The organism is Chroococcidiopsis sp. [FACHB-1243] (assembly GCF_014696895.1).
Classification (GTDB): Bacteria; Cyanobacteriota; Cyanobacteriia; order Cyanobacteriales; family Chroococcidiopsidaceae; genus Chroococcidiopsis.
This window is the reverse complement of sequence record NZ_JACJQX010000011.1, coordinates 1-57,671: the sequence shown is the minus strand read 5'-3', so window position 1 is coordinate 57,671 and position 57,671 is coordinate 1. Positions and strand designations below refer to the sequence as shown.

Below are 57,671 nucleotides of genomic sequence, written 5' to 3'. Positions count from 1 at the left end.
GTCTTATGGCACGTCAGACGATCTGCGGCAGTTGGTTCGCACGGCTCACTCTCTTGGCATGAAAGTACTATTTGACATGGTAATTCACGGCTTCGATCCGAAATCGTCAGTCCCGCAGGAGCGTCCAGATCTGTTCGTGCGTGACGAGCAGGGAAACCTAGCACGCCATCGCGAGTGGGGAAGTATTTCCACTGATTGGGCAAGTCCTGCATACCAGCAATATATGGTCGATTTAGTGCTACACGATCTCAAAACTTATAACATTGATGGTTATCGGGTCGATGCCGCAGGCTATAAAGGAGCGAGCTGGGATGCAAAAATTCCTTATCCAGCTTATCGCAGTGGTTCGGCTTCGCCGGAGTTAATGCAACAAATGTTGTCTGCCATGCAAGCAGTCAAGCCCGAAACAGTCTTGTTGAGCGAAATATTTGGACCCGTCTTTTATTCTGTCTCCAACTTAGTTCACGACAATCAAACCGAAGCCGGACAGTTTTTGCTCGATCGCATGGCAGCAGGCAAGGTTAATGCTCAACATTACAAGGCACATATTGCCAACGTATTGAGCGCTCTGCCAGCAGGAGCCAACCGCGTTTATTTCACGCGCAATCACGATACTTCCTGGTTCTATCACTTCAATGGCTACACGCCACGATTGATGGCAATGGAGGCTGTTCATGCTTTGTTTGGGATTCCCGAAGTATTTGCTGGCGATCCCAAACATAGTCCTAATCCAGACGATAATCCAGATGTTTACGAGTTTTATCGACGGCTGTTTTTAATCCGACAGCAGTTTCCCGAACTGGTGCGTGGTGAAGTATTATTGCGTGAGGTAGAGTGCGATAATTGTAGCGAACTGCAAACATCGAGAGATGAAACTGCTTTCCAAGGCGATTTTGAAACCACATTCTCTGCAAATAAGGGGGGTCTCAAAACCACAATATTTGCAAATCAAACCACAATCGCTGCAAACAAACCACATTCACTGCAAATCCAACCACATTCACTGCAAATAAGCTGTAACCCAATTCCAGTCAGGGTTACAGTATTTATAGCCGCAAAAGTGTCCAAAAAATACGAATCTTTTAACCGGACATATATATTCATTTATTTATATATAAATTGGACACTTTCGAGAGCAAAAAATTCTGTATAAGGTATTTCCTGTTTTCACATCCAACTCGCCCGTAGAAATTCGATTTCTCTCTACACAGGAATTCCCATTTTTAGCATTTGGTCTCTCAAATCTTGAGTTCGACCAGGAGGCAATTGACCGTGGAGAAAAGAATTCACCTCAGCCGTCCGCACATTCAATAATTCTGCTAACACTTTGGCATTATAACCATGCCGAATTAAGCGAGGTTCTAGATCGTTAATGGCATGAGCTAAAATCGACTCAATTATTCCGGTTGTAATTGGTTTTGTGCCTACCTTGTACCCAGATTCAAATGCTAGCTTTAAATAATGCTCGATTTGTAACGGGGTTGTCAATCGTTCCGCCAAAAATGCAATTGCTTCATCAGTCACTAGATCGGATACCAGATATTCTTCGTGAATACATTCACTTAAAAGCCACTGAATAAACTCCGTCTGATGTCCGCGAATACCTTCGAGGCTAAACACAGTTGTTCTAGCACCAATTTCCTCCAAAGATGGTCGGCGTAAATCATTTTTCAGCTTGGGATGCCCCACCAACAATATCGATAGAGTGCCACCCTGGAGGCGTACCAATTCAATCAAGCGTTTAATTTTTATTAACGTACTGTTGTGAAGGTCGTGGGCTTCGTCCACCAATAATACAACTGGTTTACGGCATTTCTGAATCAACGCCAACAGCTTACGTTCGCGTTGTTCTGGTTGGGTTGGTGGCTTGGCATCTTTTTCTGTAGCTAAATCGCAGAACAAAGCAGCCATTAAAGTTCCCAAGGTCACTTTATCTTTGTCAACTGCAAGGCTCTTGGAAATAATTATGTCTTTTTCCGAAGCTAATTCTAATTGCAACCGCTGCAAAGTAGTCGTCTTGCCACAACCAACAACCCCTGCTATGGCAATTAATCGACCTTGCCGAAGAAGGGGTTTTAGCTCTTTGAATAAATGGGCTTGTTCTTCCGTCTCAAAAAAACCTACATATTCCAAAGTTCGTTTCAGTCCAAAATAATTCATTACATCACTCAGCATGGTGACTTCCTGGTAAACAATTAGCCGTGTGAAAAACTGGGCAGGCTTTACTATCCCCTCGATGAACCATAGAGGCTTTACGCTTTGTTTTGAAGCCTGCCCAGTTTTCAAGCCTTACCTCGCAAGGGATTAAAGAAATCTCGAATTTTTTCCATCACCACTTGTTTATTTAGAGTGCTATCTAAAGTTGCGTTAATATAAGCTATTTGTCCGGGGGTAAGTTTAGCTAGCGGTCGTGCCAAATACTCAGCAATCGCCTGTTTTGCCGCAATAACTGTGGGATAAGTCAGTTCTTGAAACGGATCGGGATCGACAAAAGGCTGCACCTTTAATTCGAGGAGACTTTGTTGTTCATCAGCTAGATTTACCTTACCAATAGCATTGGGTGGCAAAGATAGCTGTTTAGCCAAAGCTTCAATTCGGTCAGCTCGTTTCTGCGTTCGTGTTTTCTTGAAACTACGCTCTTCGATGTAGGGGAATTGGACCATCTACAGGAAGAAAAGGACCATAGCGACGTTCAAGGTGTTCTACGTATAGTTCGTTATCGAACAATCCCCACCAAAGAACTACAGTTTCACCAGCCAAATCCGGCTCGACCTCATAAGCCACTCCTTCAACCGTAACGCGAGCATCAATCCCAACCTTGCGGCGTTCGGGTGAACGTGCAAATGTACAAAACCGCTCCCAGCTACACATTTGCCGGATTCCTACTTTTGGTAGATTAGCTATCCAGTCCTCACTGCGGGAATGGGGTTCGCTGCGATGCGGTTGGCTATTGTAGTGCAGCAAAAACCGCATCAACCAAGCATTCGCTTCGGCTTCTGTCTCTGGTTCATGCAGGTGGTAAAGAGTTTCGTGCATCTCCTTGACAGTGCGAAATGGGCGCTCTACTTTACCCTTGGCACGAGCCGTCACTCTTCGTCCGTCTTTTCCATTTGGCAGGTGAGTGCGTACCTCCACGCCCAAGTATTCCATCACATGAGTGAAACACCAAGCTACGGGCAATCGGTCCGTTATCCATATACAGCATTTGAGGAATGCCTTGAAAGGGGAGGTCTGGACTCGATTTAGGCGACATGGCAGCAAACATAAACCGCAATGCTGCTTCTACATCTTCACCATAAACACCGTGGTATTCCTGATATGCAACGCCACTACGGTCATCCACAACACTGTAAAGCATCAATAGGGGATGTCCGCGCCCTGGCTCTATCCAAGCAGGCGCTTTGACGTGCTTGAGATCGCTGGGACTCAAATCAAAATGCCAACAAGAGTTGCTATACTCCGCTTGGAAGCGAACGGCAGGTGGTTGTCGTAATAAGGTATCGCGGTCATAGCCCCACTTTTTGAGGTAGCGGTTGACGGTGGTTGCTTTGAGCAAACCGACTGGAACCGTCACATGACCGTCGGCAGTGTCAATCCCATCTTCTTCCAATAGCCGGATTGCTTGTACGGTAGATAAATGGCGACCTTTGCGGTTGGAGGTCCGGATTTTAATTGCCGCAATGATTTCACAGTAGCGTTCTAGTCTGGCTTTAGGGATAATACGCGGTACATCACAATCGACGCGGCGCACCGACCGGACACAATTAGGCTCTCGTAGCGCCCGATACACAGTATCTTCGGAAATTCCGTACAGTTGTGCTATTTCCTGGACTAAGACTCGACGAGATGAACTACGCGGTGGTAGTTGGTCGAGACGACGGCGCAAGTCTACGATGGCATCAATTGGTATTTGTTTCTTTGGCATCCGCTTCACCTCCCCACCAGTTTCTCGTGGCGTGGATGGAGATGTTTGCGTGACAACCAATCATAGAGGGTGGAAGGAGAGCAATCGACGAGTTTGGCAATTGAGCGTTTGCTGATCCCTTTGGCTAAATAGCTGCGAATTTCTGCTTCCCTTGTGTCTAGTTTCAAATGTGCAGATTGCCGTCCTTTGGGTCGCCCTAACGCTTTCCCCTCAGCTTTACGCTTGGCTAGTGCTTCAGTGGTTCTCAGGACAATCAATTCCCGCTCGATTTCTGCTGCCAAGCCTAAAACCGTTGCTGTAATTCGGCTTTGCATTGAGTCATCCAATACCATTCCCTGTTTGGCGATATGGACGTTGATTCCCCGACGCACGCAGCACTCTAGCATTTCTAATACTTGTAGGGTGGAGCGTGCCATCCGACTGACTTCTGAGAAGATCACTACATCTTGGGCTTGCGCTGTTTGAGTCAGTAGTAGTCCCACACCCCGCGACTCCCATTTTTCCCGCCCAGAAACGGTATCCTCTATGAACTGGATCGGACTCAAAGCATGTATGTTGGCATATTCTAAAATGCCATGTCGTTGATTGTGCAAGTCTTGCTTGTCGCTGGAGACTCTCAAATAAGCATAAATCACCATAGCCACATGGGCTGTTGGGTTTAACAGCTTTAGGGGTTTAATCGGACGGTATTAGTTCAAATTAAACCATAAAAAGCGTACATATATGTCTGGTTAAAAAGTTCGTATTTTTTGGACACTTTTGCGGCTATAAATACTGTAACCCTGACTGGAATTGGGTTACAGCTTATTTGCAGTGAATGTGGTTTGATTTGCAGTGAATGTGGTTTGATTTGCAGTGAATGTGGTTTGATTTGCAAATATTGTGGTTTTGAGACCCCCCTTATTTGCAGAGAATGTGGTTTCAAAATCGCCTTGGAAAGCAGTTTCATCTCTCGATGTTTGCAGTTCGCTACAGATAATCCTTGGGTATTTACTGGTTTGCGGCGTAGCAACGGTCAGTTGACGCTGGTTGCCATCTCGTTTAGTAGCGATCGCGAAGCTGCAAACTTAACGCTTAATATTAATACATCTACTACTCAGGCACGGCAAAAGATCCAACTCATCGATCCAATCCAGGGAGAAAAGATTGAATTTGCTAGAACCGGAGATGCAATGAATAGTGTTCGCATCAAACTAAAGCCATTTCAAATATTAGTGGGACGACTATGAAATTAGATAACTATAAGTAGGTGTTCATGACTTCCGAATTTTGTAGCTTGCTGCTCCAAAGGGATATTTTGAATTCCGAACTCTAGCCCAAGTTTGCCATCCGATCGCCGAGAGTGACATCAATTGTCTGAGTTGTTGTAGTTGTATTTGTAGTGGTTCGCCACTCTGCCTCAAACGATAAATACTGTCTTGTCCGCAATAAATTATTTCTGGTGCGTCGCGCAGTATGGTACGAGTGCAACGCTCGATCGCAATTAGTGTATCAGCCGTCCGTGCTAATTTGCAACGAATTTGCCAAATTCGTTGAGCTACATAGCAAAGCAGCACAGATAAAATTAAATTTATGGCAACAACAATTGTAACCATGAGGCTCAAAGCTGTATGGATTGATGACAAAATAAGTTCATATTTAGCAAAATAATTTATTTTTATTTTTGATTATTTGAATGTTCTACGTATTGGGAGAAAATATTAACAATTACGATAACTTCGTTAAGCTTTGCTAACGCGATCGGTTATCCTTTTAATTTGTTTTTATAACTTTTTTTTACATTGATTGAACAAAGGCAATTTCTTAAAAGTGAAATTTGAGAGTTAGCAGTCGATCTCAGTAACTTTGTATTTAATACTACCAGCAGCGATCTCATCCAAGGGAGAGAAGTTTTTCACCACAGGCATTGATAGTTTAGTTTTTACCAATGCTAATGCATAAATTACATTTTAGTAAAGATTTTTTACAGTAAGTTATGCATGAGTAAAATTACTCATTAAGCTATCATTTTGTTTGCCATCATGAAAGAAACAAAAGTCGAAGCCAAGTACAACCAGAAAGACCGCGATCGTGCAGCAAACCCAGCGATCGCCAATGGAGAAGATTTTAACTTTGACTTGTGGGCAAGAGCCGTCAAGCAACAAATGCTAGCTGTGTTGCGCGAAAGAGAATAGCATATAGTCAGACGTATAATTTCAATAAAATTTGATGCAAGTTTCTTTCTCAGTCACCTCCGACGCGATCGCATCTGGTTTTCATGCCTTGTCTGAGCCGTTACGCATTCGGATACTAGAACTTTTACGTTCCTCAGAGCTTTGCGTGTGCGAATTGTCGGAGGAACTGGGAATTGCTCAATCTAAGCTATCTTTTCACCTCAAAACCTTAAAGGAAGCTAATTTAGTGCGATCGCGTCAGGAAGGACGCTGGATTTACTACAGCTTGAATTTATCTCAGTTCGTTGCGTTAGAACAATATTTATCAGAATATCGCCGCTTCAGTCAATTGCTCCCTGCCCGTCCCTGCGAGGACATGCCCTCATCCTGAGCCAAACATTCCCCTCTTGACAAATCAATTTTTTTTGAAATGATAGAAAGGTAGACTTCCCTATCGTAAATTGATTTCAAGTGTAGGGGTGAGGCATATGAAAACGATAGCCAGTATTTCTATTTTCCTGGCGGGATTTGGTGTTGCGATCGCAACTGCTATGGCAATGCCAAACGCAGTTAGTCCAACCAAGCAACCGTTAAGGTTCGCTCAAGCGAATACTTCAGAACCCGCAGCTACAGTTAAGACGGATGGTTCTAGCACGGTTTACCCCATCACCAAAGCAATAGCCGAGGAGTTTAAAACCACAGCGTCAGGCAAGAACGCACAGTTGCTCGTAAATTTTTCTGGTACGAGTGCTGGGTTTAAAAAGTTTTGTGCCGGAGAAACAGACATTAGCGATGCTTCCAGACCGATCCGCACTGACGAGATGGAAGCTTGCAACAACAACAAAATTAGATATATCGAACTACCCGTTGCCTACGACGCGCTGACAATCGCCGTTAATCCTCAAAATACCTGGGCTAAAGATATTACTGTAGCCGAACTGAAAAAGATGTGGGAGCCAGTGGCAGAGGGAAAAATTACGAATTGGCAGCAAATCAGGTCTGCGTGGAGCGATCGCCCCTTAAAGTTATACGGTGCTGGAAAAGATTCTGGTACGTTTGATTATTTTACTGAAGCAGTAGTCGGTAAAGCCAGGGCTAGCCGCCAGGACTACACGGCAAGCGAAGATGATGATGAGTTAGTAGAGGGAGTTAGCAAAGACCTGAATGCGTTGGGGTATTTTGGCTTTGCTTATTACGAGGCAAACCAGGACAAGCTGAAGGCTCTGGCAGTAGATAGCGGTAGAGGTGCGGTTTTGCCATCGCGACAGACAGTAGAAAAAGCACAGTACGAGCCTCTGTCTCGACCATTATTTATCTACGTCAATGCCAGATCGGTTCAGCTCAAACCTGCCGTGCGAAGATTTGTCGATTTTTATATTCAGCGTGCGCCAACTCTCGTGAGTTCAGTAGGTTACATTCCCTTACCAGCGGAAGGCTATCGCCTGACTTATATCTACTTCAATCGAGGCAAAGTGGGAACTGTCTTTGAAGGCAAATCCCAAATTGGTCTGACAATTGGGCAGTTATTACGCAGACAAGCAAAATTTTAAGTACAACCAGGTAAAGTAATGGGAATTCGAGTTGGCATCAACGGTTTTGGAAGAATTGGGCGCTTGGCATTAAGGGCTGCCTGGGGATGGTCGGAACTAGACTTCGTACATATCAACGAAATTAAAGGTGGTGCAGTTGCTGCTGCCCATTTACTTAAATTTGATTCGGTTCACGGTCGTTGGACACCAGAAGTAGCAGCGGAGGGCGATCGCATTTCCATTGACGGCAAGTATTTGAGTTTCAGCGAGTCCCCCACACCAGGAGAAGTCCCGTGGGATGAGTTGGGAGTCGATCTCGTATTGGAGTGTTCTGGTAAATTCCGCACTCCAACTTTACTCGAACCCTATTTTAAGCGGGGAGTGCAAAAAGTCATCGTGGCTGCACCCGTTAAGGAAGAGGCGTTGAATATCGTCATGGGAGTCAACGATCGCCTCTACGAACATGACAAGCACCACTTACTCACAGCGGCTTCCTGTACCACAAACTGTCTGGCTCCAGTTGTAAAAGTTATCCATGAAGGATTGGGAATTCGACATGGAGTCATTACCACAGTCCACGACCACACCAACACGCAGACAATCGTAGACGCGCCGCATAAAGACTTGCGACGGGCGCGGGCTACGAGTTTATCTTTAATTCCAACGACAACGGGTTCCGCTACAGCAATCGGGTTAATTTATCCCGAACTGCAAGGTAAGCTCAACGGTTTGGCAGTGCGAGTGCCGTTATTAAATGCCTCCCTCACCGATTGCGTGTTTGAAGTCGTGCGTCCTACCACAGTAGAAGAAATTAACGGTTTGCTCAAAACTGCGGCAGAAGGAGAACTCAAAGGCATTCTCGGTTACGAAGAACGTCCCTTAGTTTCTGTAGACTACAAAGACGATCCGCAATCGGCTGTTGTAGATGCACTATCAACAATGGTCATCGATGAAACACAAGTCAAAGTTTTAGCCTGGTATGACAACGAATGGGGCTATGCAAATCGCATGGTTGAACTTGCCCGCAAGATTGCCCGTTGTTACTAATCTCCTTCTTGCAAACTTTAGATCCCCCAACCCCCTTAAAAAGGGGGCTACGTACTCCCCCCTTGTCAAGGGGGGCAGGGGGGATCGAGATCTCTGACATAAATGCTTAATTTCTGTCTCGCCCCACCCAACAACCATGACTTCCACTGCTGGAAATAAAGCCAATTTGCGTAACTATGCCCTCGTTACTGCTGCCTACTGGGGCTTCACAATTACCGATGGAGCGTTGCGGATGTTGGTGCTACTGCACTTTCATCTGCTGGGCTACACTCCTTTGCAAATCGCCATGTTGTTTCTGTTTTACGAAATTTTTGGCGTTGTCACCAATTTGTTCGGAGGCTGGATCGGTTCTCAATTTGGTCTGAAGCTAACTCTCTACGGTGGAATCGGGTTACAAGTTTTTGCTTTAGCTATGCTGGCGCTGCTCAATCCAGAATGGGCTGTGTGGCTTCAAGTCACCTACGTTATGGTGGCGCAAGCCTTTTCTGGGATTGCCAAAGACTTGACTAAGATGAGTTCTAAGAGTGCGATTCGCTTGGTCGTACCCCAGTCAGCGCAGTCGTCACTGTTCAAATGGGTAGCAATACTAACTGGCTCCAAAAATGCCTTGAAAGGAGTTGGCTTTTTTATTGGTAGCGTTTTGCTGGCTCAATTTGGCTTTGTCAATGCCCTACTGATAATGGCAGGTGGGCTTTGCCTCGTTCTAGGTACAGGGGTACTACTGCCGCAAGGGATGGGTAAGATTAAGGCGAAAGTTAAATTTACCCAACTCTTTTCTAAAAGTAGGGAAATTAATATTCTCTCTGCGGCTCGTTTCTTTCTCTTCGGTGCGAGAGATGTTTGGTTTGTAGTTGCCCTCCCCGTGTTTCTCTACAGCACGCTTGGCTGGACGTTCGAGCAGGTCGGGGGATTCATGGCTTGCTGGGTGATTGGCTACGGGACAGTGCAGTTTTTAGCGCCCAATCTGCTGCGCTGGTTGGGTTCGGGAGCGGCTCCCCAAGGGAGGACAATTCAAATTTGGACATTTGTGCTGAGTGCAATTCCCGCCGCGATCGCCCTTTCCCTTCAACTCAGAATTTCCCCAGCTTTAACAATTGTGGTAGGACTAGCAATTTTTGGGGTTATTTTTGCCTTCAATTCAGCAATTCATTCCTATCTCGTCCTTGCCTACACCGATGATGACAAGGTGGCATTAAATGTTGGCTTCTACTATATGGCTAACTCTGGTGGGCGCTTAGCGGGTACAGTTTTATCTGGTTTGATATTTCAGTTGTTTGGCTTAGTAGGCTGTCTGTGGGTGTCGATGGCATTCGTACTGATGGCGGCTGCAATTTCTTTGAAATTACCCGATCCGCAACCCCAAAAAGCGATCGCCTGGAAAGCTGGAGATGAATAATTATTGGTAGTTGGTAATGGGTAATGGGTAATGGGTACGATCGCACACCGTAGGGGCGGGTTCACCAACAAACTTTACTTCCAATACCAAGATCTCAATAAACCCGCCCTTACAGGAATTTCGGTTTTTACCCAAGAAGCAGTGATTTTGTTAAAGCAATAATGAGTATTAACAGTTCTGCATCAAAGTCAATTGTCAACCGTCTGAGTTTTTTTGAAAAATATCTGACTATCTGGGTGTTTCTGTGTATTATTGCCGGAATTTTATTGGGTAGGCTGTTTCCAGGTATAGCAGTGGCTCTCGATGCCATGAGTATCTATCAGGTGTCGATTCCGATCGCTATTTGCCTCTTTTTCATGATGTATCCAATTATGGTGAAGATCGACTTCACTCAGGCAACAAACGCAATTCGCGCTCCCAAACCTGTCATTCTCACTTTAGTTGTGAATTGGTTAATTAAGCCGTTCACTATGGTTGTATTCGCTCAATTTTTTTTGGGATGGTTATTTCGTCCTTTGCTAGCTGGCACGGAAATTATTCGAGGTAGCGAAATTGTGTTGGCGAATTCCTATATTGCTGGGGCAATTTTACTAGGTATAGCCCCTTGTACGGCAATGGTGTTGATGTGGGGTTATCTCTCCTACGGCAACCAAGGACATACGCTGGTGATGGTAGCAGTAAATTCTCTAGCCATGCTGTTTTTATATGCGCCGTTGGGAAGATGGTTGTTAGCAGCAAACGATCTCAGCGTACCTTGGGAAACCATTGTATTATCGGTGCTAATTTATGTTGGCTTGCCTTTAGCGGCGGGAATGTATAGTCGTTACTGGATACTGAAACATAAGGGTAGAGAGTGGTTTGAACGGCGGTTTTTAAAATATCTCAGTCCCGTTGCGATCGCTGCACTTTTAATCACTCTCGTGCTTCTATTCGCTTTCAAAGGTGAGCTAATTGTCAGTAATCCCCTGCATATTCTCTTAATTGCCGTACCGCTGTTTATCCAAACGAATTTTATTTTTCTAATTTCCTACGTAGCAGCATTAAAACTCAAACTTGCTTATGAAGATGCTGCACCTGCGGCATTAATTGGAGCCAGCAATCATTTTGAAGTGGCGATCGCTACGGCGGTGATGTTATTCGGTTTAAATTCTGGCGCTGCTTTGGCTACTGTAGTGGGAGTCTTAATCGAAGTACCAGTCATGCTGATGCTAGTAGAAATTTGTAAGCGTACAGCAGCTTGGTTTCCTCGCGAACCAGAAAAAGCTTCTCTGCGCGATCCGCGTTGTGTCAGTGCATTTAAATGAAATAAATCCGAGCGAGTCTCTCCGAATTGACTTATTTCTTTTGACTTTTAACTTTTAACTTTTGACTTATGAAAAGAGTCATGTTTGTCTGTAAAACAAATTCCCGTCGTTCCCAGATGGCAGAGGGTTTTGCGCGACAACTGAGTGCGGGAAAAATTCAAGTAATGAGTGCTGGGTTAGAGACGAATCAAATCGATCCACTAGCAATTCAAGTTATGTCAGAAGTTGGCATAGATATTAGTAGCCAGACATCTAAGCCTTTACACAATTTCAATCCAGAAGATTACGATGTTGTCATTTCTCTATGTGGTTGTGGAGTTAATCTACCTGAGTCTTGGGTATTAAGAGAAGTGTTTCAGGATTGGCAATTGGAAGATCCTCAAGGGCAATCAATAGAAACTTTTCGGCAGGTGCGATCGCAAATTAAGGAAAGAGTAGAGCAACTTATTCAGTCTTTCAGTACGGAAAAAGCTAATATTTAGTAGTCAGATTTTGAACTTAATTTATCTTGAGCTGAGGAATAAACAAAGCATTTCTCAGTGCTTCAAGCTGTTCGGGAACGAGGCTATAGTAAATCCAGTTGCCGCGCCTTTCTTTCTGCAACAAGCCAGTTTCATATAACACTTTGAGATGGTGGCTGACAGTGGGTTGCGATAACCCCAAGGGTTCAGTTAACTCGCAAACACAGGCTTCACCGTTAGGATGAGAAGCAATTATACTCAGAATTTGCAATCGTGCAGGTTCCCCAAGAACGCGAAACATAGCCGCGAGTTGAGCCGCCGCTTCAGTTTTGATGAAACCTGAAAGTAGAGGTGGACAGCAATTAGTAGGTAGTTTAGATAATTTCATATTTCTATATTGACATCCATCAATGTCGTATGCCAGCATATTGATATAGGTCAATATTGATATGAATCAATGTTGTTTGGAAAATATCACTTTAAGTTTCTAGCAATGGATGAGATAAAAACTATGGACAGCAACGCAGTAAAACAAAACGTGAGAACGGCTTACGGTAAAATTGCACAACAACAGACAGGTTGTGGCTGTGGTACTCCTACCACTGACACAACAGAATTTGCTGTTGCTTTAGGTTATGCAGAAGCGGAACTCAATATAATTCCAGCCGAGGCAAATTTAGGATTGAGTTGTGGTAATCCTACCGATTTAGCGCAACTAAAGCCAGGTGAAGTTGTTCTCGATTTAGGTTCGGGTGCGGGTTTTGATTGTTTTATTGCTGTGACGAAAGTTGGTGCTATAGGCAAAGCGATCGGTGTAGATATGACACCAGAGATGATCGCCAAAGCAACAGAAAACGCTCAAAAATCGAATGTACAAAATGTAGAATTTAGATTGGGAGAAATTGAAAACTTACCCGTAGCAGACAAGACTGTAGACGTAGTTATTAGTAATTGTGTTATCAACCTATCTCCCGATAAACCAAAAGTCTTCCAAGAAATTTATCGAGTTTTAAAACCAAATGGCAGAATTGCCATTTCCGATACAGCACTCAAACAGCAACTTTCTGAGTCAGTGCGACAAGATATTGCTGCTTATGTTGGTTGTGTAGCTGGTGCTTTATTAGTAGATGAATACCAAAAAATTGTTGAAATTGCTGGATTTAAAAATGTCAAGGTAACAGTCAGACAAGCATCTTCTTGTTGTGGAGATGTAGAAACAAAAGATCCAGTAGGACAGGCAATTGTGGCTGCGTCAGGAGTTGATGCAGCTTGGCAAAATGATGTTGTTAGCGTCTACGTAGAAGGATACAAGTAATTCAAAAGTCAAAAGCTAAAAGTTAAAAGATGAGTATTTCAACAAAAAGGATTCAGCTAAATTAGCTTTCTATCTAAGTAGAAAAGTTTTCCCAAGCCAAAATCTTAAATCATAGATTGTCTCAGATTTAACTGATTTTATGGTAGTAGCTAAAAGCGGTATCCGTGCTAAAACTTACTTTTTTGACTTTTGCCTTTTGACTTTTAACTTTTGGCTTACTTGGCTGGTGACGCAATTTCTCTAAGCGAATGCGCAGAGCTGAGATTGCTTCCTGAATTGGGACGAGTTGCCAACGCTGTCTCCAGATTCCTTCTACTTGCTGACGCTGTTCTACCTTTTCCCAAAGTAAGCCGAAGGTTTGAGGTTGAGCTAACTCTGACATTAACCACAACCAATTCACACCCAAAGCATTTGCTACCAGAGCGATCGCGTTGTTGGTTGGTTGATAGTCATAGAGATAACTCCACCACAGGACTCTTAACTGATGTCGCCACTCAAATCGAGCTTCTACTTCAGCCGCCGACTCTACCAAAAATTGTTGCTGCGATCGCCCCATTTCCACCCATTTGCTCAGTTGGTTTGCCAATCCCACATCTGTGCGTCCTGTAGTTCGAGCTGACGTGAAGACGCGTACGCGGGTACTGTGACGAAAACGAGCATTAACTCGCAATAGTGCTTGGTAGAACGCTACATCTTCAGGAGTGCGGACTGGTTGCATTCCTCCTGCTTGAGCGTACATCTCCACTGTGACGGCAAGGCTCGCTCCGTAGTGTTGAAAGTGGCGGGGTAAAATATCGATTGGATCGGGTTCTATATAAGTTTCTAACTCGGCAGTAAGAAAGCGATAACCGACTTCCCGCAAATGACAAGCTCTTGTATAAGGATCTAAAGCCGTGCGACCCTCACGATCTGTAATAATTCGTCCTCCTACAGCATCAGCACCGCTGGCAACTTCGTCTAAGATAGCAGCGATCCAAGTCGGCGTAACCCGCGAATCCCCATCTGTAGAGGCAATGACTCGTCTTTCACCACCAATAGAACTCAGACGACGATAAGCTTCATCCATCAGGACTTGACGCACTCGACCGATATAAGCCTCAGCCGCAGGGAATGTTTTTTCAACTACGTGTAGAACCAGATCGGGATGAGTAGTCGCAAAATTGCGTGCGATCGCAGCTGATTCATCACTGCAATTATTTGCTAGCAGCACGATCTCATAACGATTGCGATCGAGCAACTTTCCAGTTAAATCGAGCTGATTGTACAAAGATAAGAGCGTACCTGCTAAATTATCAGCTTCATTACGCACGGGAACGATAACGCAAACTTCGCACTGGGATAGTGGCGGAGTTGTAACTAAAGGCTGATGAAATCGCTCGAACAACCAACTTTGATAGGATGATGCTTCGCGATCGCGCCAATTCTTTTTTCCATGCTGAAAAACACGCCTCGGCGTGTCAGTCCAATTCATCACGATTTGTAAAACTTTGTTACTTGTTAATTTTGCTACTTGAATCAGGAAAATGAAATCTGTCCAGTGGTTGATTATTGCTATTTAAAGTAACTTTGAAATTCGGTATGACTTTAAAGTCACGTAGGCTATTCAGTCGAAATCTGCTTGAAAAATGACGTAAAAGGAGATAGAGATAAAAGCGATCGAATATAAGAGTTTCAAGTCTATGTGACTTTCAATACATAACTTAATCTATCCAAGTGAGGATAGATAGCATGTTTTTTGTACTGATAAATTGCTAGATTAATGTTTAAAGTAATTTAGGGCGTATCAATGGCATTATTGAGGGAAGAGTTACCACCCGACCGGAAAACCTCTGAAGAAGAACGTTTTCAAGATGACTATTATTCTTACTTTGAGGCTCCTGAAAATGCTACGCGGTATGCCCCTTCAGTTTGGTTCCTCAATGAGGCTTTTCAGCAACAGTCATTTTCCGTACTAGATTTGGGATGTGGCAACGCAGCTTTGAGTAAATATTTACCAGAGCGTTGTGAATATGTTGGAGTCGATCATAGTGAAGCAGCGATCGAACAATGTTTAAGCCTATATCCTAACAAGCAATTCATTGCCAAAGATTTATCAATATTACTACCAGAACTTGCTTCAGAAAATAAGAAGTTTGATGCAGTAGTACTAGCTGGGCTACTATTCCACAATATTGATAAAGAAACTTTAGAGAAAAAAGACGATCGAAGCCTGATTCAATTTTGTTTGAGTCAGTTAATAAGCGAAAAGGGATATTTGATTATTATTGTGCCTTTTGCCTATGGCGACCATCCATCGCACAATCTGTTTGTTCGAGCCGAATGGTTGCAAAAGTTAGTAGAAGATATGTTGAATGCGGCAAAGGCAGAAATTGTCTACGAAAATATCTCTCTCCAAATCGGGTTGGATGAAAAAGTCCGGCAGCAGAAGCAAATTCCTGACTGGTTTGTGGCAGATAGCAATGCAGATTATGCCAACAATTATGCTGGAACGTATATGGCGGCTTGGACGTTTATTGCTTCAGCTAATGGATAATTGCTTATTTCAATACTCTTGTACGGGCGCATAGATGTGCGCCCCTACTCATTAAATAACCAATGGTAGATGTATCGTGCAGTAACGATGACTGAAAATTATTAGTAGTTATCTCAAGGATGAAGCAGATAAATGCACAGCGACATCGTAACCTCAAGCGCTGAGCCAAAGATTACGCCAACGCTAACAGCCACTCAATACTACGAACAGGCACAGCAGTTTATTCAACTGCTAGAAATGGAAGATCTAGATCGAAAGCTGGCTGCACAGCCTCAAATCGCGACTGAGTTTGAAAAAGCGATCGCCACGGCAATTGAGGCGGCTTATTCGCAAGGCTCTAGCGATGATGCGGCACATCTGTTTCTCCAGCGCGTTCTTTATCACATCAATCGGCTAAAACTATTTTGGTACGACGATTTGCGGCGCTACACTAACGAGCGATCGCCTTACTTGAGCCAGATCCGCGATCGGATTGAGGAAGTTTGGCAGCAGTGGGAACTGAGACAATTCGATCTCGCAGCGTTTCAAGGCATAGATATCAGACAAGCACTGCTCGATCGCGTTGCTGTCGATCTCGAACCACCATTGTCTGACGATGCTCGGTACTTTCGCGATCGCGTCGGCGAAGCAGGCTACCGTCGTCTGTTGGCGATCGCTTCTCTAGATGGATTGGTAGAAGCAAGTCAGCTATCCCGCACTCTGGGAGGCGTGGCAAATGAAGTGCATTCTGTATTGACAAGATTGCTTGTAGAAGAATACGGTGGTGGTCGGTTGGCACGCAAGCACTCTTCTCACTTTACGACAATGCTTGAGGCACTGGGGATGCAAACTCAACCAGAGGCATATTTCGATCTCGTGCCTTGGGAGATATTAGCAATTATCAATCATAGTTTCTTGCTTACCGAACGCAAACGCTACTTCCTACGTTACATTGGCGGATTGCTTTATGGAGAACTTTCCGTACCAGCAGGATTTCGCAGCTATCGAGCTGCTGGCGAACGGCTGGGACTATCAGCAAACGCTATGAGCTATTGGGATCTGCATATCAAGGTAGATGAATTGCACGGTCGCTGGATGTTAGATGATGTTGCCTTACCACTCATATCTCAATATTCTCATGATGCATGGGAAATGGTGTTAGGCTACGACCAGCAAAAGTTTTTGAGCGATCGCGCAGGTGCAGCTGTAACGCGATCGGTGCGGGAAGCAGAGCAAATGGGATGATAAAAAAGCCCCCCTTTTCAAGGGGGTTGGGGGGATCTCTGAGATATCTTGCAATTACAAACAAGTCATCAACTGAGAAAATTCTGTAGATAAATCGACTTTGCAACCACGCTTCTTGGTAAATAAAACACCCGCTAAAAGATAGATATTTCCCGAACAAAAAGCTCTGTTATCCTTTTGTAGCTCTTGAATTCTGTTTTTGACTTTTTGCTCGGAGCTATAATAGCCAAACTTTAGAGGTGAAATCATGAAATTGCTAACAGAGTATCCTTGAGCGATCGCATAGTTAATTAATCCGACTGGATTAGAATAACTAGAAATCATAACCAAGACATTTTCATAATTTAACGTCAACAGCTTTTGAGTAATTGTAATTCCTTCTAACCCGCCATGTAATAAAGGCTGCAAAAGCTTGTTATCCAGTGCTGGTAAATAAGGTGGGTTTGAAATCAGATATTTAGCCTGTGGTTTAGTAGCATCGAAAAAACAGCAATTATCGACTTTATACTTGTCGCTGAGTTCGTATGCTTCAACCTTTGAATTTGCCTCTTGACAAGCTAAATTATTTAACTCAAATCCATGTACGATTCCGTTGAAATTTGTTCTTAGTAGTGACTGAATTACAGGACTACCATCGCCAGAACCAAATTCTATTATCGATTCTGAATTAGAACAATTATTTAAAACCAAAGTTTCTACACAATGTGAATAAAAATTAGACTCTTCTGGACAAAAGAAAATATGATTTAAGGCTTGAGGTGAGGTAAGCATGTAACTCTATACGACGATGACTATAAAAACAGTAATGTATGAACATTTTTATCAACATCCGTCTCAAGAGTCATAGCCCAGATTACTAATTTATTTTTAGATTGATTTTTTTAAGTATTATTTATCACAATTTTCTAAATCTAGAGGAATAAAATAAAGGGTGAATATCCCTGGAACCGCTAGCAAGCAGACCAAAATAAAAAACATGGGATAGCCTAAAACTTGTTGAAGATAGCCGCTGATGAATCCAGGGATCATCATTCCCAAAGCCATAATGCCTGTAGAAATAGCAAAATGAGAGGTTTTGTATTCTTCCTTCGCAATATAAATTAAATAAACGCTATAAGCTGCCATTCCCAATCCATAACCAAATTGTTCTATAGCTACTAATACATAAACTAATGTAATCGCAGGCTGAGTGTAAGCCATATAAACATAAAATAAGTTAGGTAAATTGAGAGCGATCGCCATCCACCAAATTATTTTTTTAAGCTCGAATTCAGCAATTAATATGCCACCAATTACCCCACCTAACACTAAGGCAAAAGTTCCGATAGTTCCGTAAGCTAATCCGACATCTGAAGTAGAAAGCCCTAGCCCTCCAACTGTGGTTTCATCCAACAAAAAAGGAGCAGATATTTTCACTAACATTCCCTCTCCAAATCTGTAAAAGAGAATAAAGGCAAGAACTACTAGAATTTTTGGTTGATTAAAGTAAGATCGAACAGTTCGATCGTAAAAGCCAAAAATTGCCTTGACTGAAGCTTTTTGTTCCTCATCACTAGTGGGAGTGGGCAAAACAAACCAGTGAAAAACTACGATCGCAGCAAAGATAACAGACGATAGGGCGATCGCGATCGTCCAACTTAAAGCAATATCTTCCAATTCCAGCTCTAATTGTCCTGCCAAAAAGACAACAATTCCAGATGCGAAAATAGTGGCAAATCTGTAAAATGTCGAGCGAATACCAACAAAAAATGCTTGTGCATCTCGTTCGAGAGCTAACATATAAAAACCGTCAGCAGCAATATCATGTGTGGCTGAAATGGATGCTCCAATTCCTAAAATTAATAGAGAAACTAAAAAGAAGTTGGAAACTTGAAACGAGTAAGCCAAACTTAATAAACAGATAGTCATACCCAATTGAGTGTAGATCGTCCACTTTCTTTTAGTGGCGTAACCATCTACAATTGGTCCCCAAAACATCTTTAATACCCAAGGCAAGTACAAAAAACTTGTCCAAAAAGCAATTTGGGTATTATCTACACCTAATTGCTTGTAAAAAATTACAGAAACATTGTTAATGATGACGTAAGGAACACCCTCGGCAAAATATAGTGTCGGGACAAATAGCCAAGGGGAAACTCGACTTAATAAATTATCTGCTTGCATTTACGCTTCCTACGATCGCAATATTCCCACCAAATCTAAATCGGGACGGCGTAATTCATTTGGCGCAGGCATTCGATCCAAGCGCATTAATTCTACAATTGCAGCAGCCTCCGTATCCCTTTGACTTGCCGCAGCAGCTAAAACGCGATCGCCTTGGACGTAAAATGCCATAAACTCCCGTTGCTGTAAGTCACCCTGAAAGATAATTTCATCCCACTGTTCCGCGTGTCCGACATATCGCAAGGGAAACTGAAATTGCATCGTCCAAAAAATCGGTACGCCACGATACTTCACCTGCTGTCCCGCCATATTGTAAGCAGCAATGCGTCCGTGTTGTGCCGCAACCCGCCAATGTTCGATCCGTGTGGATTCTTGCGTCCGCCAATCTGGATATCTGGCAATGTCCCCCGCAGCATAAACGCTATCAGCAGCTTGCAAATACTCGTTGACTTGGACGCTTCCATCCTTCGGGTGTAACTCCAACCCTTGCAAAAATTCAGTTGCAGGTTGAACGCCAATTCCGACTACGACTAAATCGGCATCCAAGCGATCGCCATTATCTAACACCACAGCTTCAACTTTGCCATTACCTTCAATCTGAGTCGCTTTTCTTCCCAGATGGAACTTCACGCCATTTTCTTCATGAACTTGTTGAAATAGCTTGCCAATTTCCGCCCCTAGAATCTTCTCAAAAGGCAACGTAGAGGGGGATACTACCGTCACCTCTAAACCACGCTGAGTTAATCCAGAAGCGGCTTCCATGCCAATAAAACTAGACCCGATAACCACAGCCCGTTTTGCATTACCTGCTACCGCTAAAATGCGATCGGTATCGGCAAAGCTGCGGACGGTAAAGATATTTTGCAAGTCGCTACCAGAAACGTTAAGTTGGCGTGGCTTACCACCTGTGGCTAACAGTAAGGCATCGTATTGCAGCGAATCGCCATCGGCAAAAGAAATTAACTTACTGTTGACATCAACTTGCACTACCTGTTTGTTCAGCCAAACTTCAATGTGGCAATCTTGGTAGAATTGAGGCGATCGCAGTGGCATTTCATCTTGAGTCACTTTACCCGTCAAATAATCTTTACTCAACCAAGTGCGATCGTATGGTAATCGGTCGTCCTGCGTCACCATCACGATTCGTCCCTGATAACCCGCCACTCTTAATGTCTCGGCGGCGTGCGCCCCTGCTGCCCCTGCACCTAAAATGACAAACGTGCGTTTATCTTCAGGGTTATACTCAGCCATATTCGGCTGCCTGCGTCCAGTAGCATTTTCTGGAATACTGACAATAATGCGATCGCCTTCTATTTTGATCTCATACTTTTGTAGAGAATCCAAGCCTGGAGGTTCTTGCTGTTCGCCTGTCGCTAAGTCAAAGTATGCATTGTGCCAGGGACAAACAACATGATTTTCACACAACACCCCTTCTGCTAGCGGTGCTTGGTAGTGGGTACAATATGCCCCCAGCGCGTAATACTTATCTGCTAGACGCACTAGTAGCACATCAGTCTCACCCACAGAGACTTGTCGCATTTCCCCATTTTGCAAATCGTTGATATTCGCAACGACGGCTTCCAACTGCGGCATAGTTACACAAAAATTGAATTTATACAGGATCGTTTCAATACTGTTTGGTTAAGGTGCGATCCCCCCTAACCCCCCTTTTCAAGGGGGGAATAAAGCCCCCCTTTTCAGGAGAGAAACAAAGCCCTCCCTTTTTAAGGGGGGGAACTTAAAGCCCCCTTTTTAAGGTGGTTGGGGGATCTTCAAGATCTTTGAATCGATAACCGAGGTGTATTGAATCGCATCCCTACCGTAGACTATCTGGCGATCGCCCTACATTTACACCCTCTAGGGAAGGAAATCATGTAGAGACGTTACGTGTAAAGTCTCTACACATTTAATTCCTTTTCCGTGCTTTCCAAGTGCCACCGTAGCGGTAAAAAGGATTATCTTGACTCACGATAGCCCAACAACTCTCACATACGAAAATCCAAGTTGCCGACTCGTCGTATTGTACCCGAAACAAAATCGGTGCGGGTTGCCCGCACCGATCGCAGAATTTTATCCGAAGCTTGCGCCCCATATTTCCCGTTTTACTTCCTGTAACCATTAAGCATAAGCTGATGCTTGTGGTTTGGCGAAAATCATTCTTCCCGCTGAGGTTTGTAAAGCACTCGTGACAACAACGCGCAATTCGCCACCAATATAGCTACTACCATCCTCGACGACTACCATCGTCCCATCCTCTAGGTAGCCTATGCCTTGACTGGGTTCTTTGCCTTCCTTGAGGATCTTCAAGTCGATATTGTCTCCTGGCAAATAACTCGGACGCAGGGATTGTACCAGATCGTTGAGATTCAACACGGGTATTTTCTGTAAACTCGCTACCTGAGACAAGTTGTAGTCGTTGGTCAAAAGAGTACCGTTGATCTCCTGCACGAACCGTACTAACTTAGCATCTACTGTAGGCACATCTTCGTAGTCAGTCGAATGGATGGCAATGCGTTCTGGATAACTTGCTTGGATGCGGTTGAGAATCTCTAACCCCCTCCTACCCCGCAATCGTTTGAGGTCTTTTGCCCCATCTGCTAGTTGTTGCAATTCTTGAATGACGAACTGCGGAACGAGAATTTGCCCTTCTAGAAATCCGGTAGCTAGCAGCGTTTCGATTCGACCGTCGATAATACAACTCGTATCCAAAACCTTAGTCGCCGCAGGTTTTAGCGTTCCCTCTGCGACTAACATCGTCTCAACTGAATTGGGATTGATCAACCGTAAGAACGTCCGTCCGTGGATGTCAGCCAGGTTAATCCCTGTAAAAGCGAAAAGGACGCTACCCAAAACCGCTACTAGAGGCTTGATAAAGCTAAAATCTTGGGGAATCGGTAGCAGAAAGAGGGGGGCTAGCATTAAGTTGGCGATTAATAGCCCCAGCACCATGCCAATCGCGCGTGTTAATAAAACGTCAACTGGCATCTCTCGAACTTTGGTTTCGAGACGGCGATAGGTCGTTTGAAAACTCAGTCCGACTCCACCGCCAATCATCGCCGCAAAGACAGCGATGACTAATCGTAGCGCATCGAGATTGGTAACTTGCCGCTGCACGGTTTCTGGCAACAGCTCTACGCTGTAGAAGCCGATCCCGGCTCCTGCTATGATGAATGTAATAATTATGATTGCGTCCAGCATTGGTTCAGTCCAATTGAATTGGGGTTAAACTCCATTGCTTGGGATTCCCCTGTCTGGGTTGGTACGAGAATCAGCAATTTATCGATACTGGCTCTATGATATAACCTTGAGGTTATGAGCTGCTGTCCGATCGCGACGGTTAATACTACTCTTAACAAGAAGATTGTTAAAAAATAGTTTGTTTAGCAGGAGACAGGAGACAAGGAAGACAGGAGACAGAATGGAGCGAAAATGTAGTTCAAGTCTATTTTTTTCTGTGCCAATATCTGTGGTTCTCTTCCTTTTGGCATAATTATTTTTAGATTAGCGAACTTTAAATTTATAACTATAATTTTTAAATTCATTCTTCATCTCTCCCTTCTCTCCTATTTTCTATTCTCTTTTGTAAACAATTATTGACAAATCTCAAGTTATCGATTCCCACTTTCAGTCTCAAGCGTAAACTTACCGATATTTTCGGTCAATCTGAGTAACAGAAATACGAATTCTGAGATATCTCTAAAGACAAGATTCTAGCTGCGATTCAAGTTCTTTTGCCCTAAAAACCATAGAGATTTAGTATATGCAGCTACCCATTTTTGGTATGATTCTTACTAGCGAAGCCAACTAGTAAAGCAAAAAGACACTATCAAAATCAAAAGAATTTATTCATTTCAGTTGTTTTGCGATCGCAACTTTTTACCGTGACTACCAGATTAAATCTGACTCCACGAAACTTAACTTTAGAATTAGCGCATTTAGGTATTCCCAGTGCAGCCTACATACATATCCCATTCTGTCGGCGGCGCTGCTACTATTGCGATTTTCCAATTTCCGTTGTGGGGGATCGCTTGCGGGGTGAGACATCTGGTACGATTTCTCAATACGTGCAGATTTTGTCTCAAGAGATTGCTGCTACACCAGCTTTAGGAAAACCTTTAGAAACAATTTTTTTTGGCGGTGGAACGCCTTCATTATTGTCAAGCAGTCAGCTAGCTCAAATTTTAGCAAGGCTCGAACGTCAATTTGGGGTCTCTCCTCAAGCAGAAATTTCGATGGAGATCGATCCAGGTACGTTTACCCTCGCCCAACTCCAAGCATACTTATCGGCTGGGGTAAATCGCTTCAGTCTGGGCGTACAAGCATTTCAGCCAGAATTGTTGCAAGCTTGCGGGCGATCGCACGATCTGAATGACATTTGGCAAGCTGTAGAATTATTTCGTCAGGCTAAAGTGCAAAATTTCAGTCTCGATCTGATTTCTGGATTACCGCGCCAAACTCTAGAACAGTGGCAAGAATCGCTAGAAAAAGTGGTGGCGATCGCACCCAATCATATTTCAATTTACGACTTAACCATTGAGCCTGGAACAGTTTTCGGACGCTACTATCAATCGGGGACAAGCCCATTGCCTTCAGACGAACTGACAGTGCAAATGTATTGTCTTGCCCAGCAAACTCTGACAAAGGCTGGATACGAACACTACGAAATTTCCAACTACGCCCAGCCAAACTATCAATGTCGTCACAACCGAACTTATTGGGAAAATCGTCCCTACTACGGTTTTGGTATGGGTGCAGCCAGCTATACCAATAATCAAAGATTTACCCGTCCTCGTAAAACTAAAGAATACTCTGACTGGGTAGAAAATTTTATCGCTGCTGGAGGAGTGTTAGATTGTCCTCAAACTCCACCGGAGGAAGTTTTACTCGATATTCTAATGTTGGGCTTAAGGTTGCAAGAGGGAGTCAGTTTATCTGCATTATCTCAATTTGGAGATGGCAAAATACAACAAATTTGGGCTTGCTTGCAACCGTATCAGCATCAGGGCTGGATAGCAATGACAGGGGCAATCGCCCAACCTTTTTATGCCAAAGGCTGGAACAAAGTTATTGGCAACATGTTTTACGGCGAGAACCTCGTAGGCGATTGGCGGTTACGGTTAACCGATCCACAAGGATTTTTATTTTCTAACGTCGTGTTAGCAGATTTGTTTGAAAAGTTGGAATAGAGAAGCTTTGTAGAGACGTTACATGTAACGTCTCTACAAAGCGTTCTTACCAATCACTTCTTTGCGGCGCGGGACGACTGGGTTTTTTTTCTGGTAAGACAACACTCACATCTCTAGCCGGACAGCCAACCGCTACAGCTAAGTTGATTTTTTGATTGGCAGCTTCGTTATCGACAAAAATATATGCCAAGTCAACATTCGCGCCGTTGACTCTCACCTCCCAGAAATCTCGACTGCCTGTCGTTGCAGCTGCTAAATCTTGGATCGCGATTTGGTTGGGAATGCGATCGCCACAAGGTTCGCACAACTGATATATAGTTTGACCGACTTGCAATCTAGAAACTGCCGCTAAAGCTTGTTCTTTACTAACGTAAGCGCATTGATCTGCCCATGCTTCGGTAGCAAATCCCAAACAAACGCACAAAGATACAAAAATTGGATGCGATCGCCACTTTTTTCTCACTGTCTTGCTCTAAATAGAGGTAGCTTATTTTAACTATTGCGGGGAATTTTTAGAGCGAATTAGGTGTGAAATTACGATTTCCTCTCTACCCACAATTGCTGTGAAGTAGACATACAGATGATCCCGTGGATAGATGGCTCTACACGTTAGTAAGACTTAAATTAGAATCCTAGACTTATTAGTAAACTTTACCAAAAAACAAGCCCAGTTTGGTTGTTCGCATTCCGTTTTTCATGGTATGTAAAAATTAACCATGCTAAGTACTAATACTTGCGCTGGCTGGAAAATTCATCATTCCATACCACTTTTTTCTATCTTACTACTCAGCGATCGCAATTAACTATGAAAATTGCTCAAGTTGCGCCTTTGTGGGAGAGAGTACCACCCCTTACCTACGGGGGTACAGAATTAGTTGTGAGTCAGTTGACTGACGAATTAGTACGTCGCGGTCATGAGGTAACATTATTTGCTTCTGGCGACTCTCAAACTTTGGCTTGCTTAGAAGCAGTATGTCCTCGTGCTATCCGTTTAGATCCAGAAATCAAAGACTATACAGTCTATGAGATGTTGGAAATCAGTCAAGTTTATGAAAGAGCGGCAGAATTCGATCTGATCCACTCTCACATAGGCTTGGCAGTGTTGGCAATTGCTTCCCGAGTCAAAACACCAACTATCCACACGCTACACGGTAACTTTACGCCAGAAAATAGCAAACTCTTTCAGCTATATCACAAACAACCATATATCAGTATTAGCAATGCCCAAAGGCAATTAGATCTCAATTATTTGCGAACTGTATATAACGGGATTGATGTCGAAAAGTATTCTTTCTTTGCCCAACCCCAAGAACCATCTTATCTTGCTTTTCTAGGGCGACTGTCACCAGAAAAAGGACCGCACCACGCGATCGCAGTTGCTAAGCAGACAGGTTTACCGCTGAAGATTGCAGGCAAAATTGATGCTAACGATCGCTCCTTTTTTGAACGAGAAATTGCGCCACAAATTGATGGTAAGCATATTGAATATATTGGAGAAGTTAATCGCGCTCAAAAAATCGAATTACTTGGCAATGCATCTGTAACTCTATTTCCGATTACCTGGGACGAACCATTTGGCTTAGTTATGGTAGAGTCGATGGCAACAGGCACGCCAGTCATTGGTTTGAATAGAGGTTCTGTACCAGAGGTGATTGCTCCTGGGAAGTCTGGATTTATTTGTAACACTATTGAAGAAATGGTTGCTGCCATACCTCAAGCTTTAGAACTCAACCGCCAGACTTGCCGAGAATATGTAGAGCAGCACTTTGGGATCGCCCAAATGGTAGATGGTTACGAAGCAGCTTATCAAGAATTACTCACTAACCGCATTGCTCAAAATGGGCGCATTCTCTCTCAGAATCTCGCTCTTTAATCAAGATTTTTCTTTTTAATACGGAGATAACCAAGTATGAATAGGAAAACTCAAGCTTGTCCATGTTGCGATAATGCTGTACTGCGACATATCCGACATGGGAAAGTTTACTGGTTTTGCACTCACTGTCGGCAAGAAATCCCCATCTTGGGGATCGAACGAACTCCCGTAGAGACTAGCATTTCTGAGAAGGTAGAAGTTATGAGTTAGGGTGAGAAGATGAGGGGGACAAGGAAGCAGGGGAGTAGAGGGGCAACTACCAACTACCAATTACCCACTTCCGACTCCCGTAAGGGCGGGTTTGGAAACCCGCCCTTACCGGCTCCCGACTCTTTGATACAATCAACCGCAGAAGTTACAAACAAGAAAAATGCTAGCTGCGGTGCTATACGGTCGAGAAGACTTGCGTTTAGAACAAGTCGCCGAACCTAACCCAGGAACGGGAGAGGTCATATTAGAAGTCACAGCAGCAACAACCTGCGGTACAGACCTCAAGGTATGGCGACGGGGCGGACATGCTAAGATGCTCAAACCGCCAACTCTGTTCGGACATGAGGCGGCTGGGCGAATTGTCGAGGTAGGCGCAGAAGTCAAGAACTGGCAAGTGGGCGATCGCGTCGTTGCTAATAATTCTGCCCCATGCATGAAATGCTTTTTCTGTCAACGACAAGAATATTCTCTATGTCTTAACTTAACTTGGAACAACGGTACATTTGCGCAATATCTGAAAATTCCTGCCCCAATTGTTCAACACAATCTTCTAGCAATTCCTCCTACCTTACCGGATGAATTAGCGGCGCTGACAGAACCTTTGGCTTGCGTGCTGCACGGAATTGCTAGGTCGAACGTAAAAGCAGGCGATCGCGTCGTCGTCTTGGGTGATGGGGCGATTGGGTTAATGTTTGTTGCAGTCTTAGCCCAGCAATCGGTACAGGTCATGTTATTTGGCGGACGCGATCGCCGATTGCAAATCGGGGAAAAATTCGGTGCAGTCCAAACTTACAACTACCGTCAACTAGCAGATGTTCCCGCCCTAGTCAAAGCACAGACAGATGGATGGGGGTGCAGATGTCGTTATAGAAGCTACCGGAATCCCAAGCGTTTGGGAAACTGCGATCGCCTGCGCTAGACCTGGGGCGACAGTCAATCTTTTCGGGGGTTGTCCCAGAGATACCACAATTACCGTAGATACGGAGCAACTGCACTACAGCGAACTTACGCTCAAAGGAGTATTTCACAACACGCCAAAATACGTCCGCGCCGCCTTAGCCTTACTCGCCAGTCAAGAAATTCCCTTCGAGTTACTCATTAGCGATCGCCATCCGCTACAAGACCTAGAACAAGTATTTCACGATATGCAGCAACGGCAAGTTATCAAAGTTGCCATTTATCCTAAGTGAGTCCTGCATTCCCCCTACTCCCTGCTCCCCGCTCCCTGCTCCCTGATAACTGATACCTGATTTTGGGCATCCTAAGAAATAGGAATCAAGTTCTTGCGATCGCCTAAAATGTCACTCCCACTGCTTTTCGCTCAAGCATCAGTTAAGTCAAAATCTATAAAAACTCAAACTGTATCGCCTCCACCTACTGAGTTTCCCATGCTTTGGGTATCTGCTTCTGGCGGACTTTTCATCTTACTAGTTGGTCTTGCTGTTTTTGGCAAGCTGAAATTCAAGCAGCTAGAAAAAAAAGTGAGAATGGAACAATTCCGTACTCAAGAGACACAAAAACAATTAAAGCTAGCTCTAGAAACTATTCGGAGAATTGAGGAAAACCCAGATTTAATTAATTCTCGCGAACTCAATCTCGATTATTTACGAATGCGGATGGCGGAAGAGGTTTTTCATTTTGCCATCATCAGCCAAATTAAAGCCAAGATCAAGGATAAAATCTCTCAAGCCCTGCGTCCTGCTAATAACAATGCAGGAGTTGTAGGAATTGCTGGTAGTAGTGGGGGAAAGCAAGTTGATGAGATTGTCGAAGTGGAATATGAAACTGGAGCAACGATTCAAAAAAATAAATGCGTTTTATTTCGCGTACAAATTCGCTTAGCAAAATTACCAATCCAAACAACTTCTGCCACAGTTAAAGATATTATTGATTGTATTGAAACTTATCTCAGCCCTGCTGAAGACCACGACAACTGGCAACCGACAATCCAAGGAAGATTGGTATATATCCACTGGGATCAAAAAGCAAAACCTACGCCTTTACTATTAATGGAGCAATCTAACGAAGGAGTTAACGTAAGTTTTCGCACCCAGCGATCGACCAAGAGTAAAGATTTATTCACCCATCGAATCTAAAAACTGTAGGGTGGGCAACGCCCACCTTATTTGTATCGCTACGAATTCAATTCGCCCTAACAAAAAAGGCAACAGAGTATATCTGTTGCCTTTTTTTACTCACAAACTATGGCCAAATCCAACTAACGCATAGCAGGAACTTTATCTAATTCCGACTTCTTACCATCTGCTTGCAGTGCTTCACCTTCGATGAAGGAACGTAGCATCCAAGCCATTTCTTCGTGACCTTCCATCAAACCAGTCAAGAAGTCAGCCGTACCTTCGTCATGAAACTCTTCAGAACATTTGTCGATATGTTCGCGCAGGTTACGAATGATTAGCTCGTGATCGTCTACCAACTGAGCTACCATTTCAGTTGCTAAGGGTACATTATCAGCTTGCTCTTGGATAGAAGCGTACTCTACAAAGCCTTTTGCTGTACCTACAGGAAAGCCACCTAAGGCACGAACCCGTTCAGCCACAGAATCAATGGTTTCTGTCAATGTTTGATACTGTTCTTCCCACAACTCATGCAGAGAACGGAACTGGGGACCAACAACATCCCAATGGAATTTTTTAGTTTTGATCAGTAGCAAGTAGGAATTCGCTAGATCTTTGTTCAACAATTCGATTACGCCTGTGCGTTGTTCTTCAGATAAACCAATGTTTAGCTTACGCATAATGTATTATTGTCTGCTCTCTTACTCCTCTTCTAGTGCAACAAATTAACCCCAGTCTGGGCATCAGCCATAGGGGAGATTATGTAATCGTCCTTCTGGCAAGGCTTTGAGCTACTTAAGAACACTTGTCAGTTATCAGTTGTCAGTAAGAGCGTGAAGAAAGGGTGTAGTAAGTGGCTAGTGACTAGTGGCTAGTGGCTAGAGTTTCTCCCTTGTCTCCCTTGTCTCCCTTGTCCCCTCACTCATTCCTTGCATTGGGCTGACTTTGGCTCGATAGAGCAACTTGTCGCCTTGACGATAGCCTGTATAGCGCACGACGACTGTTTCACGTGGCTGGGCGCTACCTGATAGTAGTTGATGTAATTGGGGATCGTATTCTACTTCAGCCCCAACAGGCGCGATCGCTTCTACATCCCATTGTTGCAATAACTGCTCGATTGGTTTTACCAATGGTAACAATTTGACTGCGGCTAGCTCGGGATTTTCCTTAGCTTTTTGGGCGGCTGTGGGCCATTGCAATAACCAAGATTCGATCGCCTGTAAACTGGCTAGTTGAAATTCTTTTCTAAGTTCCTGTTTTTGTTTGGCTAGTTCTGCTTGCAAGCGATCGTATTCTCTTTTTAATTCGGCAATTGGTGGCAAATTCTCATTGGGTGCTACTTTAACATTAGGCGCGATCGCCGAGTAAGTGGCAATTAGCTCCCAGAATGAGACTTCTAACGCTTGACTGAGCTTGAGTAAAACATCTACCCGCATTTGCTCGATCTCTCCCCGTCGCAGCTTGCGAATTTGTTTTTCCGATACTCCTGCTTGTTGGGAAAGTGCCTTATAACTGGAAACACCCACCCGCTGCATCATTTGCTGCAACGCATGGGTGTAATCTTGACTTGACGGGAGTTGATGATGAATCAATGTTGAGTGATGAGTAAGCGATCGGCTATATGCGATTATGCCACTCATGGCTCCCGTACGGGCGGGTTTAATTGCGGAATTATTGACTCTAGTACAGGGGTCTCCAAAAAAAACCGCCCCTACAAATTATTTAACGGCAACTGGTTGTTTCATGGCAGCTCCATCTTGTTCTGTGAGCCTTCCAGTTGGTTGCAAATGTGCTTCTAGGAACCACAACCGCATATCGATAGTACGGGAGACTTCTACGTACATATCGTTGGTGTCTGCGTCGTTGACTTCCCCAGTTTTATCGATCGCTTCTCGTAGGTGCTTGCCATAGATTGCTAAGCGGTCTGCTAAAGCTGCAACGTGATCCTCACCGCTGTTGATCTCGTAAGGATACTCGGGCAATATCGAAAACTGGGCAGCAGCGCGAGTTGTTCCTACTGCATAGCCACCAAGGGTAGTAATCCTTTCGGCGAACAGGTCGATATATCCTTCAACCTCAGTAGCAATTTCGTCAAATAATTGGTGCAGTTGAAAGAAATCTGTTCCCTTCACGTTCCAGTGTGCCTGCTTCACCTGGGTTTTCAAATCGGTGCTAGCAGCTAGGGTTTGATTAAGTAGCTCTACCACTTGCAAGCGAGTATCGGTAGGAAGATCGATGCGAGTGGGGTACAAACGGCGTTGATGTTGTTGATAATTAATGCTCATATGTCTCTACTCAGTGGTTTGCTCGATTTTTTTAGCTTAGAGCGATATTGCTCTAGGATGCTACTTCACAATTCAATTTTTAATTTCTCGTTCAGCATTTAGCGATCGGGAGTATTTCACTAACTATTCTTCACTGATAACTGGTTACTGGTCACTGGTCACTGATTAAGCCATGTGCATCTTCAGAACTGCACGGGGAGCCTTGCGCACTCTGGCAAGGATGGTTTCTTTCCCCAAACGCTGACAAGCTTCGTAGCGATGGCAGCCAGAGAAACCGTAGTATTGTCCTTCCACTTCCAGTACGTCAATTGGCTCTTGCTGTCCGATCTCTTGAATTGACTCCATCAGTGCTTTAACCTTCTGCTGGTCGTTCTCCCGTGGCAAAGGTCGCCGAATCTGATTCAAGGGAATCTCTTGTACTTTTGTCATATCTATCGCTTTGCATCACCTCTTTCTAAATCATACTCGTTATGACTTTGTTATGCAACATATATTTGTACTTTCTCTGCAACTCAACTAAAGAGAGATAAATTTGATGGAGAAATGAGGTTAGAAACATCAAAAATTGCGATTACACATTTATATCTATGGAAAGAAATATTTTTAAGTCAAAACTCAAAACTCAAAACTCAAAAATTAGGAGTCAGGAGCCAGGAACCAGAAGTAATTCTTCTCCCTCAGCTCCCTCAGCTCTCTTCTGCGGCGCACTGACGATCGCCTGCTGGATGGGATTGGCTAGTGCAACTTTGGCAGCACGGGGTGAAGAGACACAACTCAAAGTTGGCGTGGTGCAGCGATTTGGGGATGAACTGACAGATGAATTGACGCTGCAAGCAACACCAGGCGATCGCCTCCAGCTCAAATTTAGCAACCGTACTCAAACTCAAAATAAAACAGTTCGACCGCAGGAAACTCAGCTCAGCGCTAACAATGTCAAATTAGTAGTGCAGATGCAAACTTTAGTAACACCCGTATTGCAAGAGCGGGTAGTTCTTAGCACTCATCGTAGCTTTGAGACTGCGGAAGATGCGGCAAAGCAATGGCGTGCTTTAGGGATTGAGACAGAAATTGCTCAGCCGGAACAATGGCAAGTGTGGGCAAAACGCCAAGTTTATAACACACCGTTCCTGCGTCGAATGTTGCTCAGTAGCGTCCAGCTTCAAGGTAAGAAAACTGCACATTTAGATAGCCGCATTTTGCAGCAAGTACCGATTGTCAGTTGGGAAGTCAACGGTAATCGTTATAGTAGCGATCGCCTGGAAGTGAGTGCAAATAAAAATTTAATCCAAGTTCGCCAAGGTAAAGAAGATAAATATGGAATTCCCTTTGCCGGAAAACTGCAACTGCAACCGAATGCCTACGGGACTTATACCTTAGTCAACGATGTACCGCTTGAAACCTATTTACGCGGAGTTGTACCCCACGAAATCGGCAGAAATGTATCTTATGCGGCGATCGAAGCGCAAACCATTATTGCTCGAACGTATGCCTTACGGAATTTGCGCCGTTTTGCGATCGACGGGTACGAACTGAGCGCCGATACTCATTGTCAAGTTTATGTGGGCTTAAAAGATACCGATCCTAATGCAGACAGAGCAATTTTAGCAACTAGAAATAAGGTGCTAACTTATAACAACGAGTTAGTTGACGCACTCTATTCTTCTACAACAGGTGGAGTAACGGCTGTTTTTAGCGATGTTTGGAATGGCTCAGACAAACCTTATCTAAAATCTTTGGTAGATTCTGCTTACAGCATTTGGGATTTATCACGTCAGAGTCTTGCTGACGAAAGTAACTTTCAACGTTTTATCAACATGCAACGGGGATTTAACGAAGCGGGAACGCGGCTGTTTCGCTGGCGTAGAGAAAGTAGTATCGAACAGCTCACCCAAGACTTACAAAAATTTTTAACCAAGAATCGGAATCCGCTAGCTAACTTTAGCCGCATTCAACAAATACAAGTGATGCAGCGATCGCCTGGAGGTAGAATTATCAAACTCGCCGTACAAACCGATCGCGATAATATTCTATTAGAAAAAGATGAAATTCGCAGTGCTTTTTCTGCACCGAGAAGCACTCTATTTTATTTAGAACCCTTATACGACCAAACCAAAGGAGAAAATACCCTCCAAGGCTATGCTTTTGTCGGTGGTGGCTTAGGGCATGGAGTTGGTCTTAGCCAAACAGGTGCAAGTGGTTTGGCAAAACAGGGGTGGAAGAGCGATCGCATCCTCAACTTTTACTATCCTGGGACGCAAATTAGGGGTGGAGAATAGAGTAAGGGCAAGGCAATGCCTTGCCCTTACAAACTTAGTAAAGTTCTTCTTCTTTGTGTGTTTCAACCGTACAGTCAGAAGTAGGATACGCTACGCAGGTTAGTACATAGCCGCCTTCGATCTGATCGTCATCCAAGAAAGATTGGTCGGACTGGTCTACCGTTCCAGATACCATTTTGCCCGCACAGGTAGAGCAAGCACCAGCACGACAGGAATATGGTAGATCTAATCCAGCTTCTTCAGCTGCGTCCAGAATATAGGTATCGTCATCCACATCAATCGTGGTGTTTAGCCCTTCTGCCTCGTTGATTAATGTGACTTTGTAAGTTGCCATTTAGTTGTCCTCTTTATAGACGGCAGGATAAAATAAGGTATCCCTGTCCTCTCAACAAGTCGCCCTCCAATTTGGCGATCGCGGGAGGATCGTAGCTCTTTGGTCTGAGCTTGGGTGGACAGAACGTCGAGACAAAACGTCTCCTTCTATCGCTTTTCAGCAACCATACGTTGGTCGCTCCCACACCCCAAGAGATCGCGTATGCGACCTGAAATTTGGCACGATCGCATCTGCTCCTCACCAAGGCAAGGAACTCGCTGAATACCCAAAATCTAACTTTGGGATGAGTCAAACAGTACGGGTTACTGCTTGGCAGCTTTGCCGTGTTAATTTGACCACATCTCTGATACTACGAGAAAAATTCTCGCTTGTAACGCCGATTCAAGCCTGATTAGTAAAGGAATTTAGTTGTTGCAAACTCATAAGTACTGCTTATAAATAAAGACGACTCATTCCTAAATTTATAAATTACTCTTATAGTTTATATTTTTTAAATAATCAATCCTGTATCAGTTATCAGCGAACAGGGTATGGTGCGTGTTGATAGGGTGTGGGGTGTGGGGTGTAGGGTGTGGGGTGACAGTGACTCCTGACCAGTGACCAGTTAGTGATTTTATCTCCTCTGCCCACCTGCACACCTGCTCACCTGCTCTCTGCTTCCTTGTCCCCCTTGTCCCCCTACTCCCCTGCTCCCCTGCTCTCTACTCCCCTGCTCTCTACTCCCTGCTCCCTGCTCGCTAATAAGTGACAGAAAACGTGTATGTTGATGTTAGGTGAAGTAAAGAAATCGTAATGATAGTTCATGGGTAGCATTTGGGAGATAGATTTCTACTCCCGTCCAATCTTGGATGAGAACCAAAAGAAAGTTTGGGAGGTTGTGGTGTGCGAGAGTCCTTTGGATACGCGCACCGATCCCACTCGCCTGTTTCGGTATGCCCAGTATTGTCCCAGCACCCAAGTGAATTCTGCTTGGTTGCGGACGGCATTACAAGAGGCAATGGCAAAAGCTGGAACTGCACCTACGAAGTTTCGCTTTTTCCGTCGCCAGATGAATAATATGATTACCAAAGCTTGTAAAGATTTGGGCATTCCAGCGCAACCAAGTCGCCGCACTCTGGCGCTACTGCAATTGCTAAAAGAACGGATGGATGAAGTTTATCCGCAAGAGCCGGGATATCAACCTACACCAAATCCATCTGTCAAGATGGAATCATCTCCACCACAGCGCTTACCAGATGCGCTAACCGGACAGCAGTGGGCGTTTGTGAATCTGGAAGCAACTACTTTGGCTGATATGCATGAGTGGGAAATTGCTTTTGGAGAGGCATTTCCTTTACAGATGGCGGGTTTATCGCCAGAAACGATAATTCCAGGGCTGTTGATTTTCTCAGAAAGAGCCTTACCGCTAGCAGGATGGATGACTGGAATCGAATTAGCTTTTGTCAGAGTGGAAACTAGTCCAGTAGCACGATTGCTGCTAGAAACTGGTGCTAGCGAGAGTTGGATTTTGGCTAATCTTAAGAATCCGCAAACTGTAGCAGAAGCTCAAGCTTTTGTAAGCGCTAAGCAACAAGCCAATGGCGTACATTTTATTGCCGTCCAGCCCAACCCACAAACCGAGTCGTTCGCCGGTTTCTGGCTATTACAAGAAGTCTCTATACCGTAATTGATGGGACAAGGGAGACAAGGGAGCAAGACAAGTCACGCATTCGCAATTAATTCCGAATTCCGTCAGCCGAAGGCGAAGCGAAGCGTTATTCCGAATTCTCCTCACGCACCACTCTCTTTCCCGACTCCCGACTCCCGACTCCCGACTCCCTAGAATTATGAATTACGAATTACAAAAAGATAACTTAGCAGAACGACTGTTGAAGCTAGCTGCTAAATGTGGGGCAGAGGCAGCGGAAGTGTATCAAGCGCGATCTCAATCTCGACCTGTCTTTTTTGAAGCTAACCGCCTCAAGCAACTAGAAAGCGCCCAGACAGAGGGGACGGCTTTGCGCTTGTGGCGCGATGGTCGTCCAGGGCTAGCAGTTGCTTACGGTTCTGTATCACCTGAGGCGCTAGTCGGTTCAGCCCTTGCTCTGAGCGAACTCAACGAACCCGAACCGATCGAACTTGGTAGTCACTCCCAGACGATCTATCCCAATGTAGGGCAACCGATCGGAGTCGAACAGCTGATCGATTGGGGAAAAGAGGCGATCGCCCAAATCCGCGATGCTTTTCCTGAAGTCATGGTAAGTGCTGAGTGGGATTGTGAAATGGAGACAACCCGCTTGGTCAATTCCCTGGGGCTAGATTGCCACTACACCGATACGACACTCAGTTGTTACTTATCAGCAGAGTGGGTACGAGGTGACGATTTTTTAAGCGTATCTGACGGACAAACTCAGCGCGATCGCCTCCAACCAGAGGAAGTAGTCCGACAAATCTTACAACGGCTGGCTTGGGCAAAGGCAAATGTTGCGCCCTCCACAGGGCGTATTCCAGTTTTATTTACCTCCAAGGCGGCTGATATGTTATGGGGAACGGTACAAGCGGCTTTGAATGGTAAGCGAGTCCTCGAAAAAGCTTCCCCTTGGGCAGAACGCCTTGGTCAGTCCGTGATGGCAAAAGCTTTGACGATATATCAAGACCCAGAAGCAGGACCATTTAGCTGTCCGTTTGACGATGAAGGGACTCCTACCCAACACCGCGTATTCGTTCAAAATGGAGTTCTACAAAATTTTTATTGCGATCGCGCTACAGGTAGACAGTTGGGTACTGCCACCACCGGAAACGGTTTTCGCCCAGGCTTAGGTAGCTATCCTACACCTGGGTTATTTAATTTATTAATAGAACCTGGTACGAAATCTTTGTCAGATTTGATTAACTTATTAGACGACGGACTGATTGTAGATCAAATGTTAGGTGGTGGCGGTAGTATTTCGGGTGATTTTTCAATCAATATCGATCTCGGCTATCGAGTCAAAAACGGTCGAGCAATCGGTCGCGTCAAGGACACAATGGTTGCAGGCAACATCTACAGCGCCCTCAAACAGCTAGTTGCCCTCGGCAGCGATGCCGATTGGAATGGTTCGTGTTACACTCCATCTCTGATTTTGGAAGGATTGTCAGTGACGGGAAGGAGTTGACAGGGAGCAGTGACCAGTGACCAGATCGGCTAATATTCACAAATGACAAATGACAAATGACCGCTTATGCGTATCTGTTTTGTTGGCGACTCTTTTGTCAATGGTACGGGAGATCCTGAGTGTCTTGGTTGGACGGGAAGAATTTGTGTTGCTGCCCAGAAACAAGGATATGACATTACTTATTACAATTTAGGAGTTAGAAGAGAAACTAGTGCTGATATTAAAGCGCGGTGGTTGCAAGAAGTGTCTTGCCGCTTAAGCAAAGAATACGATGGTAAAATCGTGTTTTCTTTTGGGACAAATGACACGACTATAGAAACTGATAAAACTCGGATAGAATTTGTTGAATCTATAGAAAATACTCGCCAAATTTTACAGGTAGCTAAACAAAGATTTCCAGTCTTGATGGTAGGAGCGCCTCCCATGCTGGACACAGAACAAAATTCTAGAACTGCTCGTTTGTTGAAACAATTCGAGCAAATTTGTTTAGCAACGAATATTCCTTATTTAGATATTTTCACTCCTCTACAAAAATCTCAGATTTGGTTACAAGAAGTAGCAGATTATGACGGCGCTCATCCCCGTGCTGCTGGTTATCAAGAGATTGTTAATTTAGTTCAAAATTGGTCGGGATGGCAGTCTTGGCTTACTTGATGGATTGCGATCGCGAAACTATTGAGAAAACCTTTAAAGATTTTGTCTCAAATTATGACAAATTGTGGCATCCTGTAGCAAATGATGTGTCGTTAATAGATGGTGAGCAATACTCACCCTACAGTTACATTTTTCCTAACCTTCCGTCTCTAGACTTTAGCCCCTGATGTCTGCCCTCCGCCAATACTTGCGCCACTGGATGCGTCCCCGCCGCACCAGTGCGATCGCCGAAGCTTGTTTAATTGGTCTAGTTGCCGCTTTATCTGCTGTATTGCTGAAAGCTGGTTCTGGCTGGTTTGGGGCAATACGAGTCCATCAATCTAACCTATTTCCAGCCTGGATTTTGCTGCCATCTTTTGGTCTGACTTTTGGATATTTGTCTGGTTTGCTGGTGGAACGGTTAGCCCCAGAAGCAAGCGGTAGCGGTATTCCTCACGTTAAGGCAGTACTTGCCAACGCTGCGACAGACATATCATGGCGAACTGCTGGGGTCAAGTTACTCGCTTCAACATTAGCAATTGGTTCGGGGTTGACCATAGGTAGGCAAGGACCAACCGTACATATAGGTGCAGCCTTAGCCGCCCAATTTAGCCGTTGGGTTCCCACATCTCCCGACCACCGCCGCCAGATGATTGCCGCAGGTGCAGGTGCGGGATTAGCCGCTGCTTTTAATGCCCCCATCACGGGGGTTTTGTTTGTGGTTGAAGAATTACTCCGCGATTTGTCTAGTTTGACTTTAGGAACGGCGATCCTCGCCTCGTTTATCGGTGCCGTCGTGTCGCGGATTTTAGGTGGTCGCAGCCTAGATTTGAGTTTGGTATTGACTGCTCACTCAACCTCATTCTCGTTAATTGAACTGCCATTTTTCTTGTTACTGGGAATCTTGGCAGGGTTGCTAGGTTCTCTCTTTCATCGTGGCATTATTGCTAGTTTAAAATTTTATCGCCAGTTACACATTAGCTTATCCCTACGGATTGCCTTAGCTGGGTTAATTTCCGGTACTGCGATCGCCCTTTTACCCCCTACCTTTCGCGATAATAGTGGTTTGAGGGAATTTCTGATTACTGGAGATGCCAGTTTAGAATTAGCCGCGATCGCCTTTGTCGCGCAGTTTATCCTCACTTTAGTTGCTTTTGGTTCGGGAGCGCCAGGAGGATTATTCGCCCCGAGTTTGATTATCGGTTCGGCTTTGGGTTATGTGGTTGGTTTGACCGAGTTTTATGTTTTAGGTATTGGTTCCCCTGCTACCTATGCCTTAGCAGGGATGGGAGCATTTTTCAGCGTCGTTTCTAAAGTCCCGATTACGGCGATCGCAATCGTGTTTGAAATGACCACCGATTTTAACTTAGTCTTACCGTTAATGATCGGTTCGGTGACGGCGTACCTAATTGCCGAACGGTTAGCACCTGGATCGATCTACGATAAAATCTTGCAACTCAACGGGATTAACTTAGAATCAGCAGCCACACCCAAGGGCTTTCTGGCTGAGTTAACAGCAGAAGACGTGATGCAACGTCGGGTAGAAACTCTAGGAGCGCAGATGACGTTAGACGAGGCTGTACAGGCGTTTTCTCGCTCCCACCATCGCGGCTTTCCCGTAGTTGATAATAGTAAGTTAATTGGAATTATCACCCAAACCGATTTAGCCAAAATTCGCGATCGCCCTTTACCTGGGGATACTCCAATTAGCGAGGTCATGACTCCCCAACCCGTCACCGTCAATCCTCACGCAACTCTTGCACATGTCTTATATTTGCTCGATCGCTACCAACTCAGCCGCTTACCCGTAGTGGAAAATCGGCGAATGGTGGGCATTATTACCCGTGCCGATATTATCCGTGTTGAAGCTGACAAACTCAATGGCGAGACAGAACAGACGGGACCGCAACCAGAACCATCTTATATAGTCTATCAAACGCGATCGCCCAGTACTGGACGTGGCAGAATTTTAGTGCCGATCGCTAACCCCCAAACGGCAGAATCGTTGTTACAAATGGCTGCGGCAATTGCCCGCGATCGCGATTACGAACTAGAGTGCATTCAAGTTATCCTTGTCTCTCGCCGTAGTTCCCCCGCTGAAACCTTCGTACAGACCGGAAAAAGCCGCAAGTTACTCCGTCAAGCCGAGGTGATAGCGAAAAAGCAAAAAATCCCCGTTCATACCCAAATTCGGGTAGCTCACGATACTGCTCAAGCAATATTAGAGACAGTTAAAGAACAACACATCGATATTTTGTTGATGGGATGGAAAGGTAACACCATCACCCCAGGGCGAATTTTTGGCAATGTTGTAGATACTTTGATTCGCCAAGCACCCTGCGATGTCGTATTGGTTAAATTTAGTGAAGAGTCAGGAGTCGGTAGGGGCGGGTTTCCAAACCCGCCCGTACGGGAGTCGGAATTCCGAATTCCAAATTACGATCGTTGGCTAGTCCCGATGGCGGGTGGTCCCAATGCGAAAGTAGCGATTAAACTTTTACCTCCGCTAGTTTCTCTAGGACAACAACCTGAGATTCATCTATGTCAGGTGTTTGAATCCAAAGAAGCAAAACCCGATTTGAGCGTTTTGCAACAAGCAATTCGTTACTTAGTTAAATATCGGCAATTATCAGGCAAAGTCACCGCCGTACCAGTTGTATCGAGTTCTATTGCGGATGGCTTAATTAATTTAGTTAAGACTGAAGATTTCGATGTTGTGGTGTTGGGTGCAAGCCGAGAAGGGATGTTACAAAATGCGATTAAAGGTAATATTCCCGCTCAAATTGCTAATCGGGTAGATAGTACAGTGATTTTGGTGCGTGGTGAAATTGATAGTAAGTAAGTTATCTGGGATTTATCTAGTGGAAAGAAGCTACACGTCCTTCCAAAAGATGAAGTACATTCTCTAGTTATCAGCGCTAATAAACAGACGATCGCTTATATTAAACCTCGCGGCGGATATGGCGGTTATTTTGTCAAAGTTTGGCAAGCGCTTTAAAAGTCTTGAGTTGATTTTTTGATAAAACTGTAGAATTATGAAATTGTAGAATGCTCGGTAGTAGCTAGATCGGATTTGCTTTGATTTATAGACCAACGAAATTCATAATCTACATGAGCTTGCTGACAACTGGCTTCTAGTTGCTTTTGTTGAGCCGCAGCTTTACGTAAAGAAATAATCAATTGTTGCACTTGCTCTGATAAAAGAGGATCTTGCCTAACAATAGGTAATGTTTGTTGCTCTAATAACTGCAATACGGCTTCGTAGTGAATTGGAGAAGGAAGGGGAATCATAAGTTAATTCCTAATTCGTAATTCGTAATTCGTAACTTGTAAAGAGGAGAAAGATAGGAGGAATCCTCTTCTACTACCTTTATCTTTCCCATCTTTTACTCACGACTCACTAGCCAAAAGTCAAAAGTTAAAAGTTAAAAGTCAAAAATCAAAAGTCAAAATTACCTCTTGCCTCTTGCTTCTCACCTCTTACCAATACTCACTCTAGTAGACAAGCGATCGCGTTTCCTGGTTCTGGCTGCTTGACTAAAGACTCGCCAACTAGCACTGCTGCTGCACCTGCTTGAGTGACTACAGCTACATCGGCTGGCGCGTGAATTCCCGACTCGCTGACAACTAAAATATCTCGTTGTTTTAATTGTGGCTGACGTACAGCTAATAATTGGCTGGTTGTTTGCAAATCGACAGAAAAGTTTTCTAGATTGCGATTGTTGATACCTACCAAAGTTACGCCATCTAAAGCCAAAACGCGATCGAGTTCTTCTAGAGTGTGAACCTCGATCAAAGCGGCTAACTTCAAAGCTTTGGCAATTTTGATGAAATATTGTAAATCGCGATCGCTCAAAATTGCAGCAATCAACAACACCGCATCAGCACCCCGTAACCGTGCTAGATACATCTGGTAGGGATAGATAATAAAATCTTTACACAACAAAGGTACATCTACCGCAGCGCGAATTTGTTCTAAATAATCGAAACTACCTTGAAAGAATTTACTATCTGTAAGTACAGAAATACAGCTAGCATTCCCTTGCTGATAGGAAAGCGCGATCGCCACAGGATCGAAATCTTCTCGCAATATGCCTTTACTAGGAGAAGCCTTTTTCACCTCAGCAATTACTGCTGGAGAAGTCTTACCTAGACGTAAAGCAGCTACAAAATCGCGGGTTGGGGGTGCAGTTAAGGCTTGCTTTTGTAACTCTACTAACGGTAGTTTTTCCCGCAAGCGATCGACTTCAATCTCTTTATGCCACACAATTTCTTCTAAAATATGCTGCGGCTTTGCACCTGGAACTGATACCTGATAGCTCAAATAACTAATCTCAATAGACGGATTTGGCGGACGACGACGGATTTGCATCACTAGGGAGTAGGGAGTAAGGAGTAGTAAGTCGGTAGGGGCAGGTTTTGACCAAAAATTTCTAGTTTTGGCTATGAATCTATCTGCTAAACCCGCCCGTACAAGAGTCGCGTTTGTGCGGAAGTCGGAAGTATTTCACGCACCAAGCAATTAAGCATGAACTGCCCGTTTGTACGCTTCATCCAAAACTTCGGAAAGGGTAGGATGGGCGTGAACCAGGAAGGCGAGGGAGTGGACGGATTGACGATTGGCGATCGCAGCTGAGGCTTCGTGGATTAAATCGGAGGCATGGGAACCGATGATGTGGACTCCCAAGACTTCCCCCGTATCTTGACGGTAGACGACTTTGGCAATTCCGTCTGCATCACCGTCTGCTAGCGCCTTGGAGTTGCCTTTAAAGTATGTTTTGGCGGTTTTGATGGTAAATCCTTCCGCTTCGCCTAATTCCTTGGCAGCTGTCTCTGTCATTCCAACGTAGCTAATTTCGGGGTGGGTGAAGGCAGCGGCGGGAATGCTGCGATAATCAATTTGACGCTGGCGATCGCAAATATTCTCGACTGCGACGATTCCTTGGGCTGAAGCTGCATGAGCTAACATCATTTTCCCTGTTGCGTCGCCAATTGCCCACAAGTGAGGTACGGGTTCGCCGCCAGATAACACAGCCATACTGTCATTAACGGGAATATAACCACGGCGATCGAGTTCTGCACCTACAGATTCTAAACCTAAATCTTTGGTGGCGGGGATGCGTCCGGTGGCAACTAAGCAACCGTCTACTTCCAGCGTATCGACGTATTCTTTAGTTTTGAAATTTGCCAGTTCGATGACAACTGGGGAACCAGGGATAACTTTCTTGGCGTAAATGCCTACATAAGTTTCAATGTCGCGGGGAGTAATTAAAACTCGTTCGGCAATTTTAGCAATATCGCGATCGAACCCTGGCATTAATTGGTCTAGGGCTTCAATCATGGTAATTTCGCAGCCCAAAGCTGAGTAAACATCGGAGAATTCTAAGCCGATGTAGCCGCTACCAATAATTGCTACCCACTGAGGTAAGGATTCTAATTTAACGGCTTGGTCGCTGGTAAATACAGTTTTGCCATCAATTTCAATTCCTGGGGGAACAAAAGGCACGGAACCAGGAGCGAGGATAATATCTTTAGCAGTAATCGTTTTGTCGCCACTATCGCTAGTCACCGTGACTTTCTGCTGTCCCACAACTTTTCCCCTACCGCGAATCGTGTCAACTCCGACACGTTTGAGGCTATTTGTCAAGTCACCTTGGAGCTTACTAACTAAATTTAATGCATGATTGGCGATCGCCTGACGGTCGAACCCAACATTTTCTACCTGAATACCCAGTGCTTTTAAATGGTGTGCGTCGCGCAATTCCCGCACTCGTCCCGATGCTGCCAACAGTGCTTTAGAGGGAATGCAACCGCGATTGACACAGGTTCCGCCCATATCAGCTGCTTCAATAATAGCTGTTTTTAAGCCACAACTGACGGCGTGTAAGGCAGCTCCATGTCCGCCTACCCCAGCGCCAATAATGACTAAATCGTAATCGAATCCCTGACTCACTGAAGTCTCCTCGTGCTTGTTGCTTTTCTTATTCTCTGATTGAGATCGCTTTTAGTGCAAGTTTCTATTTAGTGCAAGAAACCAGGAGGCAGAAGGCAGCACTCAGCAGTCATTTTTCTTCCCCAGCTTCCCCGGCTTTCTTCTCATCTCCAGTCCTTCTATGAGCTACCTCAAAGACATCACCGTGTATTCCTGGCAAATTGGTAACGTGATGAGTTGAGAGGAATACATAGAAATCCTATCTCATCTCAGGAAGTATTTAGTTGTTTTTGGACTTTAGATTTGAAATGATGCAGCTTACTTTAGAAACATTTGCTCAACACTTAGATCTGTCCCTCACCCGTTTAGAAGCTTTACTCTCACAACCTCTCACTGAATGTCTAAATTCTCCCGAGCTACAACAACAGTTAAATAGCTTGGATGTTTCGTTACTAAAGCAAACTTTACCGATCGCTGGTAGCGTTTTAGCTGAGCGATTACCTCCTTTTTATTACTGGTTGCAAACAGAGTTGGGTGTGAAGCGCGTTCCCGATAGTCCAGAGCATACAACAAAATGGGTCATTGGTTTTGTCAATAATCAAGAAAGTCTATCGCGCTTAGTAGAACTTCATCGTCCGGTTCCGCGTTTGGCGATGGAACATTCTGTTCCTTCTCTGGTAGGAATGTTTGAAGGTGTGGAAGATTTGCAAGTTAGGCAAGAGTGGCAAAAAGCTATATCGGCTCTTTGTTTGGTACTGGTTGTTGCAGCGCGTGAAGCTGAACGATGTGTGAGTGTGTAGCCCCAAACTGATACGATTTTGTTAACACTGCACTACGGAATATCCCCCTAACCCCCTTAAAAAGGGGGCTAAGAATTGTACAATTTTCCCCTCGCTAAGGGGGATATTCATTGGAATTAGTACGAGCGAATTCTATGCATTGATTTTCGCTAGCAATACTTTTTCTACTTGCCGTGGTGCATTCATCTGAGTAAATAGCCGAAGCGATCGCTCTAAATTTCGCTTACTATTCTCAATATCTTTCATTTTTACATAAGTTAATCCTAACTGAAAATAAGCCTCGGCTAGATCGCATTTTGCACCAATTTTCTCTAAAATTTCGATTGATTCTATATGTTTATTTATAGCTGATTTCAATAAAGATTGCTGGCGATCGCTCTCAGCTAATCCATTCAGTGTTTTTGCTTTAATTTGCAGATAATGGCTTTTTTCGGCATCAGCTAGGGAAAGAAAAAACATCTCTTGCGCTTTTTGTCTATTACCTAAATTGACATAAGTTTGACCGAGGATTTGCACAAAATAAGCAAAGCTGCCACTTTGTTTATTTAACTCAGACATAATCGAGGCATAAATCGGTTCGGCTAGATTATCCGCTGTTTGATATGAACCTAAATAAGAATTGACTAAAGCTAAACATACGCTAGCTTTTTCTGCCCAGCGATGATGAGTTGTATTTTGAGCTAGATCTATGACTTGCTGAAATAATTCGGCTGCTGTCTCTAATTCCCACAAATCTATATTGTACAATCCCCTGCTCAGCAAGGAATCTACTTCTAACATTTTTAAGTAATATAATTTATAGCGATCGCCTCGATCGAACTCTAAAGGTTGCAACAATTGAGTAGCTAAATCAATGGTTTTCTCTTGACACTCTATGGCTGCGTGAATTTTACCAGCCGTCCAATATAAATCTCCCAAAATATTGTACAATTCTCCTAAACAAGGATGAGACTGTAGATTTTGAATAACTTGAATTATTGCCTCTAGTACGGGTTGAATTAACCCCATCCGATACAAAGTTCCGCCAAGGGTTAAAAACTGTTCCCACTGATTGTTTCTACTTTTGAGAATGACTTGACTTGCCAACTCAACATCATTAATTTCAATATAGTGATAGTATGCCTCCAAAGCTTGTAAAGCATCTTTTATAGTCTGAATCGTTGTCACGCTAGCTGTCCAAAATTCGGCGGCTTTACAATTCACAACTATCCATTCATTGCTAGCACGCAACCTCGCGATCGCCTCAGCACGAATTGCTGGATGCAGCCAGTATTCCCCCCGTTGAAATTCAACTAAACAGCGATCGCGTAAAGCTGTCATAATTTGTCGTTGCTGTTGAGGTGGTACGTCCCACAATAAATTTAAAATTCCTTGGGTAGGAATCTTTGCCACATCTTGGTAGCGATAACATCCCAGGCGACACAATAAGCGGTAGGCTGATAGATCTAATGTTTGCAAACGGTGAAATTGGCTGGCAATTAAATTTTTTAAATCGGTGACAGCCAAGGGATCGGTGTGGTTTTCTTGCCAATACGCGATCGCATCACCTGCAAAATCTGCTTGAATTGTACCGCAAAGAATTCCCATAACTTTAGCGTTACCACCATAGGCTTGATGCATCTGTTGGATTGTTGGTAAGTCAATCGCAATTTGACGGTAACTAAAATATTGCTGCCATGCTGGAAGATCTAAACCAGGTAAACGGTAATGTTCTACATTTAAACTCGGTTCGCACAGGCGATCGCGACTTGTAATTAAAGTCACGGATTGTACTTTCGAGTCAGTTAAAATGCGAAATAACTCCACATAGCTACGATGAGACGCGATTAAACGTCCTTGGCGATCTAATGCAGGTTCTAAGTTATCGATTAACACCCCTATCCGTCGCGTTTGCAACTGGCGTTTGAGTCTATCTAAAGTTACGCCAAATTCTAAGCCTGGTTCCTCCTGTAAGTCTTGTTTCAACCACTCTTCTACGACTCGTTCAGCAGAAGTCAGGTTCTGCGTTTCCTTGGCTACTAGCAGTTCTAGCACCACTTCAAAATTTTGAGTTTGCAAGTATTGCTGTGCTAGGGTGGTTTTTCCCAATCCGCCTTCACCCTGAATGACAATCGCCTTACTATCCAAACTTACCAGGCGATCGAGGTGCGCGATCGCTTCGGTTCTGCCGACGAAATTTGGCTTGGCGTGCAGATCCCCCCAATCTCCCTTCACAAGGGAGGCTGAAATTGACAGATTTCCCCGATCTTTTGATGTATGCAGACATCGTTCTAAAACTGCACGACAGTTAATCTTATTAATCTTCTCTCCCAAAGTTTGAGATAGTACGAGCCACAGATGAGAACCAACATCTTTAACGTGTCCTTCTGTATAGCCGCAGTAGGCTGCAATTTCAGGATATTTACGTCCCTGCCAAACCTGCTGAAGAATATGTTTTTGTAGAGAATTTAACCCTTCGCCAGTTTTGGTCAATATGAGATTATCCACCCATGCCAATGCTGTTTCACCGTCCATAGGTTGCTGAGGATGAAAGCCATACTTAGTATAACTTGTGACAGTAAAAGGAGACAGGAGACAGAAAATAGGAGACACGAAACAGAATTTAAAAATTCAAATATTCGTTGTAGGGGCAGGTTTACCGAGTTATTTCAGGTAGTATCGCAGAAATTGCGGGAAAACCTGCCCTAACCAATTTCATCATAGAGGCAGGTTTACCGAGTTATTCCAGGTAGTACAAAGGTTTTTCGTCAACTTACCCTGACAAATTTTATAGCAAAGCGCAAGAAGGTTGAAACATCAAAGACAACTCTCACCTTTGAAACGCAAGGTATTTCCTTCTGCTTTCTGCTTTCTGCCCTCTGCTTCTGCTGTCTAAATGAATTAGCCAAATTTCATGTTTAGTAGCTTAAGATACATTAACTTATTTAGATTTATGATTCATTCCGTCCTCAGATAGACTCAAATGAGAAAAATGGCTGATATTGTAATGAATGTAAAGGATAAATCGTTCATCTCTCCAGTGGAGGGACGGAAGTAGAGAAAAACTCTCGAAGGAACGCGCCTCATTCGTAACACAACAACAAGAAAGAGGCGAATATGAAATCTAACAATATTGGTATTCAATCTAACTCCGATCGCGTGTCTGTTTCTGCGCAAGCAAGATTGTTAATGAGCTTGAATCGTCAGAAGCAACACAACCGCCAGCAGTCCATGCTACAACGCACAGCATCAGAAGTAGGTACTGAAGGCTAGAAAAAGAGCGAAGCAAGGAGTAAATAGCCATGAATGCAAGTAGAAAGCCAAGCTACAAAGAGGTAGCAAGAGTTCATCGCTCGAATATTTTGGAAAGCTTAGAACGGCGCTTGCAAGCCGCTAGAGCAAAGGGTGACGATCGCTTGACTTCCCAATTGGAAGCAGAGCTGAAGTACTACCAATAAGTCTAGTTAATTAAGTTTAGCTAAAGTGGGGGATGCGATCGATGCATCCCCTATTTGCGATCGCAACTCACAAATCACGAGTCAGAAACCACATTTCTTTCCCTGCTCGTGCGCTCCTGCTCCCTACTCCCTAAATGGGGTAAACTCAGGGTGATGGTAGCAGCTTTTGTGTCATATGGATTTAGACCGACAAATTAAAGTCCTGATTGACGAAGCGCCTCAAGATGGCGTGACTCCGCAAGTTGTTGCTGCTGTCGCTCCTGTATTGGTACTGCTTGCTGGCAGGCTGCGCCATTTAGAATACTATATTTTGCAAAACTTAGATCGAGACTGGGTAGTCACTACGTTAAGCGATCGCGCTAACCCAAAAGTGACCAAGCGTGTTATCTATGCTTTCCCCACACTTGCAGATGTTTCAGCTGTAGCAGTCTCGGAACAAGACCCGGAAATTGTTGCTTCACCCTTACCCGTCACTCACATATTATTTCAGCTTTTTGCTCTTGAAACGGTAGACAGTATCATTTTCTTCGATACCCCAGGAGAGCTAAATCGGGGAACAGAGATTCCACGGGGAGAATTGCAAAAGTTAATAAAGCTGCAAATGCAACCGCGATCGACTCCCGCTAGTCCTTTCAATCGAATTCCTCCCGATATTGCTTGAACGATCCTCGTAGAGTGGTATTCTGCTAACGAGAAGTAGAATTACACTGATGAAAGCAAATAGATTTTGCCTCTACTTTGGTTTACTAGCCCTTGTCTTCAGTACTATCGTATCTCCAACTGTAGGACAAGAGCGAGTTGCACCAGTAATTAGCAACGATCGCGCGGTTCGCAAAGCTGTACGCACTCAAAAGTATATGGCAGTGGCAGCTCACCCGCTAGCAGCGGCAGCAGGTAGTGAGATTCTGCGGCGGGGAGGTAGTGCTGTTGATGCAGCGATCGCCATTCAAATGGTACTAGGTTTAGTTGAACCGCAGTATTCTGGAATTGGTGGCGGGGCTTTTTTAACCTATTACGATGCCAAACGTAAACAAGTTCGCACTTATGACGGTCGCGAAACGGCTCCAGCAGCGGCTCGACCGGATCGTTTTCTGAATGCAGATGGCAAACCACTCCAATTTTACGATGCGGTTGTAGGTGGAAAGTCTGTCGGCGTACCTGGAGTAGTCAGGATGCTGGAAATGGTACACAAGGCACATGGTAAGTTGCCTTGGCGAGAACTATTTCAACCCGCAATTCAACTGGCGCAGCAAGGCTTTCCGATCTCGCCTCTATTGTACGATCGCCTTAGCAAAGAAAAGTATTTACCAAGCCTAGAACCAGCTCGCAGCTATTTCTATCAAGCGGATGGCACGCCTAAACCTGTGGGGACAATTCTCGTCAATCGTCCTTATGCTGAGGTGTTGAGCCGGATTGCAAATTCCGGTGCTGATGCCTTTTATCGGGGTGAAATTGCCAGAGACATTGCGAACACAGTCCAAAAAGCTACCGTAGCAGGCGACTTAACAACTGACGATTTAGCGACCTACCAGGCAAAAGAGCGATCGCCTGTATGTGGAGTTTATCGAGTTTACAAAATATGCAGTATGGGACCACCTAGTTCTGGTGGTTTAACCGTGTTGCAAATTCTCGGTATGCTGGAAAACTTCCAATTATCCACCCTCAAACCAGAATCAACCCAAGCAGCGCATTTATTTGCCGAAGCAGGACGGCTAGCTTTTGCCGACCGAGGCTTATATATGGCTGATGCTGATTTCGTTCCCGTACCAGTCAATGAATTAATCGATCCCGAATATCTGAATAATCGCGCCAAACTGATTAATCCTCAACGCGCCTTAACCGATGCCGAACCAGGCGAATTGCGATCGCCGCAAAAGTTAGTCTGGGGACAAGATAATGCGATCGAATTTCCCTCAACCAGCCATACAACAATTGTCGATCGCAATGGCAACTCAGTCTCTATGACGACCAGTATTGAAGATACTTTTGGCGCTAGATTGATGGTACGGGGCTTTTTACTCAACAATCAACTCACAGATTTCTCTTTTTCACCCACAACACCCGATGGAAAAGCGATCGCCAATCGGGTAGAAGCGAGAAAGCGCCCTAGAAGTTCGATGGCTCCCACTATGGTATTCGATCGCCAGGGTAAGCTTGTGATGGCGGTTGGTTCGGCTGGCGGCGCTCGAATTATCAACTACGTGGCGCAAGCATTAATTGCCGTTTTAGACTGGAAATTAGACAGCCAACAAGCAATATCGCTCCCTCATTATGGCAATCGCGACGGTGCAACGGAACTAGAGACGAATACAAGTGTTGTTAACCTTCAGCAAAGCTTAGAGGCGATCGGTCATTCCGTGCAAATTGTGGAACAAATCAGCGGTTCTCATGCGATCGTCCGTACTGAAACAGGTCTAGTCGGTGGAGCCGATCCCCGCCGCGAAGGAATAGCGGCAGGAGAATAACAGTTATCGGCGATCGGGAGTCAGAAGGATATAAATACGAATTGCGATCGCGTGCCATTTAGAACGTACTAAGCATGAACCATTAAAAATTGACCGTTACCATTCACCTCACCATCACAACTGGCAAAATTACTAACAAACCAGAGCAAATAAAATCTCCATATTCGGCGAAATTTAGCATAATTTATGCCATAGTTTAAATCTTTGACTATTGCCTGATTATCGTCAAAATTCTTTAGCCAGCTTGCAAATGTTTGAGAATAATTAGAGCCATTGAGATACCATCTTTTTATTGTTTTGAGATCTTGATTATGGCTAGGTACTGCATCGTAATTCCAGAATCGACCGTGGGGAAAAATGTATTTATGGGTGTAAACGCTAGATATGTTATTAGGGGTGCGAACTGTAATGATGTGAATGAAAACTTTACCCTCATCCTTTAAAAAAGTAGCTAATTTCTGAAATGATTTTGTTAAATTACCGACATGACAAAAAACACCAATTGAGAGAATTTTGTCAAATTTTTCCTGAAATTGTACCTGATTTAAATCTCCTTCATATAAAGTAAATCTACCTGAACTCAGGTAGCTTTCAGGGTCTTGCATTTTTTGGCGGATATACTCGCATTGCTCGTGACTCAAATTCAAACCCGTAAACTTGACATTAGGAAACTTAGAAAGAATATAATTCGGAACGCAACCCCAACCGCATCCAAAATCTAAAATACGGTCTCCATCTTTGATGTCTAATTTCTCAATGACATCATCAATCATGTGCATCTGGGATTGTTCGAGGTTTAATGCTCCTTTTTCCCACAATCCCATGCTGTATTTAGGATAAATGACTTTCCAATTACCTAACATCAGATTCAGCATTCCTTGAGGCAAGTCGTACTGAATCTTCATTAACTCCCGCGACCCCTCGGCAAGACTATCGGTCTCTTTTAACACCCATTCATAGGGTGCAAGCAGGGCTGGAAAATATTGAAAAAAAATTGGCATACAGGTATCGAAAAGCTTTTGCAGCAGCGGATCGGGGACTTCTAGCCCATTAATGTAAGCTTCTGCCACTCCCATTTGTATCGTATTGACTACTTCTACTACTTCACGAGTTGTTTTATATGCTAAAGAACTTTTGTTATTGATATCACCCACCACAGGAATATACTTTTCTATGTCTTGCAGCCTGATGCTAGCAGTCATAATTATACTCCTTACAGTTTCAGAAATTATGTTATATTAACACGGGAAAAATTATCGATCGTTTAGCTAATTCCTAACTTTGTATATTTTAAGGTAAAGTTAGAAAAGTTTATGATTTTGGCTGTTTAGGACTTTTGTGGAAAAGCAAACTCTAATTACCCAAGCACAGTATGCAAAAGCATTGCGACCTCTCCTTCCTGACGAAGCATTTGCTCCCGATCCCAATAAATTAGTCATTTTATCGATCAATCTGGCAATCTTAATTTTAGGTTGGGCGATCGCCAAGCATCTCGATCGTTGGCATTTATACTTATTATGGCTTTATTTACCTTTAGCAGTGGTGATGGGGAATAGTGTTATTGTCTTGCTATTTAGCTCCCACGATCTGATGCATGGCAGCGTAATTAGAAATTCCCGTCTGAGTTATATAATCGGCTTTATAGGGCTAATAATGTTGTGGATGCCGCCGACACTATGGAAAGCCGTTCATAACCGAGTACATCATAATAAAACCAATTCTTTAAACGATCCCGATCGCAATTATTTGTCCGAGCAGCCTAAAACTTGGGGAAAGTGGATTCAGAATTTGTTTGTACCTTCTAACGAAGTAAATTTTATCTGGTTAATAGTGGGAATGGCAACAGCATGGGTAGTTCATACCTTTCGTAATTTGACTTCTGTGGTGTTGTTTAATTGTGAATCAGTCAACTATGTCCCTGCTGCTTTTAAAGTCAGTACTAAAGAGCGCTGGAAGATTGCTGTTGAGTTTTTGATAATTCTCCTAATTCATCTGAGTATCTTAGCTTACCTAGAATTTAATCCACTAAAACTCGTGCTTGGTTACTTTCTTCCCTGTAGTATTGGCTATGCAGGAGTCATGTTTTATATCTACACGAATCACATGCTTTGTCAAATGACAAGCGTTAATGACCCATTAGTTAATAGTGTTTCTTTACGAGTGCCAAAACTAGTCGATTGGTTGCATTTAAATTTTTCTTACCATACGGAACATCATATTTTTCCTGGAATTAACTCTGACTATTATCCCCTAGTTCAAAAACTATTAGAAATTCATTATCCTGGACGCATCAATTTATTAGATTTCGCTCAGGCTTGGCGCTTACTACTACAATCTCCTCGACATTATAAAAACGAGAGTAGTTTTACAGATTGGACAGGGGAAAAATCTATTATTTGTCCTCTCACTCAAGTATCTAAGAACTAATTATCCCACCGCCCCCAAAGCTTTCAAAGTGGCGATCGCTGCCTCAGTTAAACCAGTTACGCTAGCAATATTCATCCCTTCATAGGGTCTTTGCGCCCGCAATATCTTGAGAGATTTGCCCGTATTTGCATCCCACAATCTAATCGTCTCATCCTGGCTGCCACTGGCAAGAATTTGTCCGTCAGTACTGAAAGCAACCGACCAAATTAAATCGGTGTGTCCCTGGAGAGTATGCCTGCATTCACCAGTTTCGACATTCCACAACTTGATGCTATAGTCGCTGCTGCCACTTGCTACAGTCTGCCCGTCAGGGCTGAAGGCAACTGACCAAACTCGGCTCGTATGTCCTTGTAGAGTTTGGTAACATTTCCCCGTTTGCCAATCCCATAACTTGACTGTGTGATCGCCGCTACCACTTGCCAGGGTTTGTCCGTCAGGACTAAAGGCAACTGCCCATACCCAATTGTTATGTCCTTGTAAAGTGTCGTAGCACTCTCCGGTTTCAGTATTCCATAACTTGATTGTGTGGTCGTCGCTACCGCTAGCTAGAAATTTGCCATCTAAACTAAAGGCAACTGACCAAACTCGGTTAGTATGCCCTTGCAACTTATGCAGAGTTTTCCCACTGAGAATATCCCATAACCTCACCGTATAGTCATCGCAGCCGCCAGCCAAAATATAGTTATTGGGATGAAAAGCCAGAGATCTGACACCACTGTAAGCTTGGATCGTGTTATGGCGATCGCCAGTTGAAGCATTCCAAAGCCCAATTGTATAGTCACCACTACCGCTGGCTATGGTTTTACCATCGGGGCTAAAGGCAACAGCCCAGACTCTGTTACCATGACCGTGTAACGTGCGATCGCATTCTCCTGTTTCGACGTTCCACAATCGCACGGTTTTATCATCGTTACCGCTAGCTAGCATTCCGGGTGGATGTGAGGCTAGCGGACGGGGATGAAAAGCAACCGACCAGACGCGGCTAGTGTAACCCTGAAGGGTTTTGATACATTTGCCATCCGTGACATTCCAGATCTTGATCGTATGATCGCCGCTACCGCTAGCCAAGGTTTTGCCGTCAGGACTAAAAGCTACAGATCTAATCCAATTTGTATGTCCCGAAAGCGTCCGACAGCATTCTCCCGTCTGTACGTCCCACAGTCGAATTGTATAATCTTCGCTGCCGCTGGCTACTATATCTCCCCCAGAGCTAAAAGCAACAGTTCTGATCCAGTTTGTATGTCCGCATAGAGTCCGCAGACATTCCCCCGTGCTAGTTTGCCACAACTTGACAGTGCGATCGCTACTACTGGCAAGCATCTCGCCATCGGGACTAAAGGCAACTGACCAGACTTGAGTTGTATGTCCCTGTAGAGTTTTGATCCACTCTCCCGTGCCAACATTCCACAATCGCACGGTACAGTCTACACTACCACTAGCTAGGGTTTTGCCATCGGGACTGAAGGCGATGCTTCTAATCCAATTCGTATGTCCGAACAAAGTCTGGTAACATTCTCCTGTCTGCCAATGCCATAACTTGACAGTACTATCTTCACTCCCACTAGCTATAGTTTTGCCGTCGGGACTGAAAGCCACTGACCAAATGCGATGTGTATGTGGCAAAATACAACGGCATTCACCGCTACGGGTATCCCACAAACGAACTGTTTTGTCATCGCTGGCACTCGCTAAAACACTACCGTCAGGACTAAACATAACCGACCAGATCCAATTCGTATGTCCTTTCAAAGTCAGCAGTTTTTTCCAATCTGTAACTTGCCACAGCCGAATTTCTCCATCAGCATCTCCTGTTGCTAATAGCTTGCCTGTGGGACTAAAAGCTACGGCTGGAGTCACGCTTAAATCTTCGGTAAAAACCGATTTGGCAAGATCGGCACGGGCAAAGTTGACTTGCTTTAAGTTGCGTCCGGCTAAATATGCTTGCCATACGCAGAGGTTAGAATAATCCCATCCCCGCAGATCGATCTTGAGATGAGTTAGCAAGTTCAGAATATTTCCTGCCAAATATCCTGGCGATCGCGCCGATCTTTGCCGCCAATTAGTGAGAATTTGCCCTAAGCGATCGACAAGGCTGCTGAGATTTGTTTGAGCTAAAAGTTTATCGACAAGTGGTATGAGAATCAACCGAATTTGCGTATCTCTAATGTAATCTTTTGCTTGCGCTTCAAGAATGGCATGACTGTTAAATAAACCGATCGCCCCCCTGACTATTTCCCCACATATGCGTTCGATAAAGCGATCGATCGCAAAATCCATTACAACTGGTTGTTGGGTGAAGCCCGTAGCGGTTTTCTCAATCAGCGATCGCTGTCCTAAAGATCGAAGAGTTTCTGGTAGTTTTTGCTTCGCTTCTAAGGACAAAACATTCTCTCGCAGTGCTGTAAAAGCGATTGGTTCCCGTTCGACTGCCAGCCAATACATCACTTCTATTTCTAATTTTGATATCCGATTCATCTGTCGCTCTAATAAATCGCGGATATCATCAAAAACTAATGTTCCCGTGCGTAAGGTTGCTAAAAATATAGTTAGATTGCTATCAAACAAATCCTGAATTCCCGCAGCCACCATCTTTAAAGCAAGAGGATTCCCAGCATAATGCTCGATTAACCTTTGCCATTCTAAATCGGAACCGACAAAACTTCCCTTGGCGCGAAAAATTTCTCGTCCTGCGGCAATATTTAAACCTTCCAACTGTAGAGAACGTACTGGTAGTGTTTCACCTTCGAGCAAGACAATTTCTTTTGGTTTTTCTCGGCTAGTTAGTACTAAACAACTCGTATGACGGACTTCTCCAATGCGTTGTAATAATTCGCCATAGACTTGATATCCTTCCCGATATTGTCCTGCATGTTCGCCCCCATGCAGAATACTTTCGACGTTATCTAGTACTAACAAACAGCGATGGTGGCGCAAATATTCCAGCAGCATACTGATACAGCGATCGAGATCTTGGGATAATGTCGCCGCTGTTTCTTGTTGATGAGAGAGAAACTGAACGATCCCACCGAGTAATTCTGCTAGAGGCGGAGCGTTACGCAAACTGCGCCAAACAATATATTCAAATTCTGATTGCAAGTTTTCTGCTAGGGCGATCGATAAGGCAGTTTTCCCCATACCACCCATACCTAATACTGCCACTAAACGACAGCGTGAAGAGGAGCTGTCGCCTCTAGGCGAATCGTTCTTAATCCACTGCCCTAAAGTCGCTAACTCCTCGCTCCGCCCGTAAAATGTTGCTACATCTACCGCTTCGCCCCAGTCTATGTGGAGAGTTGGTAATTGGTAATTGGTAATTGGTAATTGGTAATTGGTAGTTGTTCCCTCAGCCTCCTCAGCATCATAAGCTCCCTCAGCTCTCTTCTCCCCCCTGCTCCCAGCTCGTCCCTGCTCCCTGCTCCCAAGTTCGGAAGCTCGTCGCCGCAAGACAGCACGAAAGTTACTTTTCGTGACTTCTTCTGAGAGAGCTTTAGAAAGTAACTTCCATAGTTTAGAACCTACATCTTTAATGTAATTAGCATCATAGTCAGAGCTTTCGGCGATTTCGGGATAAGTCTGACCTTCCCAGGCTTTGCGAAAGACTAGTTCCTGAATGTCGTTGAGTCCCCGATCGAGAAATGCATCTAGAATTACTAGTGCTTCGTCAACGTTCATTTTTTAACAAAAATTTGTTCTTTGATGATTTTGACTGTTCTAGGCTATGTTTGTTTTTTTCGTTAGTTTGTATTTATTTTTTTGTGTTTCCCTATTAAGTTACACTAGAAATCAGTCGCAAATCCCCCATATACTGAAAAGTTCAAAATTCTATATAGTTTAAGATTTTTTTAATTGTTTGAGCTTTTCTGAGTCAGTTATCAGTAAATAGGGAGCAGGGAGCAGGGAGTAGGGAGCAGTTATCAGTGTAGAGACGTTACATGTAACGTCTCTACAAAGTTATCAGTTATCAGCGACCATTTAATTCCGAATTGCGAATTCGGAATTCGCAATTCTCCTCACGCACTACGTAGATCTGACTTTTTCAGACGATTCATGACTTCTCGATTGAGACAGTAAAGATAGTGCGGATAACTTCTGACTTTTTCAGGCTGTAAAAAATCAGGGCTTCATTTAATTTGAAATTAAGGATGAAATCAAGCTAAACCAGATCGGCGCTAGGATTGTAGCTTTTAGCCTTAAGCCTTCATCTTTTCGATTAATTTCAGATGGAATTGCGATCCAGTATGGCTGCTATTACCCAAACAGAAATTATTAGGAGTTTGATCGGTTTATTCGAGGCAATGGATGTAGAGAGTGCCATGACTTATTTTACTGAAGATGCCCTATGTCGATTTGGCAGTCATCCACCTGCGGTTGGGAAAGCCGCGATCGCATCCGTAATCGAAGCAAGTCAGCTCAGTCGGAGCGCCCGAACTTCTTTTGAAATCAATGAAATTTGGGAAATTGACGATGCTGTAATTTGTCAAATGGAAACAACTCATATGTGCGATCGTGGTAAAGCGATCGCAATACCATGCGCGATCGTGTTTCGCATGGAAGACGATCTCGTTCGAGAAATGCGCATCTACATTGATGCTTCTCTCTTATAGGAAGAATTCGGAATTCGGAATAAACTGGTCACTGATAACCGACTTCTGTACGGGCGGGTTTTGACTCCCGATCTATTGTTTTAATGGTTAATCTATTGGCTAAACCCGCCCCTACGATAACTGATAACTGCTCGATCGCTCGATCGCTCCCTTTTCGGGTGACTTAATTCATGGAGAGATTTGAGTTCAGCAAGCAGGCTGGTATAAGCATCGAATTTGCCGCGTTGCAAATACATTTGAGCAACCGTGCGTAGATCTTCTGCTACACCTACCATGTCACCTAATTTATAACGCACGAGACACCGACAGTGATAAGCACTTGGATCTTCAGGATCGATGCGAATGGCACGGTCAAAATCAGCGATCGCACCGTGATAGTCTTCAAGCTTGGAAAGCGTAAAACCTCGGTTGTAATAGGCGATCGCCGAATCTGGATTCAGTGATAAAGCGCGATCGAAATCCTTTAATGCATCTTGGCGATCGCCCTTAGCAGCCCGTGCTAAACCGCGATTAGCGTATGCTGTAGCGTTATTGGGTTGGAGCAAAATAACCTGAGAAAAATCTGCGATCGCGGTTCGATATTTTCCTACTAGCGTTTGATATACCCCTCGTTTGAATAAGTCTTCTACCGATCGAGATTTAGTTTGATGGTTATGCATCTCCAAAGTATTCGCTGCTGGCTGAGCCTGAGCGTTCAAAGGAAACAGCAAAACCGCAAATGTGACGCAGCAGATGATAACAACTCGATACATAAGCTGGAAGAGGGGGAGCAGTGGGGCAGAGGGAGCAGGGAGCACAGGGGGACAAGGGAGCGGTCAACCAACAACCAACAACCAACAACCAACAATTCTGGTTCTACTCTAGTTTGTGTTTTTGTAAACGCGGGAAGATAGAAGCTATTAGGTTATATAGGATCGAGAACAGAGCAAGCTGGAGGATGTCTTCCAATG

53 protein-coding genes, 2 pseudogenes and 1 riboswitch (1 of these 56 running past the window's edge) are annotated in these 57,671 nt (G+C 44.2%); of the genes and pseudogenes, 31 read left to right on the top strand and 24 right to left on the bottom strand.

What is annotated here, in order from left to right; genetic code table 11:
- On the top strand, positions 1-1,153 hold the end of the coding sequence (locus tag H6G17_RS10245; RefSeq protein WP_192156753.1) for an alpha-amylase family glycosyl hydrolase. 1,316 nt of this gene lie to the left of the window's left edge; 1,153 of the gene's 2,469 nt are visible here — the last part of the coding sequence; its start codon lies off the left edge, out of view; its stop codon occupies positions 1,151-1,153.
- Between the two features lie 50 nt (positions 1,154-1,203).
- Here H6G17_RS10245 and H6G17_RS10240 read toward each other — a convergent pair whose 3' ends face one another.
- From H6G17_RS10240 to H6G17_RS10230, 3 genes and pseudogenes are all read right to left on the bottom strand, one after another.
- Positions 1,204-2,175: an AAA family ATPase gene (locus tag H6G17_RS10240; protein ID WP_106170751.1), complete on the bottom strand. Its 972-nt coding sequence runs from the start codon at positions 2,173-2,175 to the stop codon at positions 1,204-1,206.
- Positions 2,176-2,282: 107 nt separating this feature from the next.
- Positions 2,283-3,910 (bottom strand): annotated as a pseudogene (locus tag H6G17_RS10235) (IS481 family transposase).
- Between the two features lie 20 nt (positions 3,911-3,930).
- Positions 3,931-4,563 (bottom strand): recombinase family protein, encoded by a 633-nt coding sequence (locus tag H6G17_RS10230; protein ID WP_106170745.1) that lies wholly within the window; start codon positions 4,561-4,563, stop codon positions 3,931-3,933.
- A gap of 321 nt (positions 4,564-4,884) precedes the next feature.
- Between H6G17_RS10230 and H6G17_RS10225 the strand changes: the two genes are divergently transcribed.
- Entirely contained in the window at positions 4,885-5,154 is a 270-nt protein-coding gene (locus H6G17_RS10225) for a hypothetical protein (RefSeq protein WP_192156752.1), read from the top strand.
- A 24-nt stretch (positions 5,155-5,178) separates the two neighbouring features.
- On the opposite strand, the gene H6G17_RS10220 is transcribed toward H6G17_RS10225, so the two are convergent.
- Complete coding sequence (locus H6G17_RS10220; protein WP_192156751.1) at positions 5,179-5,520, bottom strand: hypothetical protein; 342 nt, start codon at positions 5,518-5,520, stop codon at positions 5,179-5,181.
- Positions 5,521-5,946: 426 nt separating this feature from the next.
- On the opposite strand from H6G17_RS10220, the gene H6G17_RS10215 reads away from it, so the two are divergent.
- From H6G17_RS10215 to arsC, 8 genes are all read left to right on the top strand, one after another.
- Complete coding sequence (locus H6G17_RS10215) at positions 5,947-6,099, top strand: hypothetical protein (protein WP_192156750.1); 153 nt, start codon at positions 5,947-5,949, stop codon at positions 6,097-6,099.
- A gap of 34 nt (positions 6,100-6,133) precedes the next feature.
- On the top strand, positions 6,134-6,469 hold the full coding sequence (locus tag H6G17_RS10210) for a metalloregulator ArsR/SmtB family transcription factor (protein WP_192156747.1): 336 nt from the start codon (positions 6,134-6,136) through the stop codon (positions 6,467-6,469).
- Positions 6,470-6,566: 97 nt separating this feature from the next.
- Positions 6,567-7,628, top strand: coding sequence for a PstS family phosphate ABC transporter substrate-binding protein (locus tag H6G17_RS10205; RefSeq protein ID WP_192156745.1), 1,062 nt, complete (start codon positions 6,567-6,569; stop codon positions 7,626-7,628).
- 18 nt (positions 7,629-7,646) lie between these two features.
- The gene (locus H6G17_RS10200) at positions 7,647-8,654 is read left to right on the top strand and encodes an ArsJ-associated glyceraldehyde-3-phosphate dehydrogenase (protein WP_192156744.1); all 1,008 of its coding nucleotides are present in this window, start codon (positions 7,647-7,649) and stop codon (positions 8,652-8,654) included.
- A gap of 136 nt (positions 8,655-8,790) precedes the next feature.
- Positions 8,791-10,050 (top strand): organoarsenical effux MFS transporter ArsJ, encoded by a 1,260-nt coding sequence (arsJ, locus tag H6G17_RS10195; protein WP_192156743.1) that lies wholly within the window; start codon positions 8,791-8,793, stop codon positions 10,048-10,050.
- A gap of 30 nt (positions 10,051-10,080) precedes the next feature.
- A complete protein-coding gene (locus H6G17_RS34005; RefSeq protein ID WP_277875968.1) occupies positions 10,081-10,212 on the top strand; it encodes a hypothetical protein in 132 nt (43 codons plus the stop codon).
- Positions 10,212-11,354, top strand: a complete 1,143-nt coding sequence (gene arsB, locus H6G17_RS10190; RefSeq protein WP_192156742.1) for an ACR3 family arsenite efflux transporter — start codon at positions 10,212-10,214, stop codon at positions 11,352-11,354. Before H6G17_RS34005 ends, arsB begins: the two co-directional genes overlap by 1 nt.
- A gap of 68 nt (positions 11,355-11,422) precedes the next feature.
- Positions 11,423-11,836, top strand: a complete 414-nt coding sequence (arsC, locus tag H6G17_RS10185) for an arsenate reductase, glutathione/glutaredoxin type (protein WP_192156741.1) — start codon at positions 11,423-11,425, stop codon at positions 11,834-11,836.
- A gap of 16 nt (positions 11,837-11,852) precedes the next feature.
- Here arsC and H6G17_RS10180 read toward each other — a convergent pair whose 3' ends face one another.
- Positions 11,853-12,203 carry a metalloregulator ArsR/SmtB family transcription factor gene (locus H6G17_RS10180; protein WP_192156739.1) on the bottom strand — a complete coding sequence of 117 codons (351 nt, stop codon included), beginning with the start codon at positions 12,201-12,203 and terminating at the stop codon, positions 11,853-11,855.
- Between the two features lie 123 nt (positions 12,204-12,326).
- Here H6G17_RS10180 and arsM point away from each other — a divergent pair, with 123 nt between their 5' ends.
- The gene (gene arsM, locus H6G17_RS10175) at positions 12,327-13,130 is read left to right on the top strand and encodes an arsenite methyltransferase (RefSeq protein WP_242038326.1); all 804 of its coding nucleotides are present in this window, start codon (positions 12,327-12,329) and stop codon (positions 13,128-13,130) included.
- Positions 13,131-13,257: 127 nt separating this feature from the next.
- Here arsM and H6G17_RS10170 read toward each other — a convergent pair whose 3' ends face one another.
- Entirely contained in the window at positions 13,258-14,601 is a 1,344-nt protein-coding gene (locus H6G17_RS10170; RefSeq protein ID WP_192156734.1) for a glycosyltransferase family A protein, read from the bottom strand.
- A 315-nt stretch (positions 14,602-14,916) separates the two neighbouring features.
- Between H6G17_RS10170 and H6G17_RS10165 the strand changes: the two genes are divergently transcribed.
- Complete coding sequence (locus H6G17_RS10165) at positions 14,917-15,663, top strand: class I SAM-dependent methyltransferase (protein WP_192156732.1); 747 nt, start codon at positions 14,917-14,919, stop codon at positions 15,661-15,663.
- A 132-nt stretch (positions 15,664-15,795) separates the two neighbouring features.
- Positions 15,796-16,887, top strand: a complete 1,092-nt coding sequence (locus H6G17_RS10160) for an iron-containing redox enzyme family protein (protein ID WP_192156730.1) — start codon at positions 15,796-15,798, stop codon at positions 16,885-16,887.
- A 54-nt stretch (positions 16,888-16,941) separates the two neighbouring features.
- On the opposite strand, the gene H6G17_RS10155 is transcribed toward H6G17_RS10160, so the two are convergent.
- From H6G17_RS10155 to H6G17_RS10135, 5 genes are all read right to left on the bottom strand, one after another.
- Positions 16,942-17,658, bottom strand: coding sequence for an SAM-dependent methyltransferase (locus tag H6G17_RS10155; protein WP_192156729.1), 717 nt, complete (start codon positions 17,656-17,658; stop codon positions 16,942-16,944).
- Between the two features lie 117 nt (positions 17,659-17,775).
- Complete coding sequence (locus H6G17_RS10150) at positions 17,776-19,050, bottom strand: MFS transporter (protein WP_192156728.1); 1,275 nt, start codon at positions 19,048-19,050, stop codon at positions 17,776-17,778.
- 9 nt (positions 19,051-19,059) lie between these two features.
- Positions 19,060-20,643, bottom strand: a complete 1,584-nt coding sequence (locus H6G17_RS10145; RefSeq protein WP_192156727.1) for an FAD-dependent oxidoreductase — start codon at positions 20,641-20,643, stop codon at positions 19,060-19,062.
- 313 nt (positions 20,644-20,956) lie between these two features.
- Complete coding sequence (locus tag H6G17_RS10140; RefSeq protein ID WP_199316627.1) at positions 20,957-21,169, bottom strand: hypothetical protein; 213 nt, start codon at positions 21,167-21,169, stop codon at positions 20,957-20,959.
- Complete coding sequence (locus H6G17_RS10135; protein WP_192156726.1) at positions 21,169-22,248, bottom strand: PIN/TRAM domain-containing protein; 1,080 nt, start codon at positions 22,246-22,248, stop codon at positions 21,169-21,171. The genes H6G17_RS10140 and H6G17_RS10135 overlap by 1 nt, the downstream gene beginning before the upstream one ends.
- Positions 22,249-22,931: 683 nt before the next feature.
- Between H6G17_RS10135 and hemW the strand changes: the two genes are divergently transcribed.
- Positions 22,932-24,236, top strand: coding sequence for a radical SAM family heme chaperone HemW (hemW, locus tag H6G17_RS10130; RefSeq protein WP_347276422.1), 1,305 nt, complete (start codon positions 22,932-22,934; stop codon positions 24,234-24,236).
- A 46-nt stretch (positions 24,237-24,282) separates the two neighbouring features.
- On the opposite strand, the gene H6G17_RS10125 is transcribed toward hemW, so the two are convergent.
- Complete coding sequence (locus H6G17_RS10125) at positions 24,283-24,699, bottom strand: hypothetical protein (RefSeq protein WP_192156725.1); 417 nt, start codon at positions 24,697-24,699, stop codon at positions 24,283-24,285.
- A 342-nt stretch (positions 24,700-25,041) separates the two neighbouring features.
- On the opposite strand from H6G17_RS10125, the gene H6G17_RS10120 reads away from it, so the two are divergent.
- The 4 genes and pseudogenes from H6G17_RS10120 to H6G17_RS10105 all read left to right on the top strand — a co-directional run bounded on the left by H6G17_RS10120 (position 25,042) and on the right by H6G17_RS10105 (position 28,415).
- Positions 25,042-26,109 carry a glycosyltransferase family 4 protein gene (locus tag H6G17_RS10120; protein ID WP_192156724.1) on the top strand — a complete coding sequence of 356 codons (1,068 nt, stop codon included), beginning with the start codon at positions 25,042-25,044 and terminating at the stop codon, positions 26,107-26,109.
- 36 nt (positions 26,110-26,145) lie between these two features.
- A complete protein-coding gene (locus H6G17_RS10115; RefSeq protein ID WP_192156722.1) occupies positions 26,146-26,319 on the top strand; it encodes a hypothetical protein in 174 nt (57 codons plus the stop codon).
- Positions 26,320-26,479: 160 nt separating this feature from the next.
- Positions 26,480-27,509, top strand: a pseudogene (locus H6G17_RS10110) (alcohol dehydrogenase catalytic domain-containing protein).
- A 108-nt stretch (positions 27,510-27,617) separates the two neighbouring features.
- A complete protein-coding gene (locus H6G17_RS10105; RefSeq protein WP_192156720.1) occupies positions 27,618-28,415 on the top strand; it encodes a hypothetical protein in 798 nt (265 codons plus the stop codon).
- Positions 28,416-28,537: 122 nt separating this feature from the next.
- Here the strand turns inward: H6G17_RS10105 and H6G17_RS10100 are convergent, their stop codons facing one another.
- From H6G17_RS10100 to H6G17_RS10085, 4 genes are all read right to left on the bottom strand, one after another.
- Entirely contained in the window at positions 28,538-29,074 is a 537-nt protein-coding gene (locus H6G17_RS10100) for a Dps family protein (RefSeq protein WP_015154884.1), read from the bottom strand.
- 198 nt (positions 29,075-29,272) lie between these two features.
- On the bottom strand, positions 29,273-30,034 hold the full coding sequence (locus H6G17_RS10095) for a helix-turn-helix domain-containing protein (RefSeq protein ID WP_199316623.1): 762 nt from the start codon (positions 30,032-30,034) through the stop codon (positions 29,273-29,275).
- Positions 30,035-30,112: 78 nt separating this feature from the next.
- Entirely contained in the window at positions 30,113-30,679 is a 567-nt protein-coding gene (gene dps / locus H6G17_RS10090) for a DNA starvation/stationary phase protection protein Dps (protein WP_192156718.1), read from the bottom strand.
- 165 nt (positions 30,680-30,844) lie between these two features.
- Positions 30,845-31,108: a sulfiredoxin gene (locus tag H6G17_RS10085; RefSeq protein ID WP_015154887.1), complete on the bottom strand. Its 264-nt coding sequence runs from the start codon at positions 31,106-31,108 to the stop codon at positions 30,845-30,847.
- 296 nt (positions 31,109-31,404) lie between these two features.
- Between H6G17_RS10085 and H6G17_RS10080 the strand changes: the two genes are divergently transcribed.
- On the top strand, positions 31,405-32,955 hold the full coding sequence (locus H6G17_RS10080; protein WP_347276423.1) for a SpoIID/LytB domain-containing protein: 1,551 nt from the start codon (positions 31,405-31,407) through the stop codon (positions 32,953-32,955).
- 34 nt (positions 32,956-32,989) lie between these two features.
- Here the strand turns inward: H6G17_RS10080 and H6G17_RS10075 are convergent, their stop codons facing one another.
- Entirely contained in the window at positions 32,990-33,289 is a 300-nt protein-coding gene (locus tag H6G17_RS10075; protein ID WP_192156714.1) for a ferredoxin, read from the bottom strand.
- 802 nt (positions 33,290-34,091) lie between these two features.
- Here H6G17_RS10075 and H6G17_RS10070 point away from each other — a divergent pair.
- From H6G17_RS10070 to H6G17_RS10050, 5 genes are all read left to right on the top strand, one after another.
- Complete coding sequence (locus tag H6G17_RS10070) at positions 34,092-34,955, top strand: Tab2/Atab2 family RNA-binding protein (protein ID WP_192156712.1); 864 nt, start codon at positions 34,092-34,094, stop codon at positions 34,953-34,955.
- 3 nt (positions 34,956-34,958) lie between these two features.
- Positions 34,959-35,111 (top strand): hypothetical protein, encoded by a 153-nt coding sequence (locus tag H6G17_RS10065; RefSeq protein WP_192156710.1) that lies wholly within the window; start codon positions 34,959-34,961, stop codon positions 35,109-35,111.
- Between the two features lie 4 nt (positions 35,112-35,115).
- Positions 35,116-36,423 carry a TldD/PmbA family protein gene (locus H6G17_RS10060; RefSeq protein ID WP_192156708.1) on the top strand — a complete coding sequence of 436 codons (1,308 nt, stop codon included), beginning with the start codon at positions 35,116-35,118 and terminating at the stop codon, positions 36,421-36,423.
- Between the two features lie 66 nt (positions 36,424-36,489).
- Positions 36,490-37,077: a GDSL-type esterase/lipase family protein gene (locus tag H6G17_RS10055; RefSeq protein ID WP_192156706.1), complete on the top strand. Its 588-nt coding sequence runs from the start codon at positions 36,490-36,492 to the stop codon at positions 37,075-37,077.
- Positions 37,078-37,243: 166 nt separating this feature from the next.
- On the top strand, positions 37,244-39,898 hold the full coding sequence (locus tag H6G17_RS10050; protein WP_192156704.1) for a chloride channel protein: 2,655 nt from the start codon (positions 37,244-37,246) through the stop codon (positions 39,896-39,898).
- Between the two features lie 191 nt (positions 39,899-40,089).
- Here the strand turns inward: H6G17_RS10050 and H6G17_RS10045 are convergent, their stop codons facing one another.
- The 3 genes from H6G17_RS10045 to lpdA all read right to left on the bottom strand — a co-directional run bounded on the left by H6G17_RS10045 (position 40,090) and on the right by lpdA (position 43,009).
- Complete coding sequence (locus H6G17_RS10045) at positions 40,090-40,347, bottom strand: DUF5340 domain-containing protein (RefSeq protein ID WP_192156702.1); 258 nt, start codon at positions 40,345-40,347, stop codon at positions 40,090-40,092.
- A 199-nt stretch (positions 40,348-40,546) separates the two neighbouring features.
- Complete coding sequence (gene trpC / locus H6G17_RS10040; RefSeq protein WP_192156700.1) at positions 40,547-41,428, bottom strand: indole-3-glycerol phosphate synthase TrpC; 882 nt, start codon at positions 41,426-41,428, stop codon at positions 40,547-40,549.
- A 150-nt stretch (positions 41,429-41,578) separates the two neighbouring features.
- Complete coding sequence (gene lpdA, locus H6G17_RS10035) at positions 41,579-43,009, bottom strand: dihydrolipoyl dehydrogenase (RefSeq protein WP_192156698.1); 1,431 nt, start codon at positions 43,007-43,009, stop codon at positions 41,579-41,581.
- A gap of 290 nt (positions 43,010-43,299) precedes the next feature.
- On the opposite strand from lpdA, the gene H6G17_RS10030 reads away from it, so the two are divergent.
- Entirely contained in the window at positions 43,300-43,788 is a 489-nt protein-coding gene (locus tag H6G17_RS10030; protein WP_192156908.1) for a hypothetical protein, read from the top strand.
- A gap of 132 nt (positions 43,789-43,920) precedes the next feature.
- Here the strand turns inward: H6G17_RS10030 and H6G17_RS10025 are convergent, their stop codons facing one another.
- Positions 43,921-46,302, bottom strand: coding sequence for a tetratricopeptide repeat protein (locus H6G17_RS10025; protein WP_192156906.1), 2,382 nt, complete (start codon positions 46,300-46,302; stop codon positions 43,921-43,923).
- 489 nt (positions 46,303-46,791) lie between these two features.
- Positions 46,792-46,850, top strand: a riboswitch (Glutamine riboswitch).
- 34 nt (positions 46,851-46,884) lie between these two features.
- Between H6G17_RS10025 and H6G17_RS10020 the strand changes: the two genes are divergently transcribed.
- From H6G17_RS10020 to ggt, 4 genes are all read left to right on the top strand, one after another.
- Positions 46,885-47,040, top strand: coding sequence for a hypothetical protein (locus tag H6G17_RS10020; protein ID WP_015154902.1), 156 nt, complete (start codon positions 46,885-46,887; stop codon positions 47,038-47,040).
- Positions 47,041-47,069: 29 nt separating this feature from the next.
- Entirely contained in the window at positions 47,070-47,225 is a 156-nt protein-coding gene (locus H6G17_RS10015) for a hypothetical protein (RefSeq protein ID WP_015154903.1), read from the top strand.
- A 175-nt stretch (positions 47,226-47,400) separates the two neighbouring features.
- Positions 47,401-47,886 carry a hypothetical protein gene (locus H6G17_RS10010; protein WP_192156696.1) on the top strand — a complete coding sequence of 162 codons (486 nt, stop codon included), beginning with the start codon at positions 47,401-47,403 and terminating at the stop codon, positions 47,884-47,886.
- Between the two features lie 49 nt (positions 47,887-47,935).
- On the top strand, positions 47,936-49,690 hold the full coding sequence (gene ggt / locus H6G17_RS10005) for a gamma-glutamyltransferase (protein ID WP_192156694.1): 1,755 nt from the start codon (positions 47,936-47,938) through the stop codon (positions 49,688-49,690).
- A gap of 68 nt (positions 49,691-49,758) precedes the next feature.
- On the opposite strand, the gene H6G17_RS10000 is transcribed toward ggt, so the two are convergent.
- The gene (locus H6G17_RS10000; RefSeq protein WP_192156692.1) at positions 49,759-50,892 is read right to left on the bottom strand and encodes a class I SAM-dependent methyltransferase; all 1,134 of its coding nucleotides are present in this window, start codon (positions 50,890-50,892) and stop codon (positions 49,759-49,761) included.
- Between the two features lie 136 nt (positions 50,893-51,028).
- Here H6G17_RS10000 and H6G17_RS09995 point away from each other — a divergent pair, with 136 nt between their 5' ends.
- Entirely contained in the window at positions 51,029-52,117 is a 1,089-nt protein-coding gene (locus tag H6G17_RS09995; protein WP_199316621.1) for a fatty acid desaturase, read from the top strand.
- Here the strand turns inward: H6G17_RS09995 and H6G17_RS09990 are convergent, their stop codons facing one another.
- Positions 52,118-55,789 (bottom strand): NB-ARC domain-containing protein, encoded by a 3,672-nt coding sequence (locus tag H6G17_RS09990; RefSeq protein WP_192156690.1) that lies wholly within the window; start codon positions 55,787-55,789, stop codon positions 52,118-52,120. It lies immediately after the preceding gene.
- A 548-nt stretch (positions 55,790-56,337) separates the two neighbouring features.
- Between H6G17_RS09990 and H6G17_RS09985 the strand changes: the two genes are divergently transcribed.
- On the top strand, positions 56,338-56,721 hold the full coding sequence (locus tag H6G17_RS09985) for a nuclear transport factor 2 family protein (protein WP_192156688.1): 384 nt from the start codon (positions 56,338-56,340) through the stop codon (positions 56,719-56,721).
- Positions 56,722-56,813: 92 nt separating this feature from the next.
- On the opposite strand, the gene H6G17_RS09980 is transcribed toward H6G17_RS09985, so the two are convergent.
- The gene (locus H6G17_RS09980) at positions 56,814-57,473 is read right to left on the bottom strand and encodes a tetratricopeptide repeat protein (RefSeq protein WP_192156686.1); all 660 of its coding nucleotides are present in this window, start codon (positions 57,471-57,473) and stop codon (positions 56,814-56,816) included.
- Between the last annotated feature and the right edge of the window lie 198 nt (positions 57,474-57,671).

What these genes read in the sequence shown, in the direction of transcription:
- H6G17_RS10240 (WP_106170751.1), bottom strand. Translation starts at nt 2,175, where the DNA reads ATGCTGAGTGATGTAATGAATTATTTTGGACTGAAACGAACTTTGGAA.
- H6G17_RS10050 (WP_192156704.1), top strand. Translation starts at nt 37,244, where the DNA reads ATGTCTGCCCTCCGCCAATACTTGCGCCACTGGATGCGTCCCCGCCGC.
- H6G17_RS10085 (WP_015154887.1), bottom strand. Translation starts at nt 31,108, where the DNA reads ATGACAAAAGTACAAGAGATTCCCTTGAATCAGATTCGGCGACCTTTG.
- H6G17_RS10215 (WP_192156750.1), top strand. Translation starts at nt 5,947, where the DNA reads ATGAAAGAAACAAAAGTCGAAGCCAAGTACAACCAGAAAGACCGCGAT.
- H6G17_RS10010 (WP_192156696.1), top strand. Translation starts at nt 47,401, where the DNA reads ATGGATTTAGACCGACAAATTAAAGTCCTGATTGACGAAGCGCCTCAA.
- H6G17_RS10160 (WP_192156730.1), top strand. Translation starts at nt 15,796, where the DNA reads ATGCACAGCGACATCGTAACCTCAAGCGCTGAGCCAAAGATTACGCCA.
- trpC (WP_192156700.1), bottom strand. Translation starts at nt 41,428, where the DNA reads ATGCAAATCCGTCGTCGTCCGCCAAATCCGTCTATTGAGATTAGTTAT.
- H6G17_RS10155 (WP_192156729.1), bottom strand. Translation starts at nt 17,658, where the DNA reads ATGCTTACCTCACCTCAAGCCTTAAATCATATTTTCTTTTGTCCAGAA.
- H6G17_RS10150 (WP_192156728.1), bottom strand. Translation starts at nt 19,050, where the DNA reads ATGCAAGCAGATAATTTATTAAGTCGAGTTTCCCCTTGGCTATTTGTC.
- arsM (WP_242038326.1), top strand. Translation starts at nt 12,327, where the DNA reads ATGGACAGCAACGCAGTAAAACAAAACGTGAGAACGGCTTACGGTAAA.
- H6G17_RS10070 (WP_192156712.1), top strand. Translation starts at nt 34,092, where the DNA reads ATGGGTAGCATTTGGGAGATAGATTTCTACTCCCGTCCAATCTTGGAT.
- arsC (WP_192156741.1), top strand. Translation starts at nt 11,423, where the DNA reads ATGAAAAGAGTCATGTTTGTCTGTAAAACAAATTCCCGTCGTTCCCAG.
- H6G17_RS10030 (WP_192156908.1), top strand. Translation starts at nt 43,300, where the DNA reads ATGCAGCTTACTTTAGAAACATTTGCTCAACACTTAGATCTGTCCCTC.
- H6G17_RS10220 (WP_192156751.1), bottom strand. Translation starts at nt 5,520, where the DNA reads ATGGTTACAATTGTTGTTGCCATAAATTTAATTTTATCTGTGCTGCTT.
- H6G17_RS10165 (WP_192156732.1), top strand. Translation starts at nt 14,917, where the DNA reads ATGGCATTATTGAGGGAAGAGTTACCACCCGACCGGAAAACCTCTGAA.
- H6G17_RS10180 (WP_192156739.1), bottom strand. Translation starts at nt 12,203, where the DNA reads ATGAAATTATCTAAACTACCTACTAATTGCTGTCCACCTCTACTTTCA.
- H6G17_RS10135 (WP_192156726.1), bottom strand. Translation starts at nt 22,248, where the DNA reads ATGCTGGACGCAATCATAATTATTACATTCATCATAGCAGGAGCCGGG.
- H6G17_RS09990 (WP_192156690.1), bottom strand. Translation starts at nt 55,789, where the DNA reads ATGAACGTTGACGAAGCACTAGTAATTCTAGATGCATTTCTCGATCGG.
- dps (WP_192156718.1), bottom strand. Translation starts at nt 30,679, where the DNA reads ATGAGCATTAATTATCAACAACATCAACGCCGTTTGTACCCCACTCGC.
- H6G17_RS10095 (WP_199316623.1), bottom strand. Translation starts at nt 30,034, where the DNA reads ATGAGTGGCATAATCGCATATAGCCGATCGCTTACTCATCACTCAACA.
- H6G17_RS10080 (WP_347276423.1), top strand. Translation starts at nt 31,405, where the DNA reads ATGGGATTGGCTAGTGCAACTTTGGCAGCACGGGGTGAAGAGACACAA.
- H6G17_RS09980 (WP_192156686.1), bottom strand. Translation starts at nt 57,473, where the DNA reads ATGTATCGAGTTGTTATCATCTGCTGCGTCACATTTGCGGTTTTGCTG.
- H6G17_RS10230 (WP_106170745.1), bottom strand. Translation starts at nt 4,563, where the DNA reads ATGGTGATTTATGCTTATTTGAGAGTCTCCAGCGACAAGCAAGACTTG.
- H6G17_RS10210 (WP_192156747.1), top strand. Translation starts at nt 6,134, where the DNA reads ATGCAAGTTTCTTTCTCAGTCACCTCCGACGCGATCGCATCTGGTTTT.
- H6G17_RS10115 (WP_192156722.1), top strand. Translation starts at nt 26,146, where the DNA reads ATGAATAGGAAAACTCAAGCTTGTCCATGTTGCGATAATGCTGTACTG.
- H6G17_RS10020 (WP_015154902.1), top strand. Translation starts at nt 46,885, where the DNA reads ATGAAATCTAACAATATTGGTATTCAATCTAACTCCGATCGCGTGTCT.
- H6G17_RS10045 (WP_192156702.1), bottom strand. Translation starts at nt 40,347, where the DNA reads ATGATTCCCCTTCCTTCTCCAATTCACTACGAAGCCGTATTGCAGTTA.
- H6G17_RS10065 (WP_192156710.1), top strand. Translation starts at nt 34,959, where the DNA reads ATGGGACAAGGGAGACAAGGGAGCAAGACAAGTCACGCATTCGCAATT.
- H6G17_RS10055 (WP_192156706.1), top strand. Translation starts at nt 36,490, where the DNA reads ATGCGTATCTGTTTTGTTGGCGACTCTTTTGTCAATGGTACGGGAGAT.
- arsB (WP_192156742.1), top strand. Translation starts at nt 10,212, where the DNA reads ATGAGTATTAACAGTTCTGCATCAAAGTCAATTGTCAACCGTCTGAGT.
- H6G17_RS10200 (WP_192156744.1), top strand. Translation starts at nt 7,647, where the DNA reads ATGGGAATTCGAGTTGGCATCAACGGTTTTGGAAGAATTGGGCGCTTG.
- H6G17_RS10205 (WP_192156745.1), top strand. Translation starts at nt 6,567, where the DNA reads ATGAAAACGATAGCCAGTATTTCTATTTTCCTGGCGGGATTTGGTGTT.
- H6G17_RS10015 (WP_015154903.1), top strand. Translation starts at nt 47,070, where the DNA reads ATGAATGCAAGTAGAAAGCCAAGCTACAAAGAGGTAGCAAGAGTTCAT.
- H6G17_RS10025 (WP_192156906.1), bottom strand. Translation starts at nt 46,302, where the DNA reads ATGGACGGTGAAACAGCATTGGCATGGGTGGATAATCTCATATTGACC.
- H6G17_RS10140 (WP_199316627.1), bottom strand. Translation starts at nt 21,169, where the DNA reads ATGGTTACAGGAAGTAAAACGGGAAATATGGGGCGCAAGCTTCGGATA.
- H6G17_RS10170 (WP_192156734.1), bottom strand. Translation starts at nt 14,601, where the DNA reads ATGAATTGGACTGACACGCCGAGGCGTGTTTTTCAGCATGGAAAAAAG.
- H6G17_RS10120 (WP_192156724.1), top strand. Translation starts at nt 25,042, where the DNA reads ATGAAAATTGCTCAAGTTGCGCCTTTGTGGGAGAGAGTACCACCCCTT.
- H6G17_RS10105 (WP_192156720.1), top strand. Translation starts at nt 27,618, where the DNA reads ATGTCACTCCCACTGCTTTTCGCTCAAGCATCAGTTAAGTCAAAATCT.
- H6G17_RS10145 (WP_192156727.1), bottom strand. Translation starts at nt 20,643, where the DNA reads ATGCCGCAGTTGGAAGCCGTCGTTGCGAATATCAACGATTTGCAAAAT.
- ggt (WP_192156694.1), top strand. Translation starts at nt 47,936, where the DNA reads ATGAAAGCAAATAGATTTTGCCTCTACTTTGGTTTACTAGCCCTTGTC.
- H6G17_RS10060 (WP_192156708.1), top strand. Translation starts at nt 35,116, where the DNA reads ATGAATTACGAATTACAAAAAGATAACTTAGCAGAACGACTGTTGAAG.
- H6G17_RS09985 (WP_192156688.1), top strand. Translation starts at nt 56,338, where the DNA reads ATGGAATTGCGATCCAGTATGGCTGCTATTACCCAAACAGAAATTATT.
- H6G17_RS34005 (WP_277875968.1), top strand. Translation starts at nt 10,081, where the DNA reads ATGGGTACGATCGCACACCGTAGGGGCGGGTTCACCAACAAACTTTAC.
- H6G17_RS10000 (WP_192156692.1), bottom strand. Translation starts at nt 50,892, where the DNA reads ATGACTGCTAGCATCAGGCTGCAAGACATAGAAAAGTATATTCCTGTG.
- arsJ (WP_192156743.1), top strand. Translation starts at nt 8,791, where the DNA reads ATGACTTCCACTGCTGGAAATAAAGCCAATTTGCGTAACTATGCCCTC.
- H6G17_RS10075 (WP_192156714.1), bottom strand. Translation starts at nt 33,289, where the DNA reads ATGGCAACTTACAAAGTCACATTAATCAACGAGGCAGAAGGGCTAAAC.
- H6G17_RS10100 (WP_015154884.1), bottom strand. Translation starts at nt 29,074, where the DNA reads ATGCGTAAGCTAAACATTGGTTTATCTGAAGAACAACGCACAGGCGTA.